The sequence below is a fragment of the Paenibacillus sp. J22FR5 genome, assembly GCF_059691975.1.
On the sequence record NZ_JCAUAN010000008.1, the window covers coordinates 1 to 57,500 of the forward strand.

63 protein-coding genes (1 of these 63 running past the window's edge) are annotated in these 57,500 nt (G+C 43.9%); 61 read left to right on the forward strand and 2 right to left on the reverse strand.

All coding sequences use genetic code 11. The features are described from left to right. Window positions 1–552: 552 nt before the first annotated feature. Window positions 553–1,116 (forward strand): 16S rRNA (guanine(966)-N(2))-methyltransferase RsmD, encoded by a 564-nt coding sequence (gene rsmD / locus AC58P7_RS13130; protein ID WP_497343446.1) that lies wholly within the window; start codon window positions 553–555, stop codon window positions 1,114–1,116. Window positions 1,117–1,133: 17 nt separating this feature from the next. Continuing rightward, a complete protein-coding gene (gene coaD / locus AC58P7_RS13135) occupies window positions 1,134–1,646 on the forward strand; it encodes a pantetheine-phosphate adenylyltransferase (protein ID WP_497343776.1) in 513 nt (170 codons plus the stop codon). A 24-nt stretch (window positions 1,647–1,670) separates the two neighbouring features. Here coaD and AC58P7_RS13140 read toward each other — a convergent pair whose 3' ends face one another. Then, entirely contained in the window at window positions 1,671–2,972 is a 1,302-nt protein-coding gene (locus AC58P7_RS13140) for a nucleoside recognition domain-containing protein (RefSeq protein WP_497343448.1), read from the reverse strand. Window positions 2,973–3,073: 101 nt separating this feature from the next. Between AC58P7_RS13140 and AC58P7_RS13145 the strand changes: the two genes are divergently transcribed. From AC58P7_RS13145 to AC58P7_RS13270, 26 genes are all read left to right on the forward strand, one after another. Next, window positions 3,074–4,195, forward strand: a complete 1,122-nt coding sequence (locus AC58P7_RS13145; protein ID WP_497343450.1) for a SepM family pheromone-processing serine protease — start codon at window positions 3,074–3,076, stop codon at window positions 4,193–4,195. An 89-nt stretch (window positions 4,196–4,284) separates the two neighbouring features. Continuing rightward, window positions 4,285–4,794: a YceD family protein gene (locus tag AC58P7_RS13150; RefSeq protein WP_497343452.1), complete on the forward strand. Its 510-nt coding sequence runs from the start codon at window positions 4,285–4,287 to the stop codon at window positions 4,792–4,794. 37 nt (window positions 4,795–4,831) lie between these two features. Then, entirely contained in the window at window positions 4,832–5,005 is a 174-nt protein-coding gene (gene rpmF, locus AC58P7_RS13155; protein ID WP_028558232.1) for a 50S ribosomal protein L32, read from the forward strand. A gap of 118 nt (window positions 5,006–5,123) precedes the next feature. Further along, on the forward strand, window positions 5,124–5,738 hold the full coding sequence (gene fapR, locus AC58P7_RS13160) for a transcription factor FapR (RefSeq protein ID WP_164483581.1): 615 nt from the start codon (window positions 5,124–5,126) through the stop codon (window positions 5,736–5,738). Continuing rightward, on the forward strand, window positions 5,722–6,726 hold the full coding sequence (plsX, locus tag AC58P7_RS13165; protein ID WP_497343454.1) for a phosphate acyltransferase PlsX: 1,005 nt from the start codon (window positions 5,722–5,724) through the stop codon (window positions 6,724–6,726). The genes fapR and plsX overlap by 17 nt, the downstream gene beginning before the upstream one ends. Beyond that, on the forward strand, window positions 6,723–7,709 hold the full coding sequence (locus AC58P7_RS13170; RefSeq protein ID WP_497343456.1) for a beta-ketoacyl-ACP synthase III: 987 nt from the start codon (window positions 6,723–6,725) through the stop codon (window positions 7,707–7,709). The genes plsX and AC58P7_RS13170 overlap by 4 nt, the downstream gene beginning before the upstream one ends. Before the next feature lie 69 nt (window positions 7,710–7,778). Further along, window positions 7,779–8,729, forward strand: a complete 951-nt coding sequence (gene fabD, locus AC58P7_RS13175; RefSeq protein WP_497343458.1) for an ACP S-malonyltransferase — start codon at window positions 7,779–7,781, stop codon at window positions 8,727–8,729. Continuing rightward, window positions 8,716–9,456 (forward strand): 3-oxoacyl-[acyl-carrier-protein] reductase, encoded by a 741-nt coding sequence (fabG, locus tag AC58P7_RS13180; RefSeq protein WP_497255492.1) that lies wholly within the window; start codon window positions 8,716–8,718, stop codon window positions 9,454–9,456. Before fabD ends, fabG begins: the two co-directional genes overlap by 14 nt. A gap of 85 nt (window positions 9,457–9,541) precedes the next feature. Further along, a complete protein-coding gene (gene acpP, locus AC58P7_RS13185; protein WP_028558238.1) occupies window positions 9,542–9,775 on the forward strand; it encodes an acyl carrier protein in 234 nt (77 codons plus the stop codon). Window positions 9,776–9,867: 92 nt separating this feature from the next. Beyond that, complete coding sequence (gene fabF, locus AC58P7_RS13190) at window positions 9,868–11,103, forward strand: beta-ketoacyl-ACP synthase II (protein ID WP_497343460.1); 1,236 nt, start codon at window positions 9,868–9,870, stop codon at window positions 11,101–11,103. 60 nt (window positions 11,104–11,163) lie between these two features. Further along, a complete protein-coding gene (rnc, locus tag AC58P7_RS13195) occupies window positions 11,164–11,865 on the forward strand; it encodes a ribonuclease III (RefSeq protein ID WP_497343462.1) in 702 nt (233 codons plus the stop codon). A gap of 94 nt (window positions 11,866–11,959) precedes the next feature. After that, window positions 11,960–15,535, forward strand: coding sequence for a chromosome segregation protein SMC (smc, locus tag AC58P7_RS13200; protein ID WP_497343464.1), 3,576 nt, complete (start codon window positions 11,960–11,962; stop codon window positions 15,533–15,535). A 64-nt stretch (window positions 15,536–15,599) separates the two neighbouring features. After that, window positions 15,600–16,589: a signal recognition particle-docking protein FtsY gene (ftsY, locus tag AC58P7_RS13205; protein WP_497343466.1), complete on the forward strand. Its 990-nt coding sequence runs from the start codon at window positions 15,600–15,602 to the stop codon at window positions 16,587–16,589. Between the two features lie 81 nt (window positions 16,590–16,670). Then, window positions 16,671–17,021, forward strand: a complete 351-nt coding sequence (locus AC58P7_RS13210; protein ID WP_497343468.1) for a putative DNA-binding protein — start codon at window positions 16,671–16,673, stop codon at window positions 17,019–17,021. A 30-nt stretch (window positions 17,022–17,051) separates the two neighbouring features. Beyond that, window positions 17,052–18,410 (forward strand): signal recognition particle protein, encoded by a 1,359-nt coding sequence (gene ffh / locus AC58P7_RS13215; protein WP_497343470.1) that lies wholly within the window; start codon window positions 17,052–17,054, stop codon window positions 18,408–18,410. A 37-nt stretch (window positions 18,411–18,447) separates the two neighbouring features. Then, window positions 18,448–18,720 carry a 30S ribosomal protein S16 gene (gene rpsP, locus AC58P7_RS13220; protein ID WP_028558245.1) on the forward strand — a complete coding sequence of 91 codons (273 nt, stop codon included), beginning with the start codon at window positions 18,448–18,450 and terminating at the stop codon, window positions 18,718–18,720. 26 nt (window positions 18,721–18,746) lie between these two features. After that, window positions 18,747–18,977 (forward strand): KH domain-containing protein, encoded by a 231-nt coding sequence (locus AC58P7_RS13225; RefSeq protein ID WP_028558246.1) that lies wholly within the window; start codon window positions 18,747–18,749, stop codon window positions 18,975–18,977. 82 nt (window positions 18,978–19,059) lie between these two features. After that, window positions 19,060–19,575 carry a ribosome maturation factor RimM gene (gene rimM / locus AC58P7_RS13230; protein WP_497343472.1) on the forward strand — a complete coding sequence of 172 codons (516 nt, stop codon included), beginning with the start codon at window positions 19,060–19,062 and terminating at the stop codon, window positions 19,573–19,575. Beyond that, entirely contained in the window at window positions 19,572–20,342 is a 771-nt protein-coding gene (gene trmD / locus AC58P7_RS13235; protein WP_497343474.1) for a tRNA (guanosine(37)-N1)-methyltransferase TrmD, read from the forward strand. Before rimM ends, trmD begins: the two co-directional genes overlap by 4 nt. A gap of 167 nt (window positions 20,343–20,509) precedes the next feature. Beyond that, window positions 20,510–20,851, forward strand: a complete 342-nt coding sequence (gene rplS, locus AC58P7_RS13240; protein ID WP_028558249.1) for a 50S ribosomal protein L19 — start codon at window positions 20,510–20,512, stop codon at window positions 20,849–20,851. 101 nt (window positions 20,852–20,952) lie between these two features. Beyond that, window positions 20,953–21,564 (forward strand): signal peptidase I, encoded by a 612-nt coding sequence (lepB, locus tag AC58P7_RS13245; protein ID WP_497343476.1) that lies wholly within the window; start codon window positions 20,953–20,955, stop codon window positions 21,562–21,564. Between the two features lie 11 nt (window positions 21,565–21,575). Further along, a complete protein-coding gene (ylqF, locus tag AC58P7_RS13250) occupies window positions 21,576–22,439 on the forward strand; it encodes a ribosome biogenesis GTPase YlqF (protein WP_310500337.1) in 864 nt (287 codons plus the stop codon). A 135-nt stretch (window positions 22,440–22,574) separates the two neighbouring features. Beyond that, the gene (gene rnhB, locus AC58P7_RS13255; protein ID WP_497343478.1) at window positions 22,575–23,228 is read left to right on the forward strand and encodes a ribonuclease HII; all 654 of its coding nucleotides are present in this window, start codon (window positions 22,575–22,577) and stop codon (window positions 23,226–23,228) included. Window positions 23,229–23,475: 247 nt separating this feature from the next. After that, window positions 23,476–25,323 carry a TP0910 N-terminal domain-containing protein gene (locus AC58P7_RS13260; protein ID WP_497343480.1) on the forward strand — a complete coding sequence of 616 codons (1,848 nt, stop codon included), beginning with the start codon at window positions 23,476–23,478 and terminating at the stop codon, window positions 25,321–25,323. Continuing rightward, the gene (locus AC58P7_RS13265; RefSeq protein ID WP_497343482.1) at window positions 25,320–25,634 is read left to right on the forward strand and encodes an EscU/YscU/HrcU family type III secretion system export apparatus switch protein; all 315 of its coding nucleotides are present in this window, start codon (window positions 25,320–25,322) and stop codon (window positions 25,632–25,634) included. Before AC58P7_RS13260 ends, AC58P7_RS13265 begins: the two co-directional genes overlap by 4 nt. Next, on the forward strand, window positions 25,635–26,012 hold the full coding sequence (locus tag AC58P7_RS13270; protein WP_497343484.1) for a YraN family protein: 378 nt from the start codon (window positions 25,635–25,637) through the stop codon (window positions 26,010–26,012). It begins immediately after the preceding gene. A gap of 89 nt (window positions 26,013–26,101) precedes the next feature. Here the strand turns inward: AC58P7_RS13270 and AC58P7_RS13275 are convergent, their stop codons facing one another. Then, window positions 26,102–27,673, reverse strand: a complete 1,572-nt coding sequence (locus AC58P7_RS13275; RefSeq protein ID WP_497343485.1) for a YifB family Mg chelatase-like AAA ATPase — start codon at window positions 27,671–27,673, stop codon at window positions 26,102–26,104. Window positions 27,674–28,205: 532 nt separating this feature from the next. On the opposite strand from AC58P7_RS13275, the gene AC58P7_RS13280 reads away from it, so the two are divergent. From AC58P7_RS13280 to flhA, 33 genes are all read left to right on the forward strand, one after another. After that, window positions 28,206–28,367 (forward strand): hypothetical protein, encoded by a 162-nt coding sequence (locus AC58P7_RS13280; protein WP_497343487.1) that lies wholly within the window; start codon window positions 28,206–28,208, stop codon window positions 28,365–28,367. 39 nt (window positions 28,368–28,406) lie between these two features. Further along, entirely contained in the window at window positions 28,407–29,567 is a 1,161-nt protein-coding gene (sucC, locus tag AC58P7_RS13285) for an ADP-forming succinate--CoA ligase subunit beta (RefSeq protein WP_497343489.1), read from the forward strand. A gap of 49 nt (window positions 29,568–29,616) precedes the next feature. Continuing rightward, window positions 29,617–30,549: a succinate--CoA ligase subunit alpha gene (gene sucD / locus AC58P7_RS13290; RefSeq protein WP_497343491.1), complete on the forward strand. Its 933-nt coding sequence runs from the start codon at window positions 29,617–29,619 to the stop codon at window positions 30,547–30,549. Between the two features lie 112 nt (window positions 30,550–30,661). Then, the gene (dprA, locus tag AC58P7_RS13295; RefSeq protein ID WP_497343493.1) at window positions 30,662–31,753 is read left to right on the forward strand and encodes a DNA-processing protein DprA; all 1,092 of its coding nucleotides are present in this window, start codon (window positions 30,662–30,664) and stop codon (window positions 31,751–31,753) included. A 71-nt stretch (window positions 31,754–31,824) separates the two neighbouring features. After that, complete coding sequence (topA, locus tag AC58P7_RS13300; protein ID WP_497343494.1) at window positions 31,825–33,933, forward strand: type I DNA topoisomerase; 2,109 nt, start codon at window positions 31,825–31,827, stop codon at window positions 33,931–33,933. Between the two features lie 12 nt (window positions 33,934–33,945). Continuing rightward, window positions 33,946–35,262, forward strand: a complete 1,317-nt coding sequence (gene trmFO, locus AC58P7_RS13305) for an FADH(2)-oxidizing methylenetetrahydrofolate--tRNA-(uracil(54)-C(5))-methyltransferase TrmFO (RefSeq protein WP_497343496.1) — start codon at window positions 33,946–33,948, stop codon at window positions 35,260–35,262. Window positions 35,263–35,459: 197 nt separating this feature from the next. Next, window positions 35,460–36,017, forward strand: coding sequence for an ATP-dependent protease subunit HslV (hslV, locus tag AC58P7_RS13310; protein WP_497343498.1), 558 nt, complete (start codon window positions 35,460–35,462; stop codon window positions 36,015–36,017). A gap of 86 nt (window positions 36,018–36,103) precedes the next feature. Next, the gene (gene hslU, locus AC58P7_RS13315) at window positions 36,104–37,501 is read left to right on the forward strand and encodes an ATP-dependent protease ATPase subunit HslU (RefSeq protein ID WP_497343500.1); all 1,398 of its coding nucleotides are present in this window, start codon (window positions 36,104–36,106) and stop codon (window positions 37,499–37,501) included. 36 nt (window positions 37,502–37,537) lie between these two features. Then, complete coding sequence (gene codY, locus AC58P7_RS13320) at window positions 37,538–38,323, forward strand: GTP-sensing pleiotropic transcriptional regulator CodY (protein ID WP_497343502.1); 786 nt, start codon at window positions 37,538–37,540, stop codon at window positions 38,321–38,323. 224 nt (window positions 38,324–38,547) lie between these two features. After that, window positions 38,548–38,955: a flagellar basal body rod protein FlgB gene (gene flgB, locus AC58P7_RS13325; protein WP_497343504.1), complete on the forward strand. Its 408-nt coding sequence runs from the start codon at window positions 38,548–38,550 to the stop codon at window positions 38,953–38,955. Between the two features lie 6 nt (window positions 38,956–38,961). Further along, window positions 38,962–39,411 (forward strand): flagellar basal body rod protein FlgC, encoded by a 450-nt coding sequence (gene flgC / locus AC58P7_RS13330; protein WP_497343506.1) that lies wholly within the window; start codon window positions 38,962–38,964, stop codon window positions 39,409–39,411. Between the two features lie 57 nt (window positions 39,412–39,468). Continuing rightward, window positions 39,469–39,741, forward strand: a complete 273-nt coding sequence (fliE, locus tag AC58P7_RS13335; protein WP_497343777.1) for a flagellar hook-basal body complex protein FliE — start codon at window positions 39,469–39,471, stop codon at window positions 39,739–39,741. Between the two features lie 41 nt (window positions 39,742–39,782). Continuing rightward, the gene (fliF, locus tag AC58P7_RS13340; protein WP_497343507.1) at window positions 39,783–41,366 is read left to right on the forward strand and encodes a flagellar basal-body MS-ring/collar protein FliF; all 1,584 of its coding nucleotides are present in this window, start codon (window positions 39,783–39,785) and stop codon (window positions 41,364–41,366) included. Window positions 41,367–41,378: 12 nt separating this feature from the next. Continuing rightward, window positions 41,379–42,395 (forward strand): flagellar motor switch protein FliG, encoded by a 1,017-nt coding sequence (gene fliG / locus AC58P7_RS13345; protein ID WP_068662580.1) that lies wholly within the window; start codon window positions 41,379–41,381, stop codon window positions 42,393–42,395. Continuing rightward, entirely contained in the window at window positions 42,388–43,209 is an 822-nt protein-coding gene (locus tag AC58P7_RS13350) for a FliH/SctL family protein (protein ID WP_497343509.1), read from the forward strand. The genes fliG and AC58P7_RS13350 overlap by 8 nt, the downstream gene beginning before the upstream one ends. A gap of 14 nt (window positions 43,210–43,223) precedes the next feature. Further along, entirely contained in the window at window positions 43,224–44,537 is a 1,314-nt protein-coding gene (gene fliI, locus AC58P7_RS13355; protein ID WP_497343779.1) for a flagellar protein export ATPase FliI, read from the forward strand. Window positions 44,538–44,546: 9 nt separating this feature from the next. Further along, entirely contained in the window at window positions 44,547–44,990 is a 444-nt protein-coding gene (fliJ, locus tag AC58P7_RS13360) for a flagellar export protein FliJ (protein ID WP_497343511.1), read from the forward strand. Window positions 44,991–45,013: 23 nt separating this feature from the next. Beyond that, complete coding sequence (locus AC58P7_RS13365; protein ID WP_497343512.1) at window positions 45,014–45,931, forward strand: MotE family protein; 918 nt, start codon at window positions 45,014–45,016, stop codon at window positions 45,929–45,931. 33 nt (window positions 45,932–45,964) lie between these two features. Next, window positions 45,965–47,413: a flagellar hook-length control protein FliK gene (locus AC58P7_RS13370; RefSeq protein WP_497343513.1), complete on the forward strand. Its 1,449-nt coding sequence runs from the start codon at window positions 45,965–45,967 to the stop codon at window positions 47,411–47,413. 36 nt (window positions 47,414–47,449) lie between these two features. Next, window positions 47,450–47,893, forward strand: coding sequence for a flagellar hook capping FlgD N-terminal domain-containing protein (locus AC58P7_RS13375; protein WP_497343514.1), 444 nt, complete (start codon window positions 47,450–47,452; stop codon window positions 47,891–47,893). Next, the gene (locus AC58P7_RS13380) at window positions 47,890–48,276 is read left to right on the forward strand and encodes a TIGR02530 family flagellar biosynthesis protein (RefSeq protein WP_497343516.1); all 387 of its coding nucleotides are present in this window, start codon (window positions 47,890–47,892) and stop codon (window positions 48,274–48,276) included. The genes AC58P7_RS13375 and AC58P7_RS13380 overlap by 4 nt, the downstream gene beginning before the upstream one ends. A gap of 95 nt (window positions 48,277–48,371) precedes the next feature. Next, window positions 48,372–49,193 (forward strand): flagellar basal body rod protein FlgG, encoded by an 822-nt coding sequence (gene flgG, locus AC58P7_RS13385; RefSeq protein ID WP_497343518.1) that lies wholly within the window; start codon window positions 48,372–48,374, stop codon window positions 49,191–49,193. Window positions 49,194–49,253: 60 nt separating this feature from the next. After that, on the forward strand, window positions 49,254–49,475 hold the full coding sequence (locus AC58P7_RS13390) for a flagellar FlbD family protein (RefSeq protein ID WP_497343520.1): 222 nt from the start codon (window positions 49,254–49,256) through the stop codon (window positions 49,473–49,475). After that, the gene (locus AC58P7_RS13395; RefSeq protein ID WP_497343522.1) at window positions 49,476–49,961 is read left to right on the forward strand and encodes a flagellar basal body-associated FliL family protein; all 486 of its coding nucleotides are present in this window, start codon (window positions 49,476–49,478) and stop codon (window positions 49,959–49,961) included. It abuts the gene before it with no gap. A gap of 35 nt (window positions 49,962–49,996) precedes the next feature. After that, window positions 49,997–50,995: a flagellar motor switch protein FliM gene (gene fliM / locus AC58P7_RS13400; protein WP_057315694.1), complete on the forward strand. Its 999-nt coding sequence runs from the start codon at window positions 49,997–49,999 to the stop codon at window positions 50,993–50,995. Further along, window positions 50,988–52,256 carry a flagellar motor switch phosphatase FliY gene (gene fliY, locus AC58P7_RS13405; RefSeq protein ID WP_497343781.1) on the forward strand — a complete coding sequence of 423 codons (1,269 nt, stop codon included), beginning with the start codon at window positions 50,988–50,990 and terminating at the stop codon, window positions 52,254–52,256. Before fliM ends, fliY begins: the two co-directional genes overlap by 8 nt. A gap of 24 nt (window positions 52,257–52,280) precedes the next feature. After that, complete coding sequence (locus AC58P7_RS13410; protein ID WP_028558282.1) at window positions 52,281–52,643, forward strand: response regulator; 363 nt, start codon at window positions 52,281–52,283, stop codon at window positions 52,641–52,643. Between the two features lie 48 nt (window positions 52,644–52,691). Next, window positions 52,692–53,324: a flagellar biosynthetic protein FliO gene (locus AC58P7_RS13415; RefSeq protein ID WP_497343524.1), complete on the forward strand. Its 633-nt coding sequence runs from the start codon at window positions 52,692–52,694 to the stop codon at window positions 53,322–53,324. After that, window positions 53,321–54,094 (forward strand): flagellar type III secretion system pore protein FliP, encoded by a 774-nt coding sequence (gene fliP, locus AC58P7_RS13420; RefSeq protein ID WP_497343526.1) that lies wholly within the window; start codon window positions 53,321–53,323, stop codon window positions 54,092–54,094. Before AC58P7_RS13415 ends, fliP begins: the two co-directional genes overlap by 4 nt. Before the next feature lie 25 nt (window positions 54,095–54,119). Continuing rightward, a complete protein-coding gene (fliQ, locus tag AC58P7_RS13425) occupies window positions 54,120–54,389 on the forward strand; it encodes a flagellar biosynthesis protein FliQ (RefSeq protein WP_028558285.1) in 270 nt (89 codons plus the stop codon). A 12-nt stretch (window positions 54,390–54,401) separates the two neighbouring features. Further along, window positions 54,402–55,199: a flagellar biosynthetic protein FliR gene (fliR, locus tag AC58P7_RS13430; RefSeq protein ID WP_497343528.1), complete on the forward strand. Its 798-nt coding sequence runs from the start codon at window positions 54,402–54,404 to the stop codon at window positions 55,197–55,199. A 13-nt stretch (window positions 55,200–55,212) separates the two neighbouring features. Continuing rightward, window positions 55,213–56,307: a flagellar biosynthesis protein FlhB gene (gene flhB / locus AC58P7_RS13435; RefSeq protein ID WP_497343530.1), complete on the forward strand. Its 1,095-nt coding sequence runs from the start codon at window positions 55,213–55,215 to the stop codon at window positions 56,305–56,307. Between the two features lie 21 nt (window positions 56,308–56,328). Then, window positions 56,329–57,500, forward strand: partial view of a flagellar biosynthesis protein FlhA gene (gene flhA / locus AC58P7_RS13440; protein WP_497343532.1) — the 5' portion only. It continues 862 nt past the right edge of the window; only the first 1,172 of its 2,034 coding nucleotides appear in the window; its start codon is at window positions 56,329–56,331; the stop codon falls past the right edge of the window.

Here is a 57,500-nt window from a genome sequence, read left to right on the forward strand (position 1 = left end):
GTTTATCTTGTGATTTAAACTTCATAGTAGAGCGACCTCCTGATGTGGGATTTTAAGGGCTGTAGACCCGTTACGTACTCCCATCGTACAGAGGCGCTCTTTTTTATTCAAATTCCAAATTATTCGTTCCACAGGAATTCTAAGTAGGATCATTAATTAATTGTAATAAGCCCTAGGAGCATTTCCTAGGGCTTGTTTTATATTATTTTAAGTGTATTTGGGCAACTCATGTAGTTGGTACCCCATCGGTACCAACTGATGATATTCGACTCTGTACTAGTCAAGATTTAGTCAACTGTTATATATAATCTATAAAATAATAACGACGGTCGTTTGCACGACCGTCTCATGGGAGAGGAGAAACCGGATGAAGAGCTTATGGGGAAACGTAAGCCTTCTCCGCGGTTGTCTACGACATTCTCTGATGTCGATAGTTCAAGCATGACCGATTTACGGTAAATTTATACATCGCAGGGATAAATTTTTTGTGTCAGATTAGTGCTTGTGGTACGATAGCAAAAGAATGAACCAGCATGAAGGGGAAAACGTACGATGAGAGTGATTTCAGGCACGGCTAAAGGCCGGTCGTTAAAGGCTGTACCTGGTACGAGCACACGACCAACAACAGATAAAGTGAAGGAAGCGATCTTCAGTATGATCGGACCTTATTTCGACGGAGGGCAGGTACTTGATCTGTTCGCTGGCACGGGCGGGCTAGGAATTGAAGCGCTGAGCCGTGGCATGGATAAGGCTGTATTTATTGATATTGAGAAGAAAAGCATCGACACGATTCAACACAATGTAGAAGTAGCCAAAGTGAAGGACCAGGTAGAGGTTTACAGAACGGATGCGACAAGAGCATTGAAGGTATTAGCGAAGCGGACAGAACAATTTCAACTTGTCTTTCTGGATCCTCCGTACCGGATGAAAGGGATTGCAGAGCTGATGACAACGATGGAGGAACAAGCCATTGTGGAGGCGAACGCCACGATCGTAGTCGAGCACGATGCAAAGGATGTACTGCAAGAAATCATAGGTGGATTTAAGCAGTTACGCAGAGCGGATTATGGTGATACGGCAGTTACCATATATCAACGCGACATCACGTCGATATGAGTAAGTAATTGAAGGAGATGAACAGCATGATGAGGCAAGAACACGGCATTACAGTTGCGGTATATCCAGGAAGCTTTGATCCGGTTACCTACGGCCATCTTGATATTATACATAGAGCGGCAAAAGTATTTGATAAGCTTATTGTAGCGGTGCTGAACAATACGTCCAAAAATGCCTTATTCACTTTGGAAGAGCGGATGGATCTACTCCGAAAAGTAACCGCGGATCTTCCTAATGTGGAGATTGATGGTTTCCGAGATTTGATGGTGAATTACATGAAAGCTCGTAATGTTAGACTCATTGTTCGCGGACTTCGGGCCGTATCTGATTTTGAGTATGAACTGCAAATGGCATCGACGAATCACAAGCTGAATCCAGATGTGGAAACGTTCTTTATGACGTCGAAACCCCAATTTTCGTATTTGAGCTCCAGTATCGTGAAAGAAATCGCTAAATTCCATGGACCTGTGGAGGATTTGGTGCCTGCAGAAGTGGAAGAAGAGCTACGCAAAAAATTCCCTCAGACCTAGAACTAGATCTAAAGGAATTTTAGGTTAATCGACCATTCTTCTCCGGAAGAGGCCCAGGCCAACCGAAACGAGCAGCATCAAGGTAAAAAGGAAAAGGAATTGCGTCAGCATTGGTCCCCATAGGCCCCATGCCGATTCGCCGTTCAAGGGAAAAGGTACCGCGGCGGCCTCTTTAGTGGCTAAGTCCAACCGAAGAAAGCTTGGTTCTGTATCAAGCACAAGCAATTGCAGTGGTTTCCATAGCAGCACCGTTGTGAATAACGCTAGAACAGCATGGAGGGCGCGTGACTGCAAGAAAAAAGTATAACGTGCACCGCTTTTCTGATGAAAGCCAGCAACCTGTGCATGGGCTGACAAGCCTCCCCAGCCGAGGAAAGAGCTTAGCAGCGCCATTTGTGGCAGAAGCGGGAGTTCCTTAGCTTGACTGAAGGCATAAGCCCCAAGGTGAATCTCCATTAATCCCTTGATCCATTGCGGCGTGGTGTCGGTGAAAACATTCATAAAGCTAAGCAGCAAATGCGTGATCGGTCGAAGGATATCGGCAAAATGCGTGATGGAAATGACATTGATTAAGACGGAAAAGATCATCATATAACCGCCAACCAACATAAGCGTCTGCACAGCGGAGGTGACTGCATCTCCGAGCAGCTTACCAAAAGCACGTCCATCCTCCCAATAGGCTTGGCGCATGGTCATAAGGGCTGACTTCCATATAGAAGCTGATTCTTTCGGTCTAACGAAATGAGATTTCACTTCAGGCGAGGCAATCTTTTGCTTGCTATGTCGCATCAAGAATCCAGTTACGATGGCTGAAACGTAATGAATAATCGCAAGTAAGATCCCTAATTTGGCGTTGTGAAGGAATCCAATCCCTATAACCATGATGAGGAATAGTGGACTGCACAAATGTGAAAGGGCCGTTAAACGCTCTGTTTCTGTGTGTGTAAGGAGGTTTTTTTCGCGCAGCGATGCAGTAATTTTTGCTCCTGCAGGAAATCCTACAACAAAGCCTGATGCCAGTGCCCAACCGCTAACACCAGGAAGACGGAAAATAATGCGCATTAGAGGCTCCAAGAGTACGCCTGTCCCTTGGATGACACCGAAGCCGATCAAGAGCTCAGTCATGATGAGAAAAGGCATTAAAGCAGGAAAGACGAGCTTCCACCAAACAGTCAGCCCCTCGAGAGATGACTGGAAAGCTTTATCGGGAAATAAAATGATTGATATTACGACTAGTCCAGCCAAAACTCCCAGCACCAGTGTTGTGAATTTGGAACTGGATCTTGCATTAATAGGCTGCATAGCATCACCTCGTCCTTCGAACATGCTTCATTGTACGCGAGAAGGCAGGCGATTAGACCAAGCTTTCACGGTGACAGGATAGGCAAAAAACATCAAAGAGAAAGCAACAGGAAAGGGGAACCTGTATGGATAAGGAAGAAGAGAGCACGGTACGTACGTGGTCGAATGATTCATATCGTTATCCGAGAAGCTCAGCAACAAGACGCTACTTAATTTCTGCGCTAGTGGGTATTATCATTGTGTATTTGTTGTTTTTTGTACGACTACCTTTTTTTATTTTTATGCCGGGTACAGCTGAAGAAATTAAGCCCATGGTGACGATTTCCAAAAGCACAGGTATAGAAAAAGGGACGCTCATGCTGACAACCGTGCGCGTAGCAGATGCTAATGTGGTGAACTATCTGGTAGGACTCGTTCATCCCTATGAAGAAATACAGCCGAAAACGTCTGTTCTCAAGAAGGGAGAGTCCGAGCAGGAGTATTCACAGCGTCAGGAATATGTCATGCTAACCTCGCAAGCAAGTGCAATTCAAGCCGCGTATACGGAAGCCAAGGTCCCTTTTCATATTGAGCATGAGGGTGTAATGGTCCTTCAAATCGTTCCAGGTTTGTCAGGTGAGAAGGTGCTTAAACCAGGTGATGTACTTTTGAAGGCTGGGGATAAAGAGGTGAAGGTCGCGCAGGATCTACTAGACTCGCTCGCAGGCAAAAAAGCAGGAGACACGATCACCATTACGTATGCTAGGAAAAAGGTAGAACTGCAAACGACATTGACGTTAGGAGCACTCCCTCTTCAAGAGGGGGAAAGCACGCCGCGAGCAGGCATTGGTGTTGTGCCGGCAGGTATGCAGTCGGTGAAAGCCGATCAGCAGGATCAACAAGTGTCTATTAAGGCTGGGGATATTGGCGGGCCTTCTGCAGGCTTGATGTTCTCCTTGGAGATCTTTAACCAGCTTGTACCTGAAGATATTACGAAGGGCTATCGCATTGCAGGAACGGGCACGATAGAAGCAGATGGCACCGTAGGTCCGATTGGCGGTATACAACACAAAATTATTGCAGCGGATCGGGAAAAAGCTGAAATTTTCTTTGCCCCAAAAAACGTAACGTTGAAAGACGGAACCAAAATCGAGAATTATTCCGATGCGGTCAAAAGAGCGAAGCAGATCAATACGAAGATGAAAATCGTAGAAATTGGTACCATGGAAGATGCCTTGAAATATCTAGCAGCACTGCCTCCGAAATAAGTCTTATCTAGCACAGTAAATATAATTTAAATTGACAAAAGGTATACGTAATGGATATAATAATCTTTGTTTGTTTGGGGTGATATAACATGCAAATTCGTTTTAGAGAGCTATCTCTTCATGGACAACCGGTACACATGAGCGAAGTAATGAATTTGACGGAACCTTTTGAGGGTCGTCAAGACATCCTTAGCCATGGGCCAGTAGATGTCGATCTTCATGCTAAGTATGAAGAAGGAGTAGTCAAAGTTAACGGTAAAATAACGCTAGACTTGGAGTTAAGCTGTTCCCGATGCTTAACGCACACGAACCAAACAATTAAGCTTCCGTTCAAGGAAGTTTTCATGCAAAAGCCGGAAGAAGAAGATCCAGAGCTTGACGAGGATATTCATCTGGTGGTTGGGGATAAAGTCGATTTGGAGCCTTACGTTGTAGAGAATGTAGTGGTCGGTTTACCGTACATACCACTTTGTGACGAAGCGTGCAAAGGTCTCTGTCCCGTGTGCGGAGAAAATCGCAATCAACGTGATTGCGGCTGTAAGCAGGATAAGATTGATCCTAGACTTGCAGGTCTCGCGGACTTTTTTAACAAAGATTAAGGCAACGCCGAAATTCGTATAAGGAGGTGTTTTGAATATGGCAGTACCTCAAAGAAGAACGTCCAAAACTCGTCGCGACAAGCGCCGTACTCACTTTAAATTGGAAGTTCCAGGCATGGTGAAATGTGAAAATTGTGCAGAACTGAAGCTAGCGCACCACGTGTGCAAGTCTTGCGGAACTTACAAAAGCAGAGAGATCGTAAAAGCATAAGATTAGACATAGTACTTCATCCTAGGTGAGGTGCTATTTTTTTTGCTTTCTTTTTGGTTGTAAATTTAATATACTACAGTTTAGTATCTGGTAATAAGATGAGATCTCACGAGATAAGGTGGTGCTTACCATCGAACGCCTTCCTAAACGACAAAGGCAACAGCAGCTGCTGCAAGCCATTGAAGCGAACCCTTTTATGACGGATGAGGAATTAATGCGAACGTTTGGGGTTAGTATCCAAACTGTCCGCTTGGATCGATTAGAGCTCGGTATTCCTGAACTGCGGGAACGCATGAAGCATATGGCCGTCAAAACGTATGATCCTGTGCGTTCACTTCCAATTGATGAAGTGATTGGAGAAGTCATTGACCTACAGTTGGATCAGAGTGGTATTTCGATTTTCGAAATTAAAGAAGACCATATTTTTTCAAGAACCAAAATTGCCAGAGGGCATCATATTTTCTCGCAAGCCAACTCGCTGGCTGTTGCTGTCATCGACGATCCGATTGCCTTAACCGCATCAGCGGATATCCGTTTTGTTCGATCAGTAAAGCTGGGAGAGAAGTGTGTCGCCAAAGCCTATGTGCGATCTGTTTCCAAAGGGAAAGCACGCGTGGAGGTATTCACATATGTAGGCGAAGAGACGGTGTTCCGAGGTAACTTTGTCATCTTTCATTCGAAGAAAGAGCAACATCTAGATAGGGAGGACAAGCTCCATGCGGATCGCGATTGATGCAATGGGCGGAGATCATGCGCCTAAGATCGTAGTTGAGGGTGCTCTCGCAGCGGCTAAAGAGTGGAAGGACGTACATATTATTCTGGTTGGTAATCAGGCTGCGATAGAAGCTCATCTCACAGAGAGGCCGGATAATCTGACGATCCGCCATACGGAAGAAGTCATTGAGGCCGAGGATGAGCCCGTCAAGGCGGTGCGTCGCAAGAAGGACGCCTCTATGGTTGTTGCAGGAAGATTGGTGCGGGAGAAAGAAGCCGAGGCCATGATTTCCGCCGGCAACACAGGAGCACTGATGACGACAGGTTTGCTGATCGTAGGAAGAATTCCGGGGATTGAACGTCCTGCTCTAGCACCGATGATCCCTACGATGGATGGTAATGGTGTACTTGCTTTGGATTTAGGAGCAAACATGGATGCGACTCCAGAGCAATTGATCCAATATGCCATAATGGGCAGCATTTACCGTTCCAAGGTACATGGTATCTCCAAGCCGCGCGTAGGTTTGTTGAATGTTGGAACGGAATCGGCCAAAGGGAATGAATTAACCAAAACAGCATATCCTTTAATGGAACAAGCTCCGATTCATTTTGTTGGCAATGTAGAGTCGTCTCAGATACTTCGCGCCAAATGTGATGTGATCGTCTGCGACGGCTTTGCTGGAAATATTATGTTGAAATCCATTGAGGGCGCTGCGTCCGTCATTTTCTCAGCCTTGAAACAAGAATTCACCAAAACTATCTTCTCGAAGCTTGCGGCAGCCGTTCTTAAGCCAGGCTTGACGCAGTTCCGCAAAAAGCTGGATTATAATGAACATGGGGCTGCGCCGTTATTAGGGATTGATGGGTTAGTACTCAAAAGTCATGGATCTTCGGATGCAAATGCTATTAAGAATGCCGTTCGTCAAGCAAGAATTGCGTTACAAAATGATTTGGTTGGCACCATATCTGCCGAAATTAGCCGCGGGAAGCGAGATATAACAACATGAACTTAATACCAGTTGGGGTACTCGGAACGGGTAAATATGTACCAGAACGTATTTTAACGAATCAAGAACTAGAAACGATGGTCGAAACGAATGATGAGTGGATCGTATCTAGAACGGGCATACGTGAGAGAAGAATCGCGGCAGAAGGACAAGCTACATCCGATCTCTGCTACGAAGCTTCCTTAGTCGCCTTGTCTAACGCGGGCATTACAGCGGATCAACTCGATTTAATTATCGTGGCAACTATTACACCTGATATGTCATTTCCATCTACCGCATGTATTCTGCAAGAAAAGCTAGGAGCTAAGAAAGCGGCAGCGTTCGACTTATCAGCAGCTTGCTCAGGCTTCGTATATGGACTTGCTAATGCGTCTAACTTCATTGCAACAGGTACTTATAAATATGCGCTCGTTATCGGTGCAGATTGCTTGTCCAAAATTACGGATTACACGGATCGTAATACTTGTATTCTCTTTGGAGATGGGGCAGGTGCTGTTGTTATTGGTGAGGTGCCAGAAGAAAGAGGCTTTAAATCCTTTGAATTAGGCGCTGACGGCACGGGAGGTCCTCTTCTGAAAATTGAGGGAGGCGGTTCCCGCAATCCAGCTTCTCAGAATTCTCTTGACCAGCGGTTGCATTACATCTACATGGCAGGTGCCGAAGTCTTCAAGTTTGCAGTTCGTATTATGGGGAATGCAGCGGATGAAGCACTGCGTAAAGCTGGTTGGGAGAAAACCGATATTGATCTGCTTGTCCCTCACCAAGCTAACATGAGAATTATTCAATCCTCACTGAACCGCTTAGAATTGTCGGATGATAAATGTATGATTAATTTGGACAAGTATGGCAATATGTCAGCTGCTTCCATCCCGGTTGCACTAGCAGAAGCCGTTGAACAAAACCGTTTGAGCAGAGGAGATCGCCTTGTCTTAGTTGGCTTTGGCGGTGGGCTGACTTGGGGGGCAACAGCTTTGGTTTGGTAATTTGCTAGCTGGATTTATTTCTGAGTAAAAAATGACTGAATATACCGTGGAAGGGGATCCTTTTCTCGTATGGGTAAAATAGCATTTGTATTTCCTGGTCAAGGTTCACAGTCCGTGGGTATGGGACAAGACCTATACACTTCGCTGCCAGAGGCCAAAGATTATTTTGACCGGGCGAACGCAGCGCTGGGCTTTTCCTTGTCTGATCTGATCTTCCAAGGTCCAGAGGACCAATTGAAGATCACGTACCACACGCAGCCTGCGCTGCTCACGACAAGCATCGCTTGTCTGGAGGCGTTCAAGGCTGCTGGCATCACGCCAGACTATGTCGCAGGACATAGTCTGGGTGAGTACAGCGCGCTCGTCGCAGCCGGCGTGCTCGCGTTCGAAGACGCGGTCCGCACGGTGCGGGCCCGCGGCGAGTTCATGGAGCAGGCCGTCCCAGGCGGCCTGGGAGCCATGGCAGCCGTGCTGGGAGCCGAGCGCGAAGCGCTGGCGGAGCTTTGCGCGGCAATTACAAGCGGCGGCTCCGTCGTGGAGCTCGCCAATGTGAACTGCCCGGGACAGATTGTCGTCTCGGGCAGTAAGGAAGGCGTTGCAGCGGTTGTCGAACGCTGCAAGGAAGCTGGCGCGAAGCGTGCCATCCTACTCGAGGTGAGCGGGCCGTTTCACTCTTCCCTCATGAAGCCAGCCTCGGAGCGCCTCGCAGAGGTGCTTGCGTCCATCGAGATGAGGGATGCAGCCGTGCCCGTTGTGGCCAACGTAACGGCTCGTCCTGTGACCCAGCCGAGCGATATTCGCGGCTTGCTGGTGGAGCAGGTGTATTCCCCTGTTCTTTGGGAAGATACGATTACGTACCTGATCAGCCAAGGCGTTGATACGTTCATCGAGCTGGGCTCGGGAACAGTGCTTGCCGGCTTGATTAAGAAAGTCGACAAAACGGTGAAAACCGTGTCGATTGGCAGCCTGGTAGCGCTGGAAAAGTTCACGCAGGAGGTACACAATCATGTTAACGGGTAAAGTGGCACTAGTCACAGGAGCTTCGCGCGGCATTGGCCGAGCGATTGCTTTGCATTTGGCTGAACACGGGGCAGATGTTGTTGTGAACTACGCTGGCAGCGAAGCAGCTGCTGGTGAGGTTGTAGCAGCAATTGAAGCCATGGGGCGTAAAGCTATTAAATTGCGTGCTGACGTAAGCAGCTATCAGGAATCCGAGGATTTGGTCAAGCAAACGATAGAAGTTTTTGGTAAAATTGATATTCTCGTGAATAATGCGGGCATAACAAGAGACAATTTAATCATGCGAATGAAAGAAGAAGAATTCGATCAAGTGATCGCAACGAATCTGAAAGGCGTGTTCAACTGTGTCAAAGCCGTTACACGTCCAATGATGAAGCAGCGCTTTGGTCGAATTATCAATATATCTTCTGTAGTTGGCGTACTCGGGAATCCGGGTCAAGCTAACTATGTAGCAGCAAAAGCAGGCGTAATTGGCTTAACGAAAGCTACAGCGAGAGAGTTATCTTCGCGTGGTATTACTGTTAATGCCGTAGCGCCAGGCTTTATTGAAACCGATATGACAGACAAATTGTCTGCCGAGATGCGTGAGCAAATGCTGAAGCAAATCCCGCTGGAGCGCCTTGGGCAACCAGAGGAAATTGCGAAGGTTGTTCGCTTCTTGGCTTCTGACGATGCCTCATACATGACAGGGCAAACGCTCCATGTTGATGGCGGAATGTACATGTAAGTTTCTGGGAAATGAGAATTACAAAATTGCCTACTGGCATTCTGTCAAAGATTCTCGTATAATACCAAATGAGGAGGTGAACCGGATGTCCGACGTATTGGATCGTGTTAAACGAATTGTAGTCGATCGTCTAGGGGTTGATGAAGCTGAAGTCACCCTCGAAGCATCTTTCAAAGAAGATCTAGGTGCTGATTCTCTCGATGTAGTTGAATTAGTAATGGAATTAGAAGATGAGTTCGATTTAGAAATTTCAGATGAAGATGCTGAGAAGATTACGACAGTAGGAGAAGTTACGAATTACATAAAATCTCATACGTAATAGTCTACAGAGTCCCGTTTCTAATAAAGACGGGACTTCTCTCCATTCCAGGCAAACAAAAATATGGAATCACTACATAGAAGGTGGTACAAATGAACAGAGTTGTAATTACAGGTATGGGCGTAGTTACTGCCCTTGGTCAAGATTTAGAAACGTTTTGGGGTAACCTGACTTCTGGCAAATCCGGTGTAGGTATGATCGAGAATTTTGATGTAAGCGAATACCCAACGCGGATTGCGGCTGAAATCAAAGATTTCAACATTGAGAACTATGTGGATCGCAAAGAGTCTCGTCGGATGGACCGTTTCGTTCAATTCGCGGTTGCAGGTGCACTGAATGCGTTGAAGGATGCGAATCTGAATGTGCAGGAAGATACAGATCCGGAGCGCGTAGGCGTTTCCGTTGGATCAGGTATTGGCGGTTTGAACACGTGGGAAGAGCAACATCGCATTTTGTTGGAAAAAGGCCCGAAACGGGTTTCACCTTTCTTTATTCCGATGATGATTGCGAATATGGCCTCTGGTCATGTATCAATGGTCACGGGTGCGAAAGGACCGAACTCCACAGCTGTAACAGCTTGTGCGACAGGCACGCATTCCATTGGTGACTCCTTCAAAATGATTCAACGTGGGGATGCGGACGTGATGATTTGCGGTGGAGCTGAAGCGACAATTACACCAATTGGTGTGGCTGGCTTCTGCGCACTACGCGCGATGTCGACTCGTAATGAAGAGCCTCATTTGGCAAGTCGTCCGTTTGATACAGGTCGTGATGGGTTTGTCATGGGTGAAGGTGCTGGTGTTCTCATTCTGGAGTCACTAGAGCATGCTCAGAAGCGTGGCGCACGTATCTATGCTGAGGTAATCGGCTATGGCATGAGCGGCGACGCGTATCATATGACAGATCCAGATCCGGATGGCGCTGCCCGTTGTATGGTGAAAGCAATTAAGGATGCAGGCATTACGCCTGATGCGATTTCGTACATTAACGCTCATGGTACATCGACGCCAGTTGGTGATAAATCAGAAACAATCGCGATCAAGAAAGCGCTAGGCGAGCATGCCTACAAGGTGGCGGTTAGCTCGACGAAATCCATGACAGGTCATTTACTTGGCGCTGCTGGCGGTGTGGAAGCTGTTATTTGCGGTCTAACGATTGCGAACAGCCTCATTGCACCAACGATCAACTTGGACAATCAAGACCCAGAATGTGACTTGGATTATGTACCGAACACAGCGCGTGAAGCGAACGTAGGCATTGCGATGTCGAACTCCTTCGGCTTTGGCGGTCATAATGCAACGATCATCATGAAAAAGTTTGAAGCATAATTTACCTTCCTGCGACGAAAGATAACGGAATATCATTCTCTCGGGGTGGTGAAGTAAGGCGTGAACCGTGATATTAAGGATTTACAGAAGCAGATCGGGGTCTCGTTTCGCAAAGCAGAACTGTTGAAGCAAGCATTTACGCATTCGTCCTATGTGAATGAACACCGTATCGCTGGACATAAAGATAACGAACGGCTTGAGTTTCTTGGAGATGCCGTACTTGAATTGACAGTTTCGGAATTTTTATATGAATCTTATCCAGGGCGTTCAGAAGGTGAACTAACGAAGCTGAGGGCATCCATTGTTTGTGAGCCCTCGCTCGTGACATTTGCCGAAGATTTGGATTTCGGTGCATTTGTGCTACTTGGTAAAGGGGAAGAGTTAACAGGTGGACGCTCACGGCCAGCGCTTTTGGCAGATGTGTTCGAATCCTTTGTTGGCGCTTTATACCTAGACCAAGGCTTGGGTACCGTAAAAGCGTTTCTTCAGAAGCATGTATTCGCCAAAATTTCCAGTGAAGGTAAGCTGCTTGTGATTGATTACAAGACGCAATTACAAGAACATACGCAGCATCATAATATGGGTTCCTTGGAATACCGGATTGTGAACGAACGAGGGCCTGCGCATGAGCGTGAGTTCGTTGCTGAAGTGCACATGGAGAGCGAGCTTCTGGGAACCGGTGCTGGTCGTTCGAAGAAAGAGGCGGAACAGCAGGCAGCTGCTGGCGCACTCTCCAAATTAAACGTAACGGTACAACGATAGTGGAAAAACCAGAAGAGGCGGCTGCTGCTGCCTTTTTTGTATTTTTCTCTTATTTTGACATGCGATATGTTACAATAATTTTTGAGGTGAGACCATGTTTTTGAAACGGATCGAATTATCCGGGTTTAAATCATTCGCGGACCGGACGGAACTCGAATTTGTGCGAGGCATTACCGCGGTTGTAGGTCCTAACGGGAGTGGAAAGAGCAATATCTCGGACGGAATCCGATGGGTATTAGGGGAACAAAGCGCGAAGTCTTTGCGTGGCGGGAAAATGGAAGATGTCATATTCGCAGGCAGCGACGCGCGTCGGGCAGTGAATTACGGGGAAGTCTCGCTCACACTTGATAATACTTCGCAATCGCTCCCGCTAGACTTTCATGAAGTTACGGTGACACGAAGAGTGCATCGCAATGGCGATAGCGAATATTTGATTAACAAACAGCCTTGTCGCTTGAAGGATATCACGGAGTTGTTCATGGACACCGGTATCGGGAAAGAAGCATATTCCATTATTGGACAAGGACGGATTGAAGAAATTTTGAGTACGAAATCGGAAGATCGTCGAGGCATTTTTGAAGAAGCTTCGGGGATTGTTAAATATAAATCGCGTAAGCGCGAGGCGGAGAAGAAGTTAAATGATACCGAGCAAAATTTGCTGCGGATTCATGATTTAGTTTCTGAGCTTGAGGATCAAGTTGAACCGCTTCGTGAGCAGTCAGAGAAAGCGATTCGGTTTAAAGAACTGAAGGAAACGCTTAAGAGTAGTGAGATCTCTATGTATGTCCATCAGATCGATCAGATTTATGTGGCTTGGAATGATGCTACACAGCTACTAGAGAAGTTGACCAAAGAGCAAACAGAACTATCTACGATCGTAAATCAGCATGATGCGCATTTGGAGAAGCATCGTTGGGAAACGCGTAAGTTAGAGGAAGAACTAGAAACGCTGCAAGAAAGTCTGCTTGGACTTAGCGAAGAGTTCGAGAAGTGCGAGGGTCACGGTGAGGTTCTGAAAGAACGGAAAAAGAACTATGTGATGAATCATCAGCAGCTAAGCACGTCAATTGCCATGCAGGAGCAGCGTAAATTAGATAAAGAAGCAGATTTGAGTGAGCAGCGTGATAAAATCATTGGGATTGGCGCGCAGTTATTCGAATTCCAGGCTAAGCTGACTGCGGAGGAGCAACGGTTACAAGGGGTAAGCGGTGGGATCAGCTCTTCACCTGAAGATCAACTGAAGGGTGAGTTGTTAGAAACGCTCAACCGAATGGCGCAGTCACGCAATGAAATCCGTTACGCCGAGCAGCAAATTGAGAGCATCGGACGCCGTTTGGACAGACTGGATGAAGAGCGTCAGAAGTGGGCGGATCAACGCGAAAGTATTTCGCGCCGTAAGCAAGAGCTCTCAACCAAGCTGGCAGAAACGGTTGCAGACATTGAGAAAGCAAGACAAGAATATGTTCAACTAACGCAAGCGCTGAAGAGCAAGCAAGGGTTGCTAGATGAAGCGCAGGCTATGGTGCGGAAATGGGAGCAAAAGCTCGATGCACTAATTTCTCGCCGCGACACGATGAAAGAAATGGCCAATGATTATGACGGATTCCAACAAGGTGTTAAAGAGGTACTCAAAGCGAAAAGTCGGAAGGATTTGCGTGGAATTCGCGGTGCGGTAGCTGAACTAGTCAAAGTTCCTGCCCATGTGGAAGTCGCCATTGAAACGGCACTAGGTGGAGCCCTTCAAAATATTATCGTTGAGACCGAGGCAGATGGCCGTGAAGCAATCGCTTTCTTGAAGCGTCGTCAAATGGGACGGGCTACATTCCTACCAATGAACGTTATTCGCGGACGCTCCATTTCCGACCATGAGAGTCAAACGTTAAAGTCCTCGAAGGGTTTTGTCGGTATTGCTGTTGATCTTGTCTCCTTTGATTCGACCTATCACAATATATTCTCCAGCTTACTTGGGAATGTGGTTGTAGCGGAAAGTCTAGAAGATGCCAATCATATCGCAGCCAAAGCGCAATATCGCTACCGTGTCGTGACGCTGGAAGGTGACGTTGTCAATCCGGGCGGTTCCATGACTGGCGGAAGCTTGCAGAAGAAGTCGACGAATTTATTAGGGCGTCAACGCCAAATTGAAGAGCTTGATGCTGAGATCGCAACATCCGAGGGACAGCTTAGTGGTTTACGGAGCCAGTCCAGTTCATTGAAGAGAGACATTACCGATGAAATGTTAAAGGTAGAACAGCTTCGACAATTGGGTGAGCAGCAGCGCATTACCGAGCAACAAATTCGTGCGGAACTCAATCCACTGGAATCGGAAAGTCGCACAGTAGAAGAGCAGCTTACGCTCGATAGTCAAGACCGAGGCGCTCTGCTGGAAGAACGAGCAGATTTCAGTCGCAAAAAAGTGGAAAGTGAAGCAGCACTCGCTGAGCTCCAAGAAGAGGAGGCCTCACTTCAACAAGCGATTCGTGATGCCGAGAGTTCCCGTAAAGCTAGTGAGTCAGAGAAAGAAGAGCTGCAAAGCCAATTGACGGATTTGAAAGTCAAGGTTGCATCGACCTCGCAAGAGAAGCAATCCCTTCAAGATCAACAAAGGCGCTTACAGCAGGATCTGAGCGATGTTGAGCGAGAAATCGAGGTCAACCGAGGCTTGCTCACCCAGCTAGACAGTGATATGGCAACGCTTGAACAAGAAACCGTGCAGCAAATCGAGCTGTTGAATGATTTGAAGCTAAGGAAGCAGCAATGCTCCGAAAGTATAGATTTCAAAAGGGCAGAGCGTACCGACTGGTTGCAGAAGCTCGAGCACGGAGAAAATGAGACACGTACACAGCGTATTCAGCTGAAACAAGTTGAAGAAAATCTCCACCAAACTGAGGTTCGAGTGACGCGACTAGATGTGGAACTTGAAAATCTGCTCAAAAAGCTAGCAGAAGAATATGAGCTTAGCTATGAGCTGGCGAAAATGCGGTACCCGGTGCCTGAGGATATTCAAGGTACACAGTTTAAAGTGCGTGAACTGAAACGTGAAATTGCTTCGCTAGGTGATGTGAACCTAGGTGCAATTGAGGAGTATGCGCGCGTATCAGAACGTTTCGAGTTCTTGAGTTCGCAAAAAGATGATTTGATCGAAGCAAAGACAACTTTGTATCAGGTTATTCGTGAGATGGATCAAGAAATGTCCAAACGCTTTAAAACGACGTTCGATGCGATTCGCTCTCATTTTGGGGTCGTCTTTGCGAAATTGTTCGGCGGCGGTCGCGCAGATTTAATTCTGTCTGAGCCTGATAACATGCTGGATACGGGCATTGAGATTGTAGCTCAGCCGCCAGGCAAAAAGCTGCAAAATCTTCAATTGCTGTCCGGTGGAGAACGTGCGTTGACTGCGATTGCTCTCCTGTTCTCCATTATTCGCGTAAAACCAGTGCCATTCTGTGTACTGGATGAGGTTGAAGCCGCACTAGATGAAGCGAACGTATCTCGATTTGCCGAGTATTTGCGGGAATTTTCGGAAATGACGCAATTTATCGTGGTCACACATCGTAAAGGGACGATGGAAGAAGCCGACGTGTTGTATGGTGTTACCATGCAAGAAGGCGGCGTTTCTAAGCTCGTTTCTGTTCGTTTAGAAGACGAGGAAGCTACAATGACTGCATCTTAAAGATATAATCTGCGCTTGCGTCATGTGTATTTAAGTGAAATAGCGGATTCAATTAGGAGGAACTATGAGTTTTTTTAAACGATTAAAAGAAAGTATTTCAGGTAAGGCAGAGGCGGTAACGAATAAATTTAAAGAAGGTTTAACGAAAACGCGTGATGCGTTCGTGAACCGTGTCGATGATTTATTTAGCCGTCGCAAAAAAATTGACGAAGATTTTTACGAAGAATTAGAAGAAATTCTAATTGGCGCTGACGTTGGTGTAAATACTGTTCTTAAGCTTATTGATGAACTGCGTGTAGAGGTTAAAAAACGCAAAATAGAAGATCCAGCAGAGCTACAGCCAATCCTTTCAGAAAAATTGATTGAATTGCTGAAAGGGGATGCGGATGCAGGACTGAATATCAATGCGAATGGCTTAACGGTTATCCTGTTCGTTGGTGTGAATGGCGTTGGCAAAACAACGACAATCGGTAAAATGGCCCACATGTTCAAATCCCAAGGTAAAAAGGTACTGATGGCAGCAGGCGATACGTTCCGTGCTGGAGCCATTGAGCAGCTTGAAACTTGGGGCGAGCGCGTTGGTGTGGATGTCATTAAACAACAATCCGGCGCAGATCCTGCCGCGGTCATGTTTGATGCCGTACAGGCGGCCAAAACGCGCGGTGTTGATATCCTTTTATGTGATACAGCGGGTCGCTTGCAGAATAAAGTGAATTTGATGGAGGAGCTTAATAAAATCTATCGTGTAATCCAACGCGAAGTACCGGATGCTCCCCATGAAGTTATCCTTGTACTGGATGCAACTACAGGGCAAAATGCGCTCAGCCAAGCGAAGCTTTTCGGTGATAAAACAGGTTTAACGGGCTTAGTCTTATCGAAGCTAGATGGAACAGCCAAGGGCGGAATCGTCGTTGCGATCCGTCAAGAACTATCACTACCGGTTAAATTTGTAGGCCTTGGTGAGAAAATGGATGATCTGCAGCCGTTCGATTCCGAGCAGTTTGTTCATGCGCTTTTTGGTAAATGGATAGGCGAACAGACTGACAAGGTATAATGCTTGACAATCATCTTGGAATTCAGTATGATAGGTTCTGTTGTGCTGCTGTCAAGTGTGCAACCTTTACGGAGGTAGATTATGACTGTCGATCCTATGTTGGAGAAAACGAATCGCATTAACCTGCTGTTTGATTTCTATGAACCATTGTTGACCGATAAGCAGCGTACATTCCTTGAACTGTATTTCCATGATGATTACTCCCTTGGGGAGATTGCTGAGAACTTCACGATTAGCCGTCAAGCGGTTTATGAACATATCAAACGTGCCGAATTGACACTGCAGGAATATGAGAGTAAGTTAAAGCTGTTACATAAGCACGAACAACGCATGAAGCTGCGTCAAGACTTGGTTGTTGGATTGAATGATTGTGATCCAGGGCTAAAGAGGAAAGTGACAGAGCTTTTTGATACAATAGTAGGGATCGATTGAAACCGTAGTTAGAAGCAGGAGGTGAAGCGCATGGCATTTGAAGGATTAGCAAACCGATTGCAGAATGTGTTCGGCAAGCTGAGAAGCAAAGGTAAGCTGACGGAAGAAGATGTAGGCGAAGCGCTTCGCGAGGTACGATTGGCACTGCTTGAAGCGGACGTTAACTTTAAAGTCGTCAAAGACTTTATTGCGAAGGTGAAAGAGCAAGCGATCGGACAAGAAGTTCTGAAATCTTTCACGCCAGGCATGGTTGTTATCGATATCGTGAACAAAGAGCTTACAGCCCTGATGGGTGGCACACAAAGTAAGCTAGCGCGTTCGAATCGACCACCAACGGTTATTATGATGGCAGGTTTGCAAGGGGCCGGTAAAACAACGACTTCAGGCAAATTAGCTAAAATGTTATTGAAACAGAATCACAGACCGCTTCTTGTTGCGTGTGATATTTATCGTCCCGCGGCGATTAAGCAGTTGGAAGTGCTTGGCGAACAGCTGAAGGTTCCGGTCTTCTCCTTAGGAGATAAAGTAAATCCTGTTGAGATTGCGAAGGCAGGTCTTCAACACGCGAAGGATAACGGCAATGACTATGTGATTATCGATACAGCAGGTCGTTTGCACATTGATGAAAACCTCATGGACGAGCTTAAAAATGTCCGTGAAGCAACGAGTCCTGATGAGATTTTACTAGTCGTCGATGCAATGACGGGGCAGGATGCTGTCAATGTTGCGGAAAGCTTCCACCAACAGCTTGAATTATCAGGTGTAGTGTTAACTAAACTAGATGGAGATACACGTGGTGGTGCTGCGCTATCTGTCAAAGCGGTAACAGGTTGTCCGATCAAGTTCGTAGCCAGCGGCGAGAAAATGGATGCCTTAGAGCCATTTTACCCTGACCGTATGGCATCAAGAATTCTCGGCATGGGCGATATGCTCTCCTTAATTGAGAAAGCGCAAGCTGGGATCGATATGGATAAGGCGAAAGAGATGGAGCGCAAAATGCGCAACGCCGAATTCACCTTCGAGGATTTCATTGAACAGATGGAGCAAGTGAAGAAGATGGGTCCACTTGACCAAATTCTTGAGATGCTGCCCGGTGCGAACAAGATCAAAGGTATGAAAGATATGAAGGTTGACGAGAAACAGATGGCTCGCGTCGAAGCGATCGTGAAGTCCATGACAACCGAAGAGAAGCGTAAACCCGAACTGCTGAATGCGAATCGACGCAAACGGATTGCTGCGGGAAGCGGAAATACGGTGCAGGAAGTCAATCGATTCATTAAACAGTTCGATGATATGCGCAAAATGATGAAGCAATTCTCAGGTATGATGGGGCCCAAAGGCGCCAAAGGCATGAAAAAGTTAGGTAAGGGATTTAAATTCCCCTTTTAAATAATGGTGTTTATTCTAAGTAGGAGGTGATTTTTCAATGGCAGTACGTATTCGTCTTAAACGTGTAGGCGCTCATAAAGCTCCTTTCTACCGTGTCGTGGTTTCGGATTCCCGTTCCCCGCGTGATGGTCGTTTTATCGAAGAAATCGGTACTTATAATCCAATTGCTGAACCAGCAGCTGTGGTTCTTGATGAGGAAAAAGCGCTTAAATGGCTTCAAACTGGCGCTCAACCGTCCGATACAGTTCGCAGCCTGTTCTCAAAAGCAGGTTTGATGACTAAGTTTCACGAGCTGAAATTACAGAAGTAATCTGTTATCTTTCGGAGGGTGGGTTCATGAAGGATCTTATCACCGTAATTGCTAAGGCTCTTGTCGATCATCCGGAAGAGGTACGTGTCGCTGTGGTGGAGAAAGAGGACAAGATCGAGTACAGGCTTTCTGTTCATCCCGACGATGTCGGAAAAGTGATTGGTAAGCAAGGTAAGATTGCGAAATCGCTCCGCACGGTGGTCACGTCGGCAGCTGTGAAAGAAACGAAGCGGGTAGCCGTTGAAATCGTTTCATAAGAAATGAGGTTAGGATTCAATTCCTAGCCTTTTTTCGCATATGAGAAGAAGGTAATTTAATGTGGAGGTTGGGCAAGCGCATATGACGGAAAAACTAGTGACGGTTGGTAAAGTTGTAAATAGCCACGGGATACGCGGAGAACTAAAGATAGTACCGGAAACGGATTTTCCAGAACGGTTTGATGTAGGGAATTCATTGATCATTGTAGACTCTCAAAATAAGCAAACGCCGGTGACGGTGAAAACGTCCCGCTTACATAAAAACGTGTTTATCGTGCTGTTCGATCAATTCTCCAACATTAATGATGTTGAGAAATATAAAGGCTCCCTATTGAAGATCGAGGCTAAGAATCAAAAGCCCCTCGAAGAGGGAGAGTATTATTATCACGAAATCATCGGCTGTAAAGTCGTAACAGAAGAAGACCAAGAATTAGGTCTCATTTCTGAGGTACTGACACCGGGTGCGAATGATGTTTGGGTAGTTGCATTACCGAAAGGGAAACAGCTTTTACTACCCGTGATTGATGATGTCATTTTGAATGTAGATATTCCTAACAAAACGATTCGGATTCACTTGATGGAAGGGTTAATGGAATGAGAATTGATGTCTTAACCTTGTTCCCTGAAATGTTTGATGGTATGTTTTCTTCTAGTATTTTAGGGAAAGCGCGTGATAAAGGAATCGTTTCGCTGGGCACGGTTAATTTTCGGGATTATTCCACGAACAAACATAATACCGTCGATGATTATCCCTACGGTGGCGGAGGAGGCATGGTGCTAAAGCCAGAGCCGATCTTTGGCGCTGTTGAGGACTTGCCTGCCTATGAGACGCCAGAAGGTGAAGCGGTGAAGCCGCGTGTTATTCTGCTGTGTCCACAAGGGGAAACTTTTACGCAGAAGAAAGCGGAAGAACTTTCGGGCGAACAGCATCTGGTCTTTATTTGTGGCCACTATGAGGGTTATGATGAACGGATCAGACAGCATCTGGTAACGGACGAACTCTCGGTGGGTGATTATGTACTAACCGGTGGTGAAATCCCTGCAATGGTCATTATAGACAGCGTAGTGAGGCTTTTACCAGGGGTACTCGGGAATGAGATGTCAGCTGTAACGGATTCTTTCTCAACAGGACTACTGGAATATCCTCATTATACAAGGCCAGCCAAGTTTAGAGATTGGGATGTGCCAGAAATGCTGCTATCGGGTCATCATGCCAATGTGAAAAAATGGCGACTTAAAGAATCTCTAATCAGGACTTTAGAGCGTAGACCAGATTTGCTCGAAGGCAGAGTTTTGTCCAAAGAGGAAAAGGTTTGGGTAGCTGAGTGGCATAAGCAGAAGCAAGAACAGGAAATGAACAAGTGAAATCTGACCTCGGAAACTTCTCTATTGAATTAATCCTTGGACTGTGATAATATATATTCTGTTGTGATTTTTTCAACAGTTCGAGTCTGGTGGTCCTCTACGCATAACAACTTAGACTTACTAACTATTAGCGGAATGAACACCTGTGTGGAAGGAGGGAGTCAACTATGAATCTTATTCAAGAGATTACGAAAGAGCAACTCCGTACGGATATTCCTAATTTCCGTCCAGGAGACACACTTAAAGTACACGTAAAAGTTATCGAGGGTACACGTGAGCGTATTCAGTTGTTCGAAGGTGTTGTTATTAAACGCCACGGCGGTGGAATCAGCGAAACGTTTACAGTTCGTAAAATTTCTTACGGTGTGGGTGTGGAAAGAACTTTCCCATTCCATTCTCCGAAGATTGACAAGATTGAAGTGGCTCGCCGTGGTAAAGTTCGTCGTGCGAAACTTTATTATCTGCGTGGTCTTCGTGGTAAAGCAGCAAGAATTAAAGAAATTCGATAGTAAAATGGGGGGCTTGTTCAGTCAAGTCTCCTTTTCATTTTTTCTGTACATAATAGGATATAAAAGAGATAATACCAAAACTGGAAGCGAGGCCGTCAGTGATGGAACAGAATGATCAAATGCAACCCAATCAGCCTATCAGTGCAACGTCTGCAAAGACCGTACAAACAAAGAGTGAAACATGGGAATGGATTAAAGCGTTAATAATTGCAGGTGTACTTGTGATTGTTATTCGTTGGTTCCTGTTCTCTCCATTTATTGTTGATGGAGATTCGATGCATCCGAATTTCTTTACGGGTGAGCGACTGATCGTCAATAAGATTGTGTACGATATTCGTGATCCGAAGCGAGGCGAAGTTATCGTATTTCATGCGCCTGAAGGTAAGGATTATATAAAGCGTGTCATTGCACTTCCTGGGGAATCCGTGAAAGTAACAGGTGACAAGGTATATATTAACGGTGAAGAACTGGCCCAACCTTACATCCAAGAAGCCATAGATCAAGCAGTTAAAGAAGGACATCCGTATAATACGTTATTGGATTTCCCTGAAACGAAAGTACCTGAAGGTGAGCTTTTCGCCATGGGCGATAACCGACCGAATTCCAAGGATAGCCGGACAAAAAGTGTTGGGTTTGTGCCTTACAATAAAATCGTAGGCCGTGCAGAAGTTATTTTCTGGCCGGTGAAGAAAATTAGTTTCATACATTTTTGAGGTGAAGAGAAATGACCATTCAATGGTTTCCCGGTCACATGACCAAGGCTCGCAGACAGATCGAGGAAAAGCTTAAACTGATTGACGTCGTGATTGAGCTCTTGGATGCCCGCATCCCGCTTTCCAGCCGGAACCCGATGGTTGATGAGATTTTAAAAGGCAAACCACGTCTTGTCTTACTGAACAAGAATGACCTAGCAGACCCGCAAGTGACGGCCGAATGGGTGAAATATTTTGCAGATCAAGGCTTACCTGCTCTGCCGATTGATGCTGCTAATGGTACGCATGTCAAAGAAATTTTACCTAGAGTGAAGCAACTTTGGGCTCACAAAATCGAGACGATGCTGCGCAAAGGAATTAATCCCCGCGCGATCAGAGCGCTTATTGTTGGGATTCCGAACGTCGGTAAGTCTACTTTAATCAATCAGTTGGCAGGCAAGAAAATCGCAGCAACTGGTGATAAGCCGGGTGTGACCAAAGGTCAGCAATGGATCAAGGTCGGCACGGAAATGGATCTGTTGGATACGCCGGGAATTTTGTGGCCTAAATTCGAAGACCAGATGGTTGGCATGCGTTTGGCTGCAACTGGGGCAATTAAGGAAGAGCTTCTGCATTTAGATGACGTTGCCTTGTTTACGATTAAGTATATGGTTCAGCATTATGGAGCCGGTATTCAAGAACGCTTCGGTGTTCAGGAGCTTCCAGATGATATGGATAATATTCAGGAAATGGTGAAGGTCATGGAGGCGATCGGGCGTAAGCGCGGCGCCATTGTAAGCGGGGGCAAAGTTGATTTGGACAAAGCATCCCTTATCATTATTCGTGATCTGAGAGCCGGGAAAATGGGACGTATTTCCTTGGAAAGACCATTTTAATCATACGAATCAGGAAGAACCTGAGGCCATGGCCTTGGGTTCTTCTTTTTGTACGGAGAGGACGCAGAAAAAATGGGTGTGGCTTGATGAAGCGCGAATCCTATATAATGAAGGCATGGGAAAGGGGCGGAGGCAGTGCTAGAACACGAGAAAGACATATGGCAACAAGGTTACACTGCGATTGCTGGAATCGATGAGGTTGGTCGAGGCTGCTTGTTTGGAGATGTAGTAGCAGCAGCAGTTATTCTTCCGATGGGGCATGTTCTTGAAGGGGTTAATGATTCCAAAAAGCTGTCGGAAAAGAAACGCGATCTGCTTTTTGATCAGATTATGGCTGAGGCGATTTCAGTTGGTATTGGGATAGTAAATGTCGATGACATAGAAGCATTGAATATTAAACAAGCCTCGAGATTAGCCATGAAGCAAGCGGTAGAGAAGCTACCTAGTAGACCCGATTATTTGTTAGTTGATGCAGAAAATGTGGACATAGACCTACCTCAATCAGCCATTATTCATGGGGATGCGTTAAGTCAGTCAATTGCGGCTGCTTCCATTATCGCCAAAGTGACGAGAGATCGTATGTGTGCAGATTGGGACGAGCAGTATCCAGAGTACGGAATTGCTGTACATAAAGGTTATGCCACGAAACATCATAGAGAGATGCTAATGCGTTATGGTCCTACACCGCTTCATCGGAAATTATTTATTCGTAAAATTATGGCTCAGATCGAAGCACAGGAAAATGAATCGCCAACTGAACAACTCATATTTGACTTCATAAGAATTTAAAAGTTCCCAGTGCTAGGAAGAACAAATTCTTATTGGCGATAAAAACTACATCTCTCGGGGTCCCCACAAAGTAATCGGAATTTGCTTCGAAGCTTATCGTCACTTTGTGGGGTAGAATAGCGGTCGCCCATCCTCGAAGGACTTCGATAGAAGTTTTTACCACTTCATCTAATCATTCTTCTGTAACGAAACTGGCATTAGTCGCCGATAATATACATACGGGCAATTAGATTAGAGGTGAGCTATTTTGAATATTAGTGGATTAATTCGTAGTCTAGTCGGGGATTTAACTGCAGCAGATTCGAAGGTGCTCGAATTAAAGGTTGGACAAATTGTCAAAGGTGTTGTGCTTCAGCTCCTCAGTGATCAGGAAGCACTTGTGAATATTGGAGGTACGCAAGTTCGTGCGAAGCTGGAAACGCCTCTGAAGCAAGGGGATGTTACCATGCTTCAGGTGCAACCAGAGTCACATGGTGGACAAATTTTGCTAAAGCCACTTGTTGCTTCGGATGTACAGATTGCAGATGACTCACTCGGTGAGCTTCTTAAAGCTTTTGATGTGAAGGATACCGCCGGGAATCGTCAAATGGTACAGCAATTACAACAGGAAGGCGTTCCTGTGTCCAAAGAGAATGTGAAGGCTTTTGAGTCTGTCATGCGTGAGATGCCACAGGGTGCCAATAAAGAAGAGTGGTTGCAATCGGCTGTTCTGGCTAGCAAGAAGGGATTGCCACTCACGCCTACAACCGTGGATGCTCTAAAGCAAGTGACGACCGGGCCACCCGTGGGCCAGGTGTTAGAGAAGCTCGAGCAGCAGGCAACTGCGCTGCTGGAGCAAGACCCGACACATCCTGCAGCGGATATCGCCAAGCAGGTCGTGTCGCTACTCCAGGAGCTGCGCGCTACGGCCGCAGCTGTTCGCCCTGCGGAGCCGGCTGCGCCAGCCTCCGCCGCGGACGAGCCTGCGGATGCGCCGCCGCAGGCGCCATCACCAGCTGCTTCGCAGGTTGGTGGCACTAACGCGGCTGCGCCGCGTGGCAGCATGCCTGCAGCCGCTGCCATGGTTCCGCCCGCGGCTGCGCCAGTGGCGGGCGAGGCTCCTCCCGCGCCGGATGTGCAGCCGGCAGCGGCACTACCGGCCGCCTCGGCGAAGCCGGCGGCCGACCTGTCCTTGGCTCAGGCGCGAAGCGCTGAGCCTGTGAAGCAAGGCGAACCGCTGCAAGCGGGTTCGCCAGCGTCCTTGCCCGTGCAAGAGCCCCCTGCGAAGCAGGAGGGGGATCTTGCGCCGAAAGAGGCGCGAGTTAGCACGCCTCTGGAACTACCCAAAGCGGATCCAGAGATAAACTGGATCAGCCGGATGCTCAAAGCCGTTGGCGTTGAGCATGAATCTCATGTTGCCACTAAGCTGGACGAGCGCGGCAATTCAATGCTTGTGCGCCCACAAGACACGGATGATTCTTTTTCACTATTCAGCGCCGTCAACGCGCCTGATCAACAAGCAGATGTAGTGAAGCCAGCTGCCGAAACGCTGAAAAGTCTATTACTTCAGCTTACAGCATCTGATGATACACCAGCGCCTTTGAAAGAAGCAGCGCAACAAGCGGTAGGTCAGATTACCGGACAGCAGCTGATGCTTACTACTGATAAGAATGCAATGTTTACCCAAATGACACTATTTGTCCCTTTCATGGATAATTCAGGCCAGCAGACTGCAGCCATTCATATTCAATCCCGCAAGGGAAGTCGTGGCGAAGTTGATGCAAGCAACTGCCGGCTTTTGTTTGATCTTCAAATGAAAGTTATGGGCAATACATTGCTTGACGTACAAGTCGTTAATAAAATTGTTTCATTGAACGTTCATAATGATCATCCCGCTTTGGCTGGATTGATGGAGTCATCTAAAGATGAAATCGCCGCTGCTATGAACAGTGTCGGCTATCAGTTCATCTCATTAAAATGTTCGCCATATCCCAAACCGCCTGAAGTTCAGGAGGGGAAAGAAGAAGCAACGAAAATAGGATCTTTGGATGGGCGAGTGGATTTAAGTGAGCTTTATCGTCCGAGAACTTATAAAGGGGTTGATGTTCGCGCATGAGTCATCCCAAAAAAGCACCCGAGGAATCGCAGCTAACACCGCTGAAGAAGGCGGTTGCCCTGCGATATTCGCCAGAATCACAGAAAGCCCCTACCTTGATTGCTAAAGGAAAAGGGCATATGGCAGAAGCGATTTTGCAAAAAGCGAAGGAAAATGGGATTCCGATTCAAGAGGATAAATCATTAGTTGAGGTTTTGTCTAAACTGGATCTGGATCAAGAAATTCCCCCAGAACTTTATCAATTGGTGGCAGAAGTACTAAGCTTTATTTATCGCTCCGATGGGCGGATGAGACCGTCGAGGCATGGATAGATGAGCAACCTGTATAAAGATGATCGTAAAATGCTGGGTAGACAAGGTGAGGAATGGGCCGCCGGGTTTCTTCTGAAACTTGACTATCTCATTGTCGAGCGAAATTGGCGTTGTCGTTCAGGAGAGATCGATATTATTGCGGAGAAAGCGAATAAGCTTATTTTTGTTGAGGTTCGAACAAGGCGTCCTTCTAGCAGATTCGGCACAGCCATAGAATCAGTGGATTATCGCAAGCAAGCGAAGGTTCGAGAAATTGCACAATTTTATATGTACCGATTTCACAAATACGAGCAATCGATTCAATTTGATGTGATAACGGTTGAAATGTCTGACCTTAACGCAGAACCGAATATTGTGCATATACAAGGAGCCTTTTGAAACGTCACTTACGAAGTGCCGAGTCAAAAGGCTTTATTTTCAATGTGACTCCAACAGTTATTCCTAGGATGCTCCTGTTTTGTTCCTAACTAAATCTCGATCTCTTCAATTCGTTGGTTTTTATCTAAATTCCGATATTGGATGGCTTCCGCGAGATGAGAGGGGAGAATACCATCACAACCGTCTAAGTCCGAAATGGTGAGCGCAAGTCGCAAAATCCGATCGTGTGCACGTGCACTTAGCCCCAATGCTTCGAATGAAGCCCGAAGTAGCTGATCTCCTTCGGGAGTCAAACGGCAAATTTCCTTCATCAGCCTGCCGCTTAATTCGTTATTATGTTGAATATCTGTACCTGCGTAACGTTGCTGCTGTCTCAAATGTGCTTGCATAACCTTCGCTCTCATTTCACTCGAAGATAAGTTAGTTGCGGTATCCTTTAATTGAGCATAGCTAGGCTTAGGAACTTCGACATGAAGATCGATACGATCTAGGAGAGGGCCAGAAATTTTGGAGCGATAATGGATGATCTTAGCTGGACTGCAAATACAGGCGTTAGCCTCCGTTTCGGCACCGTAATAACCACATGGGCATGGATTCATAGCAGCTGCCAGAATAAAATGAGAGGGAAATGTATACACCGCCCTAGCCCTGGCAATCATCACATAGCGATCCTCTAAGGGCTGTCGAAGTACTTCAAGTGCATTACGAGTAAACTCCGGGAGTTCATCCAGAAAAAGAATACCGCGATGAGATAAGCTAACTTCACCTGGTTTGGGAATCGTACCTCCACCAACAAGACCAGCAGGAGAGATGGAGTGGTGAGGGGAACGAAATGCTCTTGCGCGCATCAGTGTAGAACGGTCAGTCAGCTTGCCTGAAGCGCTATAGATTTTAGTAACCTCCAATGCCTCGCGGTCTGTCATGGGCGGAAGAATGGAGGGGAGTCGCTTGATGAGCATTGTTTTTCCTGTACCAGGAGGACCGAGGAGGATCAAATTATGCATGCCTGCGGCAGCAATCATCATGGCACGCTTAACTTGATGTTGCCCGTTCACATCGGCATAATCTTCAACATAATTGGCGTGATTGTTAACGGAAATCGACTGATCGTTATTTTCATGTTCGACAATCTTATAAATAAAATCGTGATACGAATGTTTGTTCCAATTTTTGAAATCGGACAGATTCGTTATGACACATACTTCAATACCCTCAATTAAGGCGGCTTCTGGCGCGTTGGCAGTTGATAAGCAAACCCGTTTGATCCCAATCTTCTTAGCCGCATGAACCATCGAAAGCACGCCGGGGATAGGGCGAAGCGAGCCATCCAAAGCAAGCTCACCTAGAAATAACGTAGCGGGATGGCCTTCAAAATGAACTTGTCCTGTAGTGATGAGGATTCCGATAGCAATGGCAAGGTCGAAAGAAGAACCTTCCTTACGCAAATCGGCTGGAGCGAGATTAACGGTAATCCGGTCCATGGGGAACGTGAAACCGCAGTTTTTGATGGAAGAACGAACTCTTTCTACGGATTCTCGAATTGCGGAGTCGGGAAGTCCGACGAGATTAATCTGGGGTAAACCGCTTGAAATATCGACCTCTACTTCGATCGGTTGTCCTTCAATCCCTTGTAAACAAGCGCTCATGACTTTACCATACATAAAAACACCTTCTTCTCCATTGAAATCACAGCTGCAACAGCTGAGTTCGAATTGGATAAAAGGTGCTTCCTCATTGATCCGATTAATTTCTTTTATTATAATCGCAATTGGTAAAATTACGCAAATATTGTCGAGATAATTCCACGTTTTAAAAATGTGACACATGCACATACTGGAAGATGAGGTGATGATATGCAGGAAAAACCATATTTTTGTCCCAATTGTCGGTCAAATCGCATTAAATTTAGTATAGTCACGAGCTATGCACAGTCATTTCTAAAGGACGCACTTTCCGGGAATATTACCGAATTTCACGATCCTGACGTGATCCCAGAGCCTGAGCCGACGATTCAGTGTTTAATCTGCAACTTTTCTGCTAATGAAATGCGTTTTATAAAGCAAGCAGAGCGTGAGCCTCGGGTCAATTCACCAACAACTTCGTTTTCTTAACCAAGTTGAAGCATGACGTATTTTTCATTACATGAAAAATACGTTTTTTTTATTTGTGGAGTGATAGCTAAAGTTTTTCAGTGTGAAAGGAAAATTTGAATGGATTAATGAAAAAAATAAAGAAACTGTCGAAAATAATGTGTTACAATGGTTAGGGCTTGCGAAGAAGTGTGATACTAATTCCGGTAGCAAGATATATTCTCGTGCACAACGTCAATTGGAAATTACACTTTTCCCTGTATAGCACGTATAGAAAGTCCATACTGATAGGAGGATTTAGGAAATGAATATCCATGAGTACCAAGGCAAAGAAGTCCTGAGACAGTACGGAGTCAGCGTTCCTAACGGAAAGGTTGCTTTTACGGTTGACGAGGCTGTTGAAGCAGCAAAAGAGCTTGGAACATCCGTTGTCGTAGTAAAAGCGCAAATTCATGCCGGAGGTCGCGGTAAAGCAGGCGGCGTTAAGGTAGCTAAAAGCCTCGATGAAGTTCGTACATATGCTAGCGAAATTCTAGGTAAAGTGCTTGTCACTCACCAAACAGGTCCAGAAGGTAAAGAAGTTAAACGCCTTTTGATCGAAGAGGGCTGTGACATTAAGAAAGAATATTATGTAGGTGTTGTTGTTGACCGTGCAACAGGTAGCGTCGTATTGATGGCTTCCGAAGAAGGCGGTACGGAGATTGAAGAAGTAGCTGAGCACTCTCCTGAGAAAATTTTCAAAGAAGTTGTTGACCCAGCAATCGGTCTTCAATCCTTCCAAGCACGTAGACTTGCTTACGCAATCAATATCCCGAATGAGCTTGTAAACAAAGCAGTTAAATTCATGCTTGCCCTCTACAAAGCATTCGTTGAGAAAGATGCTTCCATTGCTGAAATCAACCCATTGGTTGTAACAGGCTCTGGTGACGTTATGGCACTTGATGCGAAATTAAACTTTGATTCTAACGCTTTGTTCCGTCACAAGGATATCGTGGATCTTCGTGACCTTGAAGAGGAAGATGCGAAAGAAATCCAAGCTTCCAAATATGACCTGAGCTATATCGCTCTTGATGGTAACATCGGTTGTATGGTTAACGGCGCTGGACTTGCTATGGCCACTATGGACATTATCAAGCACTACGGCGGAGACCCTGCTAACTTCCTAGACGTAGGGGGCGGTGCTACGAAAGAGAAAGTAACTGAAGCTTTCAAAATCATCTTGTCCGATGAGCAAGTTAAAGGGATTTTTGTTAATATTTTCGGTGGTATCATGCGTTGTGACGTTATCGCTGAAGGTGTTGTAGCTGCTGCTAGAGAGCTAGGACTTTCCCGTCCACTCGTTGTTCGTCTTGAAGGAACTAACGTTGAGCTTGGTAAAAAGATTCTTAACGAATCCGGCTTGAACATTGTTGCTGCTGACTCCATGGCTGACGGCGCACAAAAAATCGTTGCACTAGTAAAGTAAACTAAATCCGAGCGGTTTAGAATCATATAGGGGATGTGAACAATAGATCATGAGTATTTTGGTCAATAAACATACAAAAGTCATTACTCAAGGGATTACCGGCGCTACGGGTTTGTTTCATACCAAAGGCGGTCTAGACTACGGCACGCAAATGGTGGGTGGCGTAACTCCTGGTAAAGGCGGCACAACAGTCGATATCACTTTGGAAAATGGTGAGCTTGTTAAACTGCCCGTTTTCAACACAGTTGTTGAAGCGAAAAATGTTACTGGTGCTACTGCATCCGTTATCTATGTACCACCAGCTTTTGCTGCAGAATCCATCATCGAAGCCATTGAAGCTGAGCTTGAATTGGTTATCTGTATCACTGAAGGTATTCCAGTACTAGACATGGTACGCGTTAAACGTTACCTTGAAGGTAAAAATACCGTTCTTATCGGACCTAACTGCCCAGGTGTTATCACACCAGGTGAGTGTAAAATCGGCATCATGCCAGGTTACATCCATACGCCAGGCCATGTAGGTGTTGTTTCGCGTTCCGGAACATTAACTTACGAGGCTGTTCACCAATTGACGACTCGCGGAATTGGACAATCCTCCGCAGTTGGTATCGGTGGAGATCCAGTTAAAGGATCCGAGTTTATCGACATCCTTAAACGTTTTAACGAAGATCCAGATACGTACGCTGTCATCATGATCGGTGAAATCGGCGGAACGGCTGAAGAAGAAGCAGCGGAGTGGGTTGCGGCTAACATGACCAAACCTGTTGTTGGCTTCATCGGCGGTAAAACTGCGCCTCCAGGCAAACGTATGGGCCATGCTGGTGCCATTATTTCCGGTGGTAAAGGTACTGCTGCTGAGAAAGTTGCAACAATGGAAAGATGCGGTATCCGCGTAGCGGCTACACCATCCGAAATGGGTTCAACACTTGTTAGCGTACTTGAAGAAAAAGGTATGCTAGATAAAGTTATCACAAAAAAATAAGCTTCTGTTCACGAAGGTAAGCAACCTTCCATTTCCCTTAGTTGGGATTTGGGAGGTTTTTCTTTTTTTACGATGCATAAATTTGTCATTCTTGTAAGGAGTGTATATACTAATGGATAATCGTCATTGTTTAATTGGGCTTCATGAACTTGAAGGCATTGGTTGGAAAACGATGGAGCAACTCATAAGTCGATTCCCAGAGCCAAGTGTATTAATAGGATTATCGGCAACCGAAATCGCCTCTTATGGAATCCGTGTTTCAGTTGCGGAGCAAATAGCGTCTCGATTGACGCCTGCTTTTATAGAACACAAACTACACTTATATAGAAGTAATGCCATTCAGATTTTGACTCGTTTTGATGAGAATTATCCTGCGATTCTGAAGGAGATTGCCCAACCTCCGTGGGTGTTATATGTGAAAGGTGATCCTACCTTTTTGAACGGTCACTTACTTGGAATTGTGGGCACGCGTACTCCGACTCTTTATGGGAAGAAGATCGCTGAAGAGTGGGCAGCTGCTCTTTCTAGAGCTGGATTCGGGATTGTAAGTGGGCTTGCTCGAGGCATTGACAGCAAAGCTCATATTGGTGCTCTTCAAGGAAAGTCGAAGACAGTCGCCGTACTCGGATGCGCAATTAATACGATTTATCCCCGAGAGAATGCCCTGTTATATCGTAAGATCGAGCAGGAAGGCGTCATTATTTCTGAATATCCGATGGGTACGGGGATGAGGCCTGGCATGTTCCCGCAACGAAATCGTATTATTGCCGGATTGTCTCTGGGCGTAACGGTTGTAGAAGCAGCTGAGGATAGTGGATCATTGATTACGGTTGAGTTTTCCTTAGACGCCTCACGCGACGTTTTCGCAGTTCCTGGTCCAATCAACTCTCGCCAAAGCAGCGGTGTACATAAGCTTTTGAAGGATGGCGCGAAATTAGTTACGAGAGTTGAAGAGATTGTCGAAGATTATAAACACATCATAAATGTGGATGAAATAAATGTTGATTGGAAGGCAGAATCGGCGATCATACTCTCTAAAGATGAGGTCGAAATTGTTCGAAAGTTGTCAGATACACCAATCTCAATAGACACTTTATTAGAAGACAGTCAATTTACGTTTGGACATTTGCATGCAGTTCTGTTATCTTTGGTATTGAAAAAGGCGATTAAACAGCTTCCGGGTTCAACTTACATTCGAGCATAGGCTAATCACGAAGTTTTGCTTCTCGCCAAGTAAACTTTACCTTGAAACCAAGAGGGGAGGAAGGACGAACCATGGCAGATTCGTTAGTCATTGTTGAGTCACCAGCTAAAGCCAAAACCATTGGCAAATATTTAGGCAGTAAATTCATCGTAAAAGCATCGATGGGTCATATTCGCGACCTTCCGAAAAGCCAAATTGGCGTAGAAGTCGATCGTAACTTTGAGCCTAAATACATAACGATTCGTGGAAAAGGTTCTATCCTGAAAGAACTGAAAGACGCAAGCAAAAAAGTGAAAAAAATATATCTGGCGGCGGATCCGGATCGCGAAGGTGAAGCGATTGCCTGGCATTTAGCTCACTACTTGGATGTAGGTCCTGATGAGCTTTGCCGTGTTGTCTTTAATGAGATCACGAAGGAAGCCGTTAAGGATTCCTTTAAAACGCCTCGGCGCATCAATCAAGATTTGGTGAATGCACAACAGGCGCGTCGAATTTTGGATCGTCTTGTTGGTTATAAGATTAGTCCTTTGCTTTGGAAAAAAGTGAAAAAAGGCCTGTCTGCAGGTCGTGTACAATCTGTTGCGGTTAAGCTAATTCAAGATCGTGAGAATGAGATTAAAGCGTTCGAGCCTGAAGAGTACTGGTCCATTACAGCAGTTCTTGACGCGGGCAAAACCGTATTCGAAGCCAAGTATCACAGCCACAATGGTGAGAAAAAAGAGCTGCATTCACAAGAGGATGTTGATTTGATTCTTGCTGCAATGGGTAAAGATGCGTTTATTGTGAAAGAAGTGAAAGAGAAAGAACGTCAGCGTAATCCTTCCCCTCCTTTTATTACAAGCTCCTTGCAACAGGAAGCAGCGCGAAAACTAAATTTCCGTGCATCCAAAACCATGTCTGTGGCGCAGCAATTATATGAAGGTATCGATTTAGGCAAAGAAGGTACCGTCGGATTAATTACCTATATGCGTACGGATTCTACGCGGATTTCTCCTATAGCCCAAGAAGAAGCCAAAGAGTTAATTATGACAAAATACGGCCCAACCTTCTACCCTGAGACGCCTCGTCAGTATCTCAAGAAAAATGCCAATGCACAGGATGCGCATGAAGGGATCCGACCGACTTCTGTCCATCGTGAACCCGATCAAATGAAGGAATTCTTGAGTAAAGATCAATTCCGATTGTACAAGCTAATTTGGGATCGCTTTATTGCGAGTCAAATGGCATCCGCTATTTTGGATACGATGACGATCGACTTAAATGCTGGAGAGACGATTTTCAGAGCGAACGGTTCGAAAATGAAGTTTGCTGGCTTTATGAAAGTGTACGTTGAAAGCAATGATGACGGTACAACGGAAGAGGATAAACTGCTTCCACCTCTGTCAAAGGGCGATTCTTTGCCAAAGCAAAGTGTGGAACCGAAGCAGCACTTTACGCAACCGCCTCCAAGGTATACAGAAGCACGTTTAGTACGAGCGCTTGAGGAAATGGGTATTGGGCGACCAAGTACTTACGCACCTACATTAGAAACGATTCAGAAGCGTGGTTATGTGGCGATCGAAGAGAAGAAATTCGTGCCAACGGAGCTAGGCGAGCTTGTCATCCAATTAATGCAAGAATTTTTCCCCGAAATTCTGGACATCGAGTTTACGGCTCATATGGAAGAAGAGTTGGACTTTGTCGAAGAGGGGAAAGAGGATTGGGTCAGAGTACTGGATACCTTCTACACTTCCTTTAAAAAGCGTTTAGAGTTTGCTGAAGAGGAAATGAAAGAAATTGAGATCCAGGACGAAGTTTCTGATGAGATATGCGAGAAATGTGGGAAGCATCTTGTCTACAAAATGGGACGTTTCGGTAAATTCCTAGCTTGCTCAGGTTTCCCTGACTGTCGAAATACGAAACCAATTATTAAGGATATTGGTGTTACCTGTCCTACTTGCCATGCGGGTAAAATTGTTGAACGCAGAAGCAAAAAGGGTCGTGTATTCTATGGATGTGATCAATATCCGACCTGTGATTTTGTTTCTTGGGATAAACCTGTCAATAAGCCATGTCCATCTTGCAGTTCTATGATGATTGAGAAGCGAAGCAAAAATGGTGTTATGATACAATGTACACAATGTGATCATAAGGAAGAAGTAAGTGATGATCCTGATCACACTGATGATATGAAAGATTAGAGGTGTCCGATTTTGCCAGAAAATCAAAGAGTAACAGTCATCGGCGCAGGATTGGCAGGCAGTGAAGCCGCGTGGCAAATTGCCCGCCAAGGCGTGCCTGTTACTTTATATGAAATGCGTAACAAACGAAAAACGCCAGCACATATTACCGATCAGTTCGCTGAACTCGTGTGCAGTAATTCTTTACGCTCCAACGGTCTTACGAATGCTGTAGGTGTATTGAAAGAAGAGATGAGACGTATGGACTCTCTCATTCTAGCTTGCGCTGACGAGCACGCTGTACCTGCAGGTGGCGCATTAGCAGTTGATCGCGATGGTTTCTCTCAAGGGGTAACCAATACATTGCGCAATCACCCTTTAATTGAGGTTCGCAATGAAGAAATTCAGACGCTGCCAGAAGGAATTACGGTCGTAGCTACAGGACCGCTCACTTCACCTGATTTAGCTGCGGAGCTCAAAACGTTGATGGGTGAGGAGTATTTGTACTTTTATGATGCTGCTGCACCGATTGTAGAGAAAGATTCAATTGATATGAATAAGGTATATTTGGCTTCTCGTTATGACAAAGGGGAAGCTGCATACCTCAACTGTCCGATGACTGAAGAAGAATTTAACGTATTCTATGAGGCTCTTATAACTGCTGAAGTTGCAGAGTTGAAGGAATTCGAGAAAGAAATTTATTTTGAAGGCTGCATGCCATTGGAAGTTATGGCTAAGCGCGGTAAACAAACGGTTTTATTTGGACCTATGAAGCCAGTGGGCTTAATTAATCCGCATACAGGCAAAATGCCACATGCTGTTGTTCAACTTCGCCAAGATAATGCAGCAGGTACTTTATACAACCTGGTCGGTTTCCAAACGCATTTGAAATGGGGAGAACAGAAGCGAGTTCTTCAACTCATACCTGGGTTGGAGCAAGCGGAGTTCGTCCGTTATGGTGTTATGCATCGTAATACGTTTATTAACTCACCCAGACTGCTTGAACCGACTTATCAGTACAAACGTCGCGAGAATCTGTTTTTTGCAGGTCAAATGACGGGTGTTGAGGGTTACGTTGAATCTGCCGCTTCTGGTTTGATTGCTGGACTCAATGCAGGTCGTATGGCAAAAGGCCAAGAATGTTTGGTTTTACCAGCAGAAACGACATTGGGAAGTATGGCTCAATACATTACGACAGCAGACTTCAAACATTTCCAACCGATGAATGCAAATTTCGGGCTTCTTCCTACGCTGCCAGAGCGTATTCGTAATAAAAAAGAAAAATATGAAAAACTGGCTAACCGCGCTTTGGAAAGTATTCAGAATTTTGTGAAAACAGTGGCCGAATAAGTTGTCATGGGATGATTCGCTGTGTTACTATAAATTAATGTTTTATTGCATTTTTCATTCGTTTGATCATACATTTACCTCTAGATGCGGTCTTCTCAACCTTTAGGACCTCGCTAGAGGTTTCTCTCATTTTTGCGGCCCATACGAATGTTTAGCTCTGTTTTGCGGTTATGATTCTGATAGAGGGGTGAATTGAGATGGAACCGAATAATCAAGCAACGTTTCACGCGACAACGATATTTGCAATCCGTCATGAAGGTAAGGGAGCCATTGCAGGCGACGGTCAAGTGACATTTGGCAATAGTATGATTATGAAAAGCACGGCCAAAAAAGTTCGGCGTTTACATAGAGGGAAAGTGATTGCTGGATTCGCCGGGTCTGTTGCAGATGCCATAACACTCTTTGAAAAATTTGAAGGAAAGCTGGAAGAACACCATGGCAATCTGCAACGAGCTGCTGTAGAGCTAACGAAGGATTGGCGTCAAGATCGTGTGCTCCGCAGACTAGAAGCTATGATGATTGTCATGGATGCCACAGGCCTGCTGCTGCTCTCCGGAAATGGGGAAGTCATCGAGCCGGATGATGGCATACTGGCGATTGGTTCTGGCGGAAGCTTTGCGCTAGCGGCGGGTAGAGCGCTTCATCGACATGCTCCGCAGTTAAGAGCGAAGGAAATTGCTCATGCTGCGCTAACGACTGCAGCCGAAATATGTGTATTTACTAACCATAATATTATTGTTGAAGAGATTGAATAGACTAGAACGTATGTTTCTTTGAAGTAACAGGCACACGCTCTCAATTGATCAATTGGCTTTAGCCTAAATTTAAGGAGGGTACACATATGGCAAATAGCTCTCTAACACCGAAACAAATTGTCCATGAATTAGATCGATATATTGTTGGTCAGAAAAAAGCAAAGAAATCTGTTGCGATTGCATTGCGAAATCGTTATCGGAGAAATCTTGTCGATGAGAGCATGAGGGATGAAATTGTACCGAAAAACATTCTCATGATTGGCCCTACTGGGGTAGGGAAGACAGAAATTGCACGTAGACTTGCGAAATTAGTTGGTGCTCCCTTTATTAAAGTTGAAGCTACGAAATTCACAGAAGTTGGCTATGTTGGCCGTGATGTAGAGTCGATGGTTCGTGACCTGGTTGAGACTGCCGTGCGCATGGTCAAATTAGAACGTATGGAGAAGGTCAAAGATCGGGCTGAGAAGCTTGCGAATGAGCGTTTAGTGGTGTTGCTGGCCCCAAGCCCTACGAAAGCCAAAACACAGCGTAATCCGCTTGAGATGCTGTTTGGTGGGCAAAACAAAGAAGAGCAAGAGGAAATGACGCCAGATCCTAACTTAACTTCTAAAAGAGGTCAAATCGCCGAACAATTATCCAATGGTAAATTAGAGAATGAACTTGTTGAGATTGAGGTAGAAGACTCAGCGCCGTCTATGCTCGATATGCTCGGAGGCCAAGGCAATGAACAAGCAGGCATCAATATGCAAGAGATGTTTGGGAGCCTCATGCCGAAGAAAACGAAGAAGCGGAAATTGCTTGTTAAAGAAGCAAGAAAAGTGTTGACGCAAGAAGAAGCGCAGAAATTAATTGACATGGATGATGTAATCCAGGAATCGGTTACTCGTGCTGAGCAAAGCGGCATTATTTTCATTGATGAAATAGACAAAATAGCAAGTAGCAGCCGCGGCGGCAGTGGACCGGATATTTCGCGTGAAGGTGTACAGAGAGATATTCTACCTATTGTTGAAGGTTCCACAGTTGTAACCAAATACGGACCTGTCAAAACAGATTATGTATTATTCATTGGGGCTGGTGCTTTTCACATTGCAAAGCCATCTGATCTCATTCCAGAGTTGCAAGGTAGGTTCCCGATTCGTGTCGAACTAAGTGATTTAACGTTAGAAGACTTTGTTTCTATATTAACGGAGCCTAAGAATGCTTTAACCAAACAATACACTGCTTTATTGCAAACCGAAGGTATAACTGTTGAGTTTGCGGAGGAAGCTATTCATGAAATTGCTCGTATCGCAGTTGAAGTGAATCAACAAACGGAAAATATCGGAGCTCGTCGTTTACATACGATTCTCGAGAAGTTGCTCGAAGATCTATCCTTTGAGGCGCCAGAAATCACATTAGAGTCAATCGTGATTAATCCGGCATATGTACGCGAGAAGCTAAGCAGTATTGTTCAAAATCGAGATTTAAGTCAATATATTTTATAAGAAACATGCAGGTTGTAGTTAGTAGGAGGCAGTTACATGAGTTTACTAAATAAAACAAGAAGGCTAAATCGTTTGCTCCAAAAGGAAGCGGGCAACGCGGTTAGCTTTATGGATATGGCAGAGGTTCTACGGGATATCGTTATCGCGAATATCTATGTTGTCAGCCGAAAGGGAAAGATATTAGGTTACGCGGTTACAAATGATCCAGTCTCTCCTGAAATGAATCAGACCATTTTAGTTGAACGTAGATTTCCTTTGGAATCTAATAATTTGCTGTTAAAGATTGAGGAGACTTCATCAACCACAGAACCAGATAGCCCATACTTTTATTACACGGATCAAATGAAAGATATGTTTCCATCCACACATACAACATTAGTGCCAATTATTGGTGGTGGGGACCGGCTTGGAACTTTAATACTTAGCCGCAGCGAAGGTAACTTTATAGATGATGATTTAATTCTTGCTGAGTATGGTTCGACAGTAATCGCCATGGAAATATTAAGAGAACGTGCTGAAGAAATTGAAGAAGAAGCTCGTAGTAAAGCAGTTGTTCAAGTTGCAATTGGCTCTTTGTCCTTCAGTGAGATGGAAGCTGTTGAACATATTTTTGAGGAACTGGATGGAAAAGAAGGTTTGTTGGTGGCGAGTAAAATTGCAGATCGTGTGGGGATAACGCGTTCTGTTATCGTTAATGCGCTGCGTAAACTCGAGAGTGCTGGCGTTATAGAGACGCGATCACTTGGTATGAAGGGCACTTATATCCGTATTTTAAATGAACAACTAATGCAAAGTATTGAGCAAATGAAGTCCAAATTGTAAATATTCAATGTGAAGCCCTATCTGGTAAAAAGATAGGGCTTTTTTCTTATTGTAACTTAACGTAATATCTTAGATGATAAAGAGTATAAGTCAAAGGTTTACATTTTTCTACATATAGGACTATTTTGTATCGGAAATTGAGAATAATGTCGAAACAAGCAGGAATCGATTCTCCCGATGTTGAAGTAGTAACAGACTATTAATAGAGTGAAGGGGAATCGTTTATGTCTTTTTTAGACAAGCCTAGTTGGAATATGATGGAGCGATCGCTGGATGCATCGACGCTAAGACAGAAAGTGGTAGCGAATAACATTGCCAATGTGGATACTCCTAACTTCAAACGTTCCGATGTTGTATTTGAAGAGCTTTTGCAAGGTCAAATGAATGCAGGCACTCCTTCAATAGATGGTTATCGAACAGACCCAAGGCATTTTGTAATTGGTAAATCCACTAAACTGCCTAATTCAGAAGTGAAAACAGACGATTCAACAGCAATTAACAATAACTTGAACAATGTCGATGTTGACTACGAAATGTCACTAATGGCCAAAAATCAGCTTAAATACAATACAATGGTCCAACAAATGAATAGCGACTTCAAAAAATTGCGCACAGTCATAGGGGGCAGGTAATAAAGGATGAGACTTACTAATGGGTTTGACATCAGTGCATCTGCGTTAACTGCACAACGACTGCGTATGGATGTTGTTTCATCAAATATTGCAAACGCGGATACCACAAGAGCGAAATTTGTTAACGGGAAATGGATGCCCTATACGCGGAAGTTGGTTTCATTCGAAACGAAGTCACAACCAAGTTTCGCCCAAACACTAAACTCAGCAATGGCGGATGGAACTGGTGAGGGAGTGCGGGTAAACAAAATATTTGAAGATCAGTCTCCATTAAAGCAAGTGTATAATCCAACCCATCCTGACGCAGATAGTAATGGGTTTGTTTACATGCCGAACGTTGATATTACGAAAGAAATGGTCGATATGATTTCGGCAACGAGATCGTATGAAGCGAATGTGACCGCTTTAAATGCAAGCAAATCGATGATTACAAAAGCATTGGAAATTGGTAAATAACCACGATAGGAGGTTGCCGGCGTGATTGACAAAATTAGTTACAGTCCGATAAATATTATGAGTTCCATTCAACCGAAGGATAACACGGGAGAGGGAGCAGACGATCTAGGTAAAAAATTTGGATCATTTCTTAATGATGCGATGACCAATTTAAGCGCGCAGCAAAAACAAGTCGATCAGTTGAATGAAAGCTTCATTAAAGGGGAACTTTCCGATGTACATCAATTGACAATTGCCTCTGAAAAAGCGTCACTTGGACTTGAACTTACGGTTCAAGTCAGAAATAAAGTGATCGAGGCGTACCAAGAAATGATGAGAATGCAGCTGTAAGTATAGAGATGCTGCTAAATTTGGGTCAATGAGGTGACAGAGTGAACGAGAACCTGCTCCAGTACTGGGAAAAGGTGAAGCAATACTGGAATCGTTATAATCGAACGACAAAAATTACATTTATAGCAACCGTGTTGTTACTGATTCTAACAGCTGCAATCATAAGTATTAATTTATCTAAAACAGAGTATTCATTGGCGTTTACAGAACTGCAGCCAAGTGATGCAGCAAATATTAAATCATATCTCGATACTGCGAAAATCCCATATCATCTGAGTGCGGACGGCAAAAGTATAGAAGTGCCTACAAGTGAGGTTGCTAATGTAAAGCTAGCCGTTGAATCTCAAGGTTTGAATAAGAATGGCTCCTTGGGGTTTGAAGTTTTTAGCGGTAGTAGTTCATTCGGCATTACGGATAATGAATTTAAAGTGAAATACTTGAGCGCTATCCAAGGTGAGCTTCAACAACTAATTAATTCGAATCAAGCTATTTCTAGCTCTAAGGTTCTCATTTCTCTTCCAGAAGAAGGCCCATTCTTAAAAGATCAAGCGGAAAAGGCAACAGCATCTGTTGTATTACAAGTAAAGCAAGGTTATACGTTGGATCAACAAAAAGTGGATACGATTTATAATTTAGTCTCACATAGTATCAAGAATCTCCCAATTGAAAATATAACGATTTCGGACCAATATGGGCAAAATTTAGTGTCATCTAAGGTTGAAGGTGGTTCTTCATCCGGACAACTAGTGAATCAATCCGATATTAATACCCAGTTCCGTAATGATTTACAGAAAAATATTAACAACATGCTTGGTAACATGTTCGGACGAGATAAAGTTAATGTCAGCGTGTTTACAACCATGAATTTTGATCAGAAGAAAACCAAAGAGCAGCTTGTACGAGCACCTAATCAAGTTGATCAAAAAGGTTTAGAAATTTCCTTGCAGGAAGCAACGGAGTCTTATCAGAATAATGGTTCTGATACAGGTGGTGTACCAGGTACAGGTTCGACTGACGTACCGGGGTATCCGGGTTCATCCAACACTGGGAAATCAAATTCAGAAAAGACAAGTAAAACTGTCAATTACGAAGTGGATCGCATAACAAATGACATTATTTCAACGCCTTATGTAGTGAAGGATTTGAGTATTAATGTGGGTATCGAGCCTCCTGTTAGGGATGACCCGAATTCACTTACAGCAGAAACGAAAACAGCAGTTCAGAACGCATTGGTTAACATTGTGAGAACCGCACTTGCTGATAATAAAACTACTTATACAGACGATGAACTGCAGAAGAAAGTTACCGTATTTGCACACTCTTTTGCGAGATCATCGGATGCAAGTGCTTCCAAAACAACAACGTACTTGACTTATGGTGGATTAGCTCTTGCGGCTTTAGCTATTGGAGCGATTGTCGGATTTGCAATTAGAAGACGCAAAAAAGCAGCTCAACAGCTAGTTGAACAGGAAATGAATGTTGCGGCGAGTAAGGCCGAGCTTCCAACGATCGACATCGAAAATGTAACGAATGACAATCAAGTGCGTAAGCAGCTCGAAACGCTTGCGAAAAAGCGGCCTGAAGATTTCGTCAACTTGCTGCGCACTTGGTTAGTAGATGAATAGAGGTGCACTTGTATGGCCAGAGCCGCTTTGCAAGGGTTAACCGGACGACAAAAGGCAGCTATTCTTTTGATCAGTTTAGGCCCTGAGGTTTCAGCACAAATTTTCAAACACTTACGTGAAGAGGAAATCGAACAATTAACACTTGAGATAGCGAATGTGCGAAAAGTAGATACGCTTGAGAAGGATTCAATTTTGGCTGAATTCCATCAAATCTGCTTAGCACAGGAATTTATTTCTCAAGGTGGGATTGCCTACGCAAAAGATATTTTGGAGAAAGCGCTCGGCTCCCAGAAAGCACTGGATATTATCAATCGATTAACAGCGACGTTACAAGTGAGACCTTTTGACTTTGCGAGAAAAGCAGACCCTGCACAAATTCTTAATTTTATTCAAAATGAGAACTCCCAAACGATTGCTCTCGTATTGTCTTATTTGCAAGCTGAACAAGCATCCATCATTTTGTCTTCGCTCCCACAGGAAAAACAAGCCGATGTTGCAAAGCGTATCGCACTAATGGATAGCACTTCACCTGAGGTTATCTCACAGGTTGAGCGCGTGCTTGAACAAAAGCTGTCCTCAACAGTGACTCAGGATTACACGAATGCAGGTGGCATTGCATCTATCGTTCAAATTTTGAATGGTGTTGACCGTGGAACAGAACGTACCATTCTCGATTCACTAGAAATTCAAGATCCTGAATTAGCCGAAGAAATCAAAAAACGGATGTTTGTATTCGAGGATATTGTGAATATCGACAATCGTTCGATTCAACGTATTATTCGTGATATTGAAAATGCAGATCTACAGCTTGCACTTAAAGTTGCAAGTGAAGAAGTACGCGATGTGTTGTTCAAAAACATGTCCAAGCGTATGGCTGAGACGTTCAAAGAAGAAATGGAATTTATGGGACCCGTACGTTTACGTGATGTAGAAGAAGCCCAAACCCGCATTGTAGCTACCATTCGTCGCTTAGAAGAATCGGGTGAAATCATCATCGCACGTGGTGGAGGAGATGATATTATTGTCTAATGTCATTAAATCATTCGCATATTATCCAATTGAAGATAAAAAAATCGTTGAAACTTTGTCACTTCGTTTGGAAGCTGGCACTGAGTTGCAACCTGATGATGGTTTGACAGTAGAGATGCAGAATGAAATTAATGATGCTACTACGTTGAAAAATCAAATTATTCAGGATGCAGAAGTCTTTGCAAGCGAGCAAATCGATCAAGCCATGCAAGAGTGTGCAATGATCCGCGAACAAACGGAATCTGATATTGCGAGTTGGTGGGAAAGTAGACGAGCCGAGGATGAAGAGTTAGTCAACTCATCGAAGCAAGCTGGTTTCGAGGAAGGCTATCGGCAGGGTGTTTCTCAAGCGGAAGATGTATTAAGAAAAGAATATAGTGAGATGCTTGCTGAGGCTAGTTCCATTCTTGAACAATCGTACAAGCTGAAACAGCAAATCATACAAGAATCCGAGCCATTTCTGATTGAGTTAAGCACATCCATCGCTGAAAAAATTATTGTAAGACAATTATCTTTGGAGCCGGGCTGGGTGATAGAGCTCATTCAAAAAGTACTTGCTCGTAGACGTGAAAAGGGAATTATAACTTTATGCGTTGCTCCATCACAATTCGCTTATATTCAAGGTGCAAGAGAAGAATTAATCACTTCAATTGATTCACAGGCAGAACTTGAAATTATTCCTGACTCATCGGTTCAAGATCAAGGATGTGTAATTCGGTCCTCTTACGGAAGTATCGATGCTAGAATTGACACACAGCTGAAAGAAATCAAATCAGCGCTGCAGCAACTGGCCACACAAAGTGAGGAATTATAATGACCCGGACATCCATGCCGAAGGCGGATAAATACAAAGAAGTTTTACAGACGATTGATCCGATTAGGGTTAACGGCAAGGTTACCCAAGTGATCGGACTTACCGTTGAATCCGAAGGTCCCGATGTCAGTATAGGTGATCTTTGTTATATCTATCCTCATAAATCGAACAAGCCTTTAAAAGCTGAAGTGGTTGGTTTCCGCAGCAATAAAGTTATTTTGATGCCGCTTGGAGATCTCGATGCGATTGGTCCTGGTTGTGATGTCGTAGGTACTGGTAAACCATTAACTGTTCAGGTTGGACATGAATTATTGGGTAAAGTACTTGATGGACTGGGTCAGCCCTTAGATGGTTCTTATTTACCTTCTAGGATGGCACAATATTCAACAAATAATTCGCCAAGCAATCCGTTAACACGTCCGCGTGTTCTCAATCCGATCTCTGTTGGTGTTCGTTGTATCGATGGTTTATTGACAATTGGCAAGGGTCAGCGTGTTGGTATTTTTGCAGGTTCCGGTGTTGGCAAAAGTACATTAATGGGCATGATTGCTCGGAATACTTCGGCTGATGTCAATGTTATCGCCCTTATTGGAGAGCGTGGCAGAGAGGTATTGGATTTCATAGAGCGAGATTTAGGTCCCGAGGGATTGGCGAGATCTGTTGTGATTGTGGCAACTTCAGATCAACCTGCGTTAATTCGAATCAAAGGTGCTATGATTGCGACCAGTATTGCTGAGTATTTTAGAGATCGCGGCTTAAACGTCATGATGATGATGGACTCTGTTACTCGTTTTGCCATGGCACAGCGTGAGGTTGGACTTGCAGTTGGAGAGCCGCCAGCTACACGTGGTTATACACCATCCGTGTTTGCCATGCTGCCAAGACTTTTGGAGCGCTCAGGTACGGGGGCAAAGGGCTCAATTACTGCATTTTACACTGTACTTGTTGACGGTGATGATATGAATGAGCCAATTGCAGATGCCGTCCGAGGTATCTTGGATGGTCACATTGTCCTTAACCGTAGTATTGCGAACAAAGGGCATTATCCAGCGATCGATGTTTTATCCAGCGTAAGCCGAGTCATGAAAGAAATTGTTCCTTCAGAACATATGGAAGCTGCCGATCAACTTAAGCGACTTCTCTCTATATATAAAGATTCGGAAGATCTTATCAATATCGGGGCGTATCAAAAAGGAACTAATCCAAATATTGATGTCGCCATGGATAATATCGAGGCCATTTGGGATTTTACGAAACAAAAAACAAGTGAAAAGCTAACCTATGAAGAAGCTCAAGAACGTTTAATCCAAGAATTTTATAAGGGATGAGGGTCCTAGATGAGTTTTCGCTATTCTTTCCAGCAAATTGTCGATTTGAAAAACAATGAACGAACACAAGCAGAATGGATTTTATCTGAGGCAATGGGGCAATTGCGGAGCGAAGAAACGAGCTTACATGGATTGTTCGAGCAAAAAGAAAACCTTCAAAACGAAATGGTTCAAGCGACTAGTCATTCCGTTACCATATCGAACATGCTTATGATGCAAAGCTATATGAATCATGTGGATACTCAAATTGCACGAAAACATCAAGATGTGAAACATGCTAGGCTTATCGTTACTGAGAAACAGGAGCATTTATCGGTGAAAATGATCGATGAGAAGGTTTGGACGAAGGCTAGAGAGAAAGCGCATAATCAATTTCAACTCATGGTCGCGAAAAAAGAGCAGGATGCTCTTGATGAGATGGCAACGAATCGGTTTAAGCGACTTTCGTATTAAGGTAGAAAAGGAGGGACGAAGAGATGGCCGATACAAGCGTAGAGGGTGCATCTTATAGTGCACTGGAGCGATTTTTGATATGGTTTGTCATCCCCTTTGTGTTTACGGCGGTTTTACTCTTCGTGCTACTTTCGATTTTTGACTATGATATCAAAAGTAGTATTCAAAAAGCTTTGCACAACACGCCTGTCATTGGCTACATTGTTCCAGCACCAAAAGAAAGTGCTCCTACGACTGAGGCAGGAAAAGCAACTACACCAGAGCAAAGCTCGAAACTGAAAGAGGATGAGATTGCGAAGCTGAACGCTAGGGTAACTGAACTTTCAACAGCGCTACAAAAAGCCGATGCAACGACAGAACAAAAGGATCAATCCCTTAAGGATGCCGTTGCAAAAGTTACGGCACTTGAGGAAAAGTTAAAAGATAAAACGCAATCTGAAGAAGAATACACGAATCAAATTACTCAGCTAGCCAATATGTATGCCAAAATGAACCCTGCTAAAGTAGCACCTATTATTGAGGCGTTGACTCCGAATGAAATGGTTCTTGTTTTTTCCATGATGAAAGCGGATAGCCGTGGAGCCATTCTTGAGAAAATGGACGCTGCAAAAGCAGCTGCCGCATCCATAGGCTTAAAAGATACTGTGCTTGTACGAGATAAAGAAATAGCTGCTCTTCAAGAAAGACTAGCAACGAATAACACGAAGGATGCCAAGGCAGCGACAAGCACGGTAAGTTCTTCGGATCTAGGTCAAACTTTTGCAAATATGACACCAAAGAGTGCCTCGAACGTCTTGCTAGAGATGAACAAATCTAATCCAGCAAAAGTATTAAACATTTTAAGCGGAATGGATAATGCATCTCGTTCTAAGGTAATGTCGGCTCTCTCAGATGCGAATAAGGAAATCGCAGCATCTATTGCTGCAAAACTTGTTCAGTAGCATGCTTTGATTTTATGAAGGGAGGTGAATAAAGTGGACGTACAAATGACTTCAGTACCTGTAACACAAACAGGTACAGCGAACTCTACAACAGCAACTAAAGGAACTTCTAAAGCAAATGCTGCAACGGGTACATTTTCTGCTCTTCTTTCAGATCAAACCGCACAGGAGAGTGCACCAGTTGTTGACGGACAGCCAACTGAGACCGAGCTTTCAATGAGCATGATGCTCCAAATGATACAGAGCTTAGTTGTACCGATTCAAACAACAGTTGATCAGAAAGCAACAAGTAGTCAAGAAGATCATACACTTCCAGAATTGCTTTTAGAAGCGATGAACAGTAATCCTGCTTTAGCAGATAAATTACTGCAAGATCCAAAAGTGAAGAAGTGGTTCGAAAACGCTGAAGATTTGTTAGCTACTCTTGGTAATGCCTCTAGTTACGCTGGTGTTGGATTACTAGCTACATGGCAACAACCAACTAGTGAATCAATGAGTCTGAAAGCACAGAATACGTTATTGTCACTGACGGCTTTATCCAAACAGCAGCCAGATAATCCGATTCTAAACTACTTAAATACAGAACTCACGAATGCGATTGAGCCGTTACTGCCTGAGATTTTAGAAGGATTAGGAAACGAGCAAAAGTTGGTTCCTAGTACAGTAACAAGTAGTTCTGAAGAGTCAGACATGCGGGTCACCGGTGCCAAGAATCAAACGACTCACAGTGCGAAAGTTACACCAAACAAATACATAAATAAACATGAGACTGAACAATCGGCGGAGAGTATTCTTCCTCTGAACCTACAAGCTGTTCAACCGAAGCAAGAGAAATTTGCAATTAAACATATTCCGGCTTCTATTATCGAACAGAATACTAGCGTTTCTGAAACTCCAGTTAGACCTCTTGTGGATCTGCCAATTGAAGCCAATACAACAACGAATACGATAGTCACGATTGGTGATTTGCAGAAAGCACAGCAAGTAACGCTTACGGCTGAGAAGACATCAGTGCCTGTCCTAACAGCAACTAATTTCACAGAAGAAATGACAACACATGTATTGAAAAATATGAAAATTACGATGTCTGAAGGCTTCTCTGAAGCAAAACTTTCCTTGTTCCCCAAGAATCTAGGACACGTAGATGTGAAAATTTCAATGCATGAAGGTCAATTATTTGCACAGTTTGCGGCGGATACCTTAGCAGGGAAGCAAATGCTCGAGAGTCAGTTGCCTCAATTACGTCAAGCTCTACTTACACAAGGCTTACAGGTCGAGAAGCTAGAAGTTACACAAAGTCCAAATATGTCATCTAGCATGTTCCAAGATCAGCGTCAGCCACAGTCCTTCAATCAGTCACAGCGTCAACCTAAAAATCGTTCGAATGACATTGAAATCGATACTGATTTTAAAGAAGACATGGATCAATTAGCACAAATTCGAAATAATGTAAATGGTAACTCCTTCGATGTTACTGCCTAAACCGAGATATATATGATGCAGTTGGAGGTGAAAGTTATGGCTACAAGCCCAATTGTCGGAAATGTCTCTGATCTGATTAATACGGGGACTACCGCGAAAACGAAGGAAAAGGATAGTACAACGTTAGGTAAGGATGATTTCCTGAAAATCTTGATAACACAGCTTCAAAATCAAGATCCAACGCAGCCTTTACAAGATAAAGAGTTCATTGCGCAGATGGCCCAATTTACTTCTGTTGAGCAATTGACGAATATGGCTAGTGAAATGAAGCTCATGAGGCAGTCACTTGGTTTTGTATCTGGCTTAATCGGTAAATCCATTTCATGGACAGGTACAGATTCTGCAGGTGTTGCTACTGACATGTCTGGCGTAGTAGACTCCATTACCTTTAAGGATGGCAATCAATTTGCCAACGTAAATGGCGTGGAAGTTTCACTCGATAAGTTAAAGAAAATAGAGAACGTTGGCGAAACAAAATGACAGAGAGAATATCCATAGGTCAACTTTATCCTAGTGCGGTTTCTCCTGGTTCAACTAGACGAACACCAACTCAACAACAGATACCAGTTACAGGAAATGCTGCCTTTCAGAAGATTTTCCAAGATCAATTCGTTCGGTTTAGTCATCACGCAGAGGTAAGATTAAAAGAGCGCGGGATACAACTAAAGCCTGAACAAATTGAGAAAATAAACAAAGCCATTGATAAAGCAGCATCAAAAGGTGCCAAAGATGCGCTATTGATCCTAGCTGGGAATGGATACATCGTAAATGTTCCTAACCGCACCGTAGTAACAGCCCTTGATGGCCAAGCCATGAATGAGCACGTGTTTACTCAAATTGATAGTGCAATGATTATTTCATAAATATTGGGCTCGACCTTACAGGAAGCCTAGAGTTGTGGAACGAATGAAGCAACTCAACCTTTAACTACTTACATCCGATTTAGGAGGCCTATTTCATGTTAAGATCTTTATACTCAGGCGTTTCAGGTATGCGTGGTTTTCAAACGAAGTTAGATGTTATCGGGAATAACATTGCTAACGTGAATACCATTGGTTTTAAAGGTGGGCGCGTCATGTTTAAGGATATCCTCAGTCAGACAGTCTCAGGAGTGAGTGCAGCAGACGCAAACCGCGGTGGTGTGAATGCACAGCAGGTCGGTTTAGGTGTTAGTTTGGCTGCAATTGATACTGTTCACACTGCGGGTAGTGCGATGACAACGAACGTTGTAACAGATTTGCGTGTGAATGGCGATGGTTTCTTCGCAGTTGGTACAGCTGAGCAAGCTGATGCTCCTTATTTGACAAGAGCAGGTAACTTTACACTAGATGCTAATCGTAATCTAGTTAATGCGGAAGGACTTCATGTCATGGGCGCTGAGGGTGCCGGTCCAATTGTCATTCCTGAGGATATCGTATCTTTCTCCATCTCTCAGAATGGTGACATAATCGGTGTTAACGCTGCAGGGGAAACTGTAAATACAGGACAAAAAGTTGGTGTTGTGAAAGTTGTTAACCCAGCAGGTCTTGAGAAAATTGGTGGTAACTTGTATCAAATGACAGCAAATGCTAATCCTGAGGGAGCCATTGAAGTTGGATCTGCTGGTAATCCAGAAACAGGAACTGGAACTCTAATTTCTGGTCAATTGGAAATGTCCAATGTCGACTTGACAGGTGAATTCACGGAAATGATTATCGCACAACGTGGTTTCCAAGCGAATTCCCGAATTATTACAACATCTGATGAAGTGCTTCAGGAAGTCGTTAATCTCAAGCATTAATGAGTAGTTAATAAAAAGAGGGGAGCCCTGCTCCCCTTACCCTGATTCAGGAGGAGTAAGATGATTTCTCTCACTCGTTTAAATGGCAAACCCCTAATTATGAATGCTATTTTGATAGAACTTATCGAAGAAACTCCGGATACGATGATTACATTGACGACAGGCAAGAAAATCACAGTTCTCGAAAAGGCAGAGGTTGTGGTAAGCTTAGTTCGGACCTACATGCAAGAAATTGGATCCGTACGAGCGACAATACAGTCCAGGGATACGGAGGGTTCGTAAGTGTTTAAGAACAAAATATTTATTCTCATTGTTTCCATACTTATTGCAATCACACTAATTCTCACTGCAGCGTTTGTGTTGTGGAATTTTATGGAGAAGAATAATCAATCCAAAGATCCTGCAGCACAAGCTCAGGATGCTGTTGCAAGCGTCAAACCGACGAAAGCGCCATCTGCTGAAACGGTAAAAGCGAATACGTCAATCATTAAGGATATTTTAACAAATCTATCAGGCAGTCAGAATTTCATTAAAATTAGTTTCGCGTTTGAGATGGAAAATTCAAAAGCTAAAGCTGAGTTTGATAGTTTGCTTGACTCTGCTGTTAAAGGATCGATCGTCCAAATTTTGGGTGATATGACGAAGGATCAAATTGAAGGAAGCAAAGGCTCAGATAGCTTAACTTCCACAATTATGAACAAACTAAACCCATTACTGCACGAGGGTAAAATTAAGCAAATTTGGATAACTGATAAAGTACTACAGTAACTCGTAAATGATTTTGCTTAAAGGAGGTGACTCGAATGGTTGATGTTTTATCGCAAAATGAGATCGATGCCTTGCTGGCTGCTTTGTCCTCTGGCGAAATGGATGCAGATGAGCTTAAGAAGGAGGATACTCAGAAGAAGGTAAGGGCTTATGATTTTAAGAGAGCAGTACGTTTCTCGAAAGATCATATTCGTAGCTTAACCCGGATTCATGAAAATTTTGCGCGATTTTTAACGACGTATTTCTCAGCTCAGCTGCGTACGTTCGTTCAAATCAGTGTAGTCCAGGTTGAACAGTTGCCCTATGATGAATTTATTCGTTCGATCCCGAAAATGACCATTTTGAACATCTTTGAAGCAGAGCCTTTAGAGGGTCGAATGGTGCTTGAGGTTCATCCCAATGTTGCTTTCGCCATGTTAGATCGTTTGCTTGGCGGCGCTGGTACAACGCCAACCAAAATTAATGCATTAACTGAGATTGAAACGATTGTCATGGAGCGAATTTTCAGTAGAGCATTCGATAGCTTACAAGAAGCTTGGAAGACCGTTATTGATATACAACCTCGTTTAGAGGCACTAGAAACGAATCCGCAGTTTATGCAAATTGTTTCTCCTAATGAAACAATTGCATTAATATCGCTGAGTACCAAAATCGGGGATACAACAGGTATGATCAACTTATGTATTCCTCATGTCGTTATTGAACCGATCATGCCTCGACTTTCTGTACATCACTGGTTTGTTTCCCAGAAGAAAACGAGAGCTCCTGAAGAAGTGGAAGCACTTCAATCTCGCTTGGAGAAAACCAAGTTACCTCTTATTGCAGAACTGGGATCGTCTGAAATTTCAATTCGAGATTTCTTAGGTTTAACGATAGGCGATGTAATCCCGCTGCATAAATCCGTCGAAGATTCGCTTCAAGTCAAAGTGGGCGAGAAGCTGAAATATCTCGGAAGCCCTGGTACCGTAAAAGGGAAGATGGCTGTACAAATTACAGAAATCGTGAATGAAGGAGAAGAAGAATATGATGAATAACAGAGATTATTTGTCGCAGGAAGAGATCGACGCTTTATTGAGACAATCATCTGAAGAAAGCTCTGTATCTTCTTTTCATGGGCCTCCTCAAGTTGAAGATTATTTATCCCCGCTCGAACAGGATGCACTTGGGGAAATAGGTAACATTACGTTTGGAAGTGCGGCGACAGCGTTATCAACGCTATTAGGCAAGAAAGTTGACATAACGACACCAAAGGTGTCTGTGATTGGTAAAGATGAATTGGAAGAACAGTTTCCAAGACCTCATGTTGCTGTTCATGTTAACTATGTGGATGGTTTTGATGGCATTAACCTGCTTGTCATTAAAACGCGTGATGCACAAGTAATTGCTGATCTTATGATGGGTGGAGACGGCACTGGCGGTGATGAGAATCTTAGTGAAATTCATATCAGTGCCGTGCAAGAAGCGATGAATCAGATGATGGGTTCGTCGGCAACATCCATGTCTACCATCTTTAATCGATTTGTCAATATCTCTCCACCAGGAATCGACATATTAAATTTGTCGAAAGGAGAAGGAAAACTGCCTGACGAGGACGTATTTATAAAGATATCGTTCCGACTTGCCATTGGCGATCTTATTGATTCCAACATCATGCAGCTATTGCCTGTTCCTTTCGCCAAAGAAATGGTATCGATCCTAATGGGTGGTGGTGATACTGACTCAGCAATGGAGGCTGCGCCGGCGGCTCAAGCACCAACGGTAACAGCTACTCCTGTGCAAGAAACTCCTAAATCGCAACCAGCACCAGTGTATGAGCAACCTGTATACCAACAACCGATGTATGAACAGCCGATGTATCAGCAGCCTCCAATGGGACAGCCGATGTATCCGCCACAACAACCACCTATGTATCCACCGCAGCAGCCGATGTATCAACAACCTCCAGCTGCATTTGGTGGAATGCCTAATCGCAATGTGAATGTTCAACCTGTACAGTTTGGTAATTTACAATCGGGCTCTTACTCGCAAGCGGATGATACGAACCTGAATTTACTTCTCGATATTCCTCTTAAGGTTACCGTAGAGTTGGGTAGAACGAATAAGGTGATTAAAGACATCTTAGAACTTTCACAGGGTTCTATTATTGAATTGGACAAGCTTGCTGGTGAACCCGTCGATATTTTGGTGAATAATAAGTTGATTGCCAAAGGTGAAGTTGTAGTCATCGATGAGAATTTTGGGGTTCGTGTTACTGACATTGTGAATCAATGGGAACGAATTCAAAAATTACAATAATTTAATTTTAGGGGGATATTTTCAATGGCTAACCGTATTCTAATTGTGGATGATGCAGCTTTTATGAGAATGATGATTCGTGATATTTTGTCAAAAAATGGGTACGAAGTATGTGGCGAGGCGAATGATGGAGCGCAAGCTATCGAAAAATATAAAGAGCTGAAGCCTGATCTTATTACAATGGATATCACAATGCCAGAAATGGATGGTATTCAAGCTTTAAAAGAAATTAAAAAAATTGAACCGAATGCAAAAGTAATTATGTGTTCTGCGATGGGACAACAAGCCATGGTTATTGATGCCATTCAAGCAGGGGCGAAAGACTTCATCGTGAAGCCATTCCAAGCTGACCGCGTTATCGAAGCTATCAAAAAGACTCTAGGTTAAACCGTACGAATTCGGTTGAGTCTTACATAAACCGAAAGGGTTGTTCTTATGAAAAGACGTCAATTGAATAAAGCCTTTTTAAGCATACTTAGTATGATCACCATGTTCTATACAAACAGTGCTGTGTATGCTGAAACAGAGCCGAATCAAGAGACTCCAATCTCAGATTATCCGGGTTCAATGGGTTCAATGGACTCATTTTTTATGGTCGCAAAGGTTATTTTTGTCCTCGTATTAATTATCATTCTTTTTTATGTATTGATGAGGTATGTGGCGAAAAAAAATAAAGGTACTATGTTTGGGAACTCAATTCGCTCCTTAGGTGGAGTTCCCCTTGGTCAAAATAAGTCCATACAGATTGTTGAAATTGGACATTCGCTCTTCATAGTTGGCGTTGGTGAGAACATTCAACTGTTGGATAAAATCATTGACGCCGATGAAGTAGCTTATATTTCGGAACTTTTACAATCATCTCAAGATGATCGAATGGGTTTCGGCGCAATAAGCAAATGGATTAACAAACTGCCTATAAGAAAGAATGATGTAGAAGAGGAAGTCGAGCTAACATCCTCGTTTCAACAAGTGTTTCATGAAAAATTACAGCGTGTAACAGATCGTAATAAGCATGTAGAAGAATGGCTGTCTGATCAAAAACAAACAGATCGGTTGAATGAAGAATGAAAAGAAATAAATTAGTTGGAATACTGCTACTTGTCGTGATATCCATTTTCCTGATATCTTTAACCGCTTCTGCAGCCGAAACAGATGTTACGAATCCGATTCCAGGATTAAATGTCAATATAGGTACTAGCACAGCAACTGGAGGATCGGCCAATACGGTAACTCTTCTTCTGTTGCTAACCGTGCTTAGTTTAGCTCCTTCTTTTCTTATATTAATGACGAGTTTCACAAGAATTGTCATTGTGCTGGGTTTTGTTCGAACGTCATTAGGAACTCAACAAATGCCACCTAATCAGGTTTTAATCGGACTCGCTCTGTTTTTAACCTTTTTTATTATGTCTCCAACTTTGGGGGAAGTTAATCAAACAGCACTTCAGCCGTATTTGAAGGGTGAAATCAATCAAACGCAGGCTTTTCAGACTGCGTCACTACCCATGAAAAAGTTTATGTTTAAACATACACGACAGAAGGATTTAAAGCTGTTTCTAGACTATTCCAAAGCTAAAGCGCCTACAGGTGTTGAAGACATACCAATCACGTCATTAGTGCCCGCTTATGCAATTAGTGAATTAAAATCTGCATTCCAAATGGGATTCATGATATTTATTCCGTTTTTGGTTATAGATATGGTTGTATCGAGTACATTAATGGCCATGGGAATGATGATGCTCCCGCCCGTGATGATTTCACTCCCATTTAAAATCCTTCTTTTTGTTCTTGTAGACGGTTGGTATCTTGTGGTGAGATCGTTACTTTTAAGCTACGGTTAATGACCAAGATATCGGAGGGATCTAGATGGGATCGGAATTTGTAATACGAATTGCTGGTGAAGCTGTATATACCGTTCTTAAGGCTAGTGCGCCAATGCTACTTATTGGGTTAATCGTTGGTCTTGCCATTAGTATTTTTCAAGCAACAACACAGATCCAAGAGCAAACGCTTGCTTTTGTTCCGAAAATAGTTGCTGTGTTACTGTCAATTCTTATCTTCGGATCATGGATTATGAATACACTGGTTGACTTCACCTTTAATCTACTCAACAATCTTTACAAATTCGTTGGATAGGTTGTGAGTGAAATGCCATTAATTATTCAATCCATCCCTATTTTTCTGCTTATCTTTTGTCGAATTACATCATTCTTTGTCGTAGTTCCCATCCTTTCTTCGAGAAATGTTCCCATGATGTTTAAAGTGGGACTGTCGGTGTTCATTTCGCTAATCATTTTCGCAACGTTGGGAATGGACAAGTCTATCCCAATTGATGGCGTATACGTGCTTTTAATTATCCGCGAAATGTTAATTGGCGTGTTGTTAGGTTTTCTCGCGTATTTGTTTTTCACTGTTGTTCAAACAGCGGGATCTTTTATGGATATGCAAATTGGATTTAGTATGGCGAGTGTTATTGATCCATTATCAGGAACCTCATCGCCAATGCTAGGGAATCTGAAATATATGATTGCTGTTCTGCTGTTTCTGTCTTTTGACGGTCATCATTTCTTAATCAGGGCCATCATTGATAGTTACAAATGGGTTCCGATCGATAACGAATTATTTAGCCGCATTTATGACGGCCAAATTTCAGATTTTTTATTTAAATCGCTGTCCAAAATGTTTTATCTCTCATTCCAACTGGCAGCCCCTATTGTTGCTGCCTTATTTTTAACAGATTTAGGGTTAGGCCTCTTAACAAGGGTTGCGCCGCAGTTCAATATTTTTGTCATTGGCGCACCATTGAAAATGATTCTTGGATTTTTTCTACTTGTTATCGTGTTTCCCGAGTTAATTTCACAATTCCAGCAATTATTCGGAACCATTTTTGATTACATGGAAAAAATGCTTCAAATTATTGGAGGAACTGAGCAGACATCACCATAGTAGGAGGAAAACCGTGTCCCAACAACTTCGGTTACAGCTAGATTTACAATGTTTTGCTGGGGAAAAAACGGAGTCTGCTACTGCGAAAAAAAGACAGGATGCCAGAAAAAAGGGTCAAGTTGCTAAAAGTATGGACTTGCCCGCGGCTTCCATCTTACTTTTTTCATTCGTGGCTTTTATGATGTTTGGTTCTTATATGAAAGGTAAACTCATTCATATCTTTCGAAATGTATATGAGAATCAACTGGGTATGGACCTTACGATTGGGAATGTGAAAGTGTTGTTCGTGGATTTAGCACAACAAGGCTTACTAATTATGGCTCCTATTTTCATTTTAGTACTCCTCATCGCCTTTATAGCGAATTATGCACAAATCGGATTTATGTTTATTGGCGATCCTTTAATGATGAAGTTTGATAAGATTAATCCGATTAGTGGCTTTAAACGGATCTTTTCCTTGCGTACGGTGATGGACTTTCTAAAGTCGACGATGAAAATGCTCATTATTGGATATGCCGTTTACACGACTCTAATGGGGCAGAAAGATAGGCTTCTTGGTTTAGGACATACGCCTTTGGAAAGCACTTTCACATTTGTTGCCTCGGTTACTTTAAACTTAGGAATAAAAATCGGTGCGATTTTAATCGTGTTGGCTATTTTTGATTATATCTATCAGAAGTACGAACATGAGAAAAGCCTCAAAATGTCCAAACAAGACATTAAAGATGAATATAAGAAAAGCGAAGGCGATCCTCTTATCAAAGGGAAGATCCGCGCCAAACAACGTCAAATGGCCATGCAACGAATGATGCAGGAAGTTCCTAAGGCCGATGTCATCATAACAAACCCAACTCACTTCGCAGTTGCGCTTAAGTACGATTCGAAAAATATGCAGGCTCCTACAGTAATTGCAAAAGGAGCAGATTACGTAGCTTTGAAAATTAAAGAAGTCGCCAAACAGAATGGCGTTATGACGATGGAAAATAAGCCGCTTGCTCGAGCGATTTTTGCACAGGTGGAAATTGGTGATGCGATTCCAGCAGACCTATTCCAGGCTGTGGCAGAAGTACTAGCGTATGTATATAAGATGAAGGGTAAGACGAATTAGCGTAGAGGGAGGTGCAATCTGATGAAAATCAAAGATTTATTAGTTCTAGTAGGTATCATAGGCATCGTTTTGATGATGATTGTACCTGTTCCGATCCCTTTGCTGGACTTTTTACTTATTATTAATATTTCGATTGCTTTAATGATCATCTTGGTCGCAATGAATACGCAAGAAGCGCTTCAGTTTTCAATTTTTCCTTCCTTACTCTTGATTACAACCCTCTTTAGGCTAGCCTTAAACGTATCGACAACGCGTAATATTTTAGCGCACGCTGAAGCAGGCGACGTGGTCAGAACTTTTGGTTCATTCGTAGCTCAAGGCAATATCGTAGTGGGATTCGTCGTGTTTCTTATCCTTGTCTTAGTTCAGTTTATTGTCATTACCAAAGGTTCTGAGCGCGTGGCCGAGGTTGCAGCTAGATTTACCCTAGATGCAATGCCAGGTAAGCAAATGAGTATTGATGCTGATTTGAATGCAGGCATGATCAATGAGGTTCAAGCTAGAGAACGAAGACAAAAGATTGAACGTGAGGCTGATTTCTATGGTGCTATGGATGGTGCCAGTAAATTCGTAAAAGGTGATGCGATTGCGGGTATCATTATCCTTGTCATTAATCTCATCGGTGGTTTTATCATTGGGATGACTATGAAAGGTATGGATTTTTCTGAAGCTCTCCAAACTTTTTCGATTTTAACTATCGGAGATGGTTTGGTAAGCCAAATTCCAGCTCTACTGATATCAACTGCTGCGGGTATCATTGTTACCAGAGCATCGTCTGAAGGAAACTTAGGTCACGACATTACGAGACAATTAACTTCTCAACCAAAGTTATTGTATATTGTTGCTGGAACATTAGTGGTTTTGGGCCTATTTACACCTATTCATTGGTTTACTACTTTCCCAATTGCTGGTTTATTGGTTTTCGCAGCATTCAAAATGCAAAAGAATTTGGAACGCGAAGCTATTAAAGAAGAGCAAAAGGTAGAAGAACAACACATTGAAGAAGTGCGAAGTCCGGAAAGTGTTATTTCATTACTTCAAGTGGATCCAATTGAATTTGAATTTGGTTATGGTCTTATCCCTCTTGCAGATACGCAGCAGGGCGGCGATTTATTAGACCGTATTATCTTAATTCGTAGACAATGTGCCTTGGAGCTTGGCGTTGTAGTTCCCGTTATAAGAATTCGTGACAA

Excerpts from the sequence above, each read along its gene's own strand:
- AC58P7_RS13270 (WP_497343484.1), top strand. The coding sequence starts at position 25,635 with ATGAGCAACCTGTATAAAGATGATCGTAAAATGCTGGGTAGACAAGGT.
- rpmF (WP_028558232.1), top strand. The coding sequence starts at position 4,832 with ATGGCAGTACCTCAAAGAAGAACGTCCAAAACTCGTCGCGACAAGCGC.
- flgC (WP_497343506.1), top strand. The coding sequence starts at position 38,962 with ATGAGACTTACTAATGGGTTTGACATCAGTGCATCTGCGTTAACTGCA.
- plsX (WP_497343454.1), top strand. The coding sequence starts at position 5,722 with ATGCGGATCGCGATTGATGCAATGGGCGGAGATCATGCGCCTAAGATC.
- AC58P7_RS13265 (WP_497343482.1), top strand. The coding sequence starts at position 25,320 with ATGAGTCATCCCAAAAAAGCACCCGAGGAATCGCAGCTAACACCGCTG.
- fabG (WP_497255492.1), top strand. The coding sequence starts at position 8,716 with ATGTTAACGGGTAAAGTGGCACTAGTCACAGGAGCTTCGCGCGGCATT.
- fliP (WP_497343526.1), top strand. The coding sequence starts at position 53,321 with ATGAAAAGAAATAAATTAGTTGGAATACTGCTACTTGTCGTGATATCC.
- fliQ (WP_028558285.1), top strand. The coding sequence starts at position 54,120 with ATGGGATCGGAATTTGTAATACGAATTGCTGGTGAAGCTGTATATACC.
- AC58P7_RS13365 (WP_497343512.1), top strand. The coding sequence starts at position 45,014 with ATGGCCGATACAAGCGTAGAGGGTGCATCTTATAGTGCACTGGAGCGA.
- AC58P7_RS13150 (WP_497343452.1), top strand. The coding sequence starts at position 4,285 with ATGCAAATTCGTTTTAGAGAGCTATCTCTTCATGGACAACCGGTACAC.
- rsmD (WP_497343446.1), top strand. The coding sequence starts at position 553 with ATGAGAGTGATTTCAGGCACGGCTAAAGGCCGGTCGTTAAAGGCTGTA.
- sucD (WP_497343491.1), top strand. The coding sequence starts at position 29,617 with ATGAGTATTTTGGTCAATAAACATACAAAAGTCATTACTCAAGGGATT.
- fliI (WP_497343779.1), top strand. The coding sequence starts at position 43,224 with ATGCCGAAGGCGGATAAATACAAAGAAGTTTTACAGACGATTGATCCG.
- AC58P7_RS13140 (WP_497343448.1), bottom strand. The coding sequence starts at position 2,972 with ATGTTCGAAGGACGAGGTGATGCTATGCAGCCTATTAATGCAAGATCC.
- ftsY (WP_497343466.1), top strand. The coding sequence starts at position 15,600 with ATGAGTTTTTTTAAACGATTAAAAGAAAGTATTTCAGGTAAGGCAGAG.
- AC58P7_RS13380 (WP_497343516.1), top strand. The coding sequence starts at position 47,890 with ATGACAGAGAGAATATCCATAGGTCAACTTTATCCTAGTGCGGTTTCT.
- ffh (WP_497343470.1), top strand. The coding sequence starts at position 17,052 with ATGGCATTTGAAGGATTAGCAAACCGATTGCAGAATGTGTTCGGCAAG.
- AC58P7_RS13375 (WP_497343514.1), top strand. The coding sequence starts at position 47,450 with ATGGCTACAAGCCCAATTGTCGGAAATGTCTCTGATCTGATTAATACG.
- flgG (WP_497343518.1), top strand. The coding sequence starts at position 48,372 with ATGTTAAGATCTTTATACTCAGGCGTTTCAGGTATGCGTGGTTTTCAA.
- AC58P7_RS13210 (WP_497343468.1), top strand. The coding sequence starts at position 16,671 with ATGACTGTCGATCCTATGTTGGAGAAAACGAATCGCATTAACCTGCTG.
- fliM (WP_057315694.1), top strand. The coding sequence starts at position 49,997 with ATGGTTGATGTTTTATCGCAAAATGAGATCGATGCCTTGCTGGCTGCT.
- fabF (WP_497343460.1), top strand. The coding sequence starts at position 9,868 with ATGAACAGAGTTGTAATTACAGGTATGGGCGTAGTTACTGCCCTTGGT.
- acpP (WP_028558238.1), top strand. The coding sequence starts at position 9,542 with ATGTCCGACGTATTGGATCGTGTTAAACGAATTGTAGTCGATCGTCTA.
- topA (WP_497343494.1), top strand. The coding sequence starts at position 31,825 with ATGGCAGATTCGTTAGTCATTGTTGAGTCACCAGCTAAAGCCAAAACC.
- fliE (WP_497343777.1), top strand. The coding sequence starts at position 39,469 with ATGAGTTCCATTCAACCGAAGGATAACACGGGAGAGGGAGCAGACGAT.
- AC58P7_RS13225 (WP_028558246.1), top strand. The coding sequence starts at position 18,747 with ATGAAGGATCTTATCACCGTAATTGCTAAGGCTCTTGTCGATCATCCG.
- hslU (WP_497343500.1), top strand. The coding sequence starts at position 36,104 with ATGGCAAATAGCTCTCTAACACCGAAACAAATTGTCCATGAATTAGAT.
- AC58P7_RS13415 (WP_497343524.1), top strand. The coding sequence starts at position 52,692 with ATGAAAAGACGTCAATTGAATAAAGCCTTTTTAAGCATACTTAGTATG.
- trmD (WP_497343474.1), top strand. The coding sequence starts at position 19,572 with ATGAGAATTGATGTCTTAACCTTGTTCCCTGAAATGTTTGATGGTATG.
- AC58P7_RS13145 (WP_497343450.1), top strand. The coding sequence starts at position 3,074 with ATGGATAAGGAAGAAGAGAGCACGGTACGTACGTGGTCGAATGATTCA.
- fliG (WP_068662580.1), top strand. The coding sequence starts at position 41,379 with ATGGCCAGAGCCGCTTTGCAAGGGTTAACCGGACGACAAAAGGCAGCT.
- sucC (WP_497343489.1), top strand. The coding sequence starts at position 28,407 with ATGAATATCCATGAGTACCAAGGCAAAGAAGTCCTGAGACAGTACGGA.
- smc (WP_497343464.1), top strand. The coding sequence starts at position 11,960 with ATGTTTTTGAAACGGATCGAATTATCCGGGTTTAAATCATTCGCGGAC.
- fabD (WP_497343458.1), top strand. The coding sequence starts at position 7,779 with ATGGGTAAAATAGCATTTGTATTTCCTGGTCAAGGTTCACAGTCCGTG.
- rpsP (WP_028558245.1), top strand. The coding sequence starts at position 18,448 with ATGGCAGTACGTATTCGTCTTAAACGTGTAGGCGCTCATAAAGCTCCT.
- codY (WP_497343502.1), top strand. The coding sequence starts at position 37,538 with ATGAGTTTACTAAATAAAACAAGAAGGCTAAATCGTTTGCTCCAAAAG.
- rplS (WP_028558249.1), top strand. The coding sequence starts at position 20,510 with ATGAATCTTATTCAAGAGATTACGAAAGAGCAACTCCGTACGGATATT.
- AC58P7_RS13275 (WP_497343485.1), bottom strand. The coding sequence starts at position 27,673 with ATGTATGGTAAAGTCATGAGCGCTTGTTTACAAGGGATTGAAGGACAA.
- lepB (WP_497343476.1), top strand. The coding sequence starts at position 20,953 with ATGGAACAGAATGATCAAATGCAACCCAATCAGCCTATCAGTGCAACG.
- rimM (WP_497343472.1), top strand. The coding sequence starts at position 19,060 with ATGACGGAAAAACTAGTGACGGTTGGTAAAGTTGTAAATAGCCACGGG.
- AC58P7_RS13410 (WP_028558282.1), top strand. The coding sequence starts at position 52,281 with ATGGCTAACCGTATTCTAATTGTGGATGATGCAGCTTTTATGAGAATG.
- fliR (WP_497343528.1), top strand. The coding sequence starts at position 54,402 with ATGCCATTAATTATTCAATCCATCCCTATTTTTCTGCTTATCTTTTGT.
- hslV (WP_497343498.1), top strand. The coding sequence starts at position 35,460 with ATGGAACCGAATAATCAAGCAACGTTTCACGCGACAACGATATTTGCA.
- coaD (WP_497343776.1), top strand. The coding sequence starts at position 1,134 with ATGAACAGCATGATGAGGCAAGAACACGGCATTACAGTTGCGGTATAT.
- ylqF (WP_310500337.1), top strand. The coding sequence starts at position 21,576 with ATGACCATTCAATGGTTTCCCGGTCACATGACCAAGGCTCGCAGACAG.
- dprA (WP_497343493.1), top strand. The coding sequence starts at position 30,662 with ATGGATAATCGTCATTGTTTAATTGGGCTTCATGAACTTGAAGGCATT.
- fliJ (WP_497343511.1), top strand. The coding sequence starts at position 44,547 with ATGAGTTTTCGCTATTCTTTCCAGCAAATTGTCGATTTGAAAAACAAT.
- fliY (WP_497343781.1), top strand. The coding sequence starts at position 50,988 with ATGAATAACAGAGATTATTTGTCGCAGGAAGAGATCGACGCTTTATTG.
- flgB (WP_497343504.1), top strand. The coding sequence starts at position 38,548 with ATGTCTTTTTTAGACAAGCCTAGTTGGAATATGATGGAGCGATCGCTG.
- AC58P7_RS13170 (WP_497343456.1), top strand. The coding sequence starts at position 6,723 with ATGAACTTAATACCAGTTGGGGTACTCGGAACGGGTAAATATGTACCA.
- AC58P7_RS13390 (WP_497343520.1), top strand. The coding sequence starts at position 49,254 with ATGATTTCTCTCACTCGTTTAAATGGCAAACCCCTAATTATGAATGCT.